The organism is Sporosarcina obsidiansis, assembly GCF_009651005.1.
In the GTDB taxonomy this organism is placed as follows: Bacteria; Bacillota; Bacilli; order Bacillales_A; family Planococcaceae; genus Sporosarcina; species Sporosarcina obsidiansis.
This window is the reverse complement of sequence record NZ_WHVW01000004.1, coordinates 115,344-173,014: the sequence shown is the minus strand read 5'-3', so window position 1 is coordinate 173,014 and position 57,671 is coordinate 115,344. Positions and strand designations below refer to the sequence as shown.

At 40.6% G+C, this 57,671-nt stretch carries 54 protein-coding genes (2 of these 54 cut by a window edge); all 54 read right to left on the bottom strand.

Annotated elements, in window-relative coordinates; all coding sequences use genetic code 11:
* Positions 1 to 944, bottom strand: the 5' portion of a protein-coding gene (gene yfmH, locus GD002_RS05495; RefSeq protein ID WP_153731340.1) for an EF-P 5-aminopentanol modification-associated protein YfmH. The gene continues 355 nt to the left of window position 1, outside the view; the window shows 944 of its 1,299 coding nt (coding positions 1-944); it begins with the start codon at positions 942 to 944; its stop codon lies off the left edge, out of view.
* Positions 941 to 2,215 carry an EF-P 5-aminopentanol modification-associated protein YfmF gene (gene yfmF / locus GD002_RS05490; RefSeq protein WP_153731339.1) on the bottom strand — a complete coding sequence of 425 codons (1,275 nt, stop codon included), beginning with the start codon at positions 2,213 to 2,215 and terminating at the stop codon, positions 941 to 943. Before yfmF ends, yfmH begins: the two co-directional genes overlap by 4 nt.
* A gap of 527 nt (positions 2,216 to 2,742) precedes the next feature.
* The gene (locus tag GD002_RS05485) at positions 2,743 to 3,696 is read right to left on the bottom strand and encodes an ABC transporter permease (RefSeq protein WP_153731338.1); all 954 of its coding nucleotides are present in this window, start codon (positions 3,694 to 3,696) and stop codon (positions 2,743 to 2,745) included.
* 1 nt (position 3,697) lies between these two features.
* Entirely contained in the window at positions 3,698 to 4,744 is a 1,047-nt protein-coding gene (locus GD002_RS05480) for an ABC transporter permease (RefSeq protein ID WP_153731337.1), read from the bottom strand.
* Positions 4,734 to 6,302 (bottom strand): ABC transporter ATP-binding protein, encoded by a 1,569-nt coding sequence (locus GD002_RS05475; protein ID WP_153731336.1) that lies wholly within the window; start codon positions 6,300 to 6,302, stop codon positions 4,734 to 4,736. The genes GD002_RS05480 and GD002_RS05475 overlap by 11 nt, the downstream gene beginning before the upstream one ends.
* A 268-nt stretch (positions 6,303 to 6,570) precedes the next feature.
* Positions 6,571 to 7,662 carry a BMP family lipoprotein gene (locus GD002_RS05470; RefSeq protein WP_153731335.1) on the bottom strand — a complete coding sequence of 364 codons (1,092 nt, stop codon included), beginning with the start codon at positions 7,660 to 7,662 and terminating at the stop codon, positions 6,571 to 6,573.
* 54 nt (positions 7,663 to 7,716) lie between these two features.
* A complete protein-coding gene (locus GD002_RS05465) occupies positions 7,717 to 8,445 on the bottom strand; it encodes a GntR family transcriptional regulator (protein WP_153731334.1) in 729 nt (242 codons plus the stop codon).
* A 132-nt stretch (positions 8,446 to 8,577) separates the two neighbouring features.
* The gene (locus tag GD002_RS05460) at positions 8,578 to 10,920 is read right to left on the bottom strand and encodes an FtsK/SpoIIIE family DNA translocase (protein ID WP_153731333.1); all 2,343 of its coding nucleotides are present in this window, start codon (positions 10,918 to 10,920) and stop codon (positions 8,578 to 8,580) included.
* A gap of 81 nt (positions 10,921 to 11,001) precedes the next feature.
* Entirely contained in the window at positions 11,002 to 12,669 is a 1,668-nt protein-coding gene (locus GD002_RS05455) for a ribonuclease J (protein WP_153731332.1), read from the bottom strand.
* Positions 12,670 to 13,108: 439 nt separating this feature from the next.
* Positions 13,109 to 13,996: a 4-hydroxy-tetrahydrodipicolinate synthase gene (dapA, locus tag GD002_RS05450; protein ID WP_153731331.1), complete on the bottom strand. Its 888-nt coding sequence runs from the start codon at positions 13,994 to 13,996 to the stop codon at positions 13,109 to 13,111.
* Positions 13,997 to 14,041: 45 nt separating this feature from the next.
* A complete protein-coding gene (locus tag GD002_RS05445) occupies positions 14,042 to 15,067 on the bottom strand; it encodes an aspartate-semialdehyde dehydrogenase (protein ID WP_153731330.1) in 1,026 nt (341 codons plus the stop codon).
* Positions 15,068 to 15,195: 128 nt separating this feature from the next.
* On the bottom strand, positions 15,196 to 15,786 hold the full coding sequence (locus GD002_RS05440; protein WP_153731329.1) for a dipicolinate synthase subunit B: 591 nt from the start codon (positions 15,784 to 15,786) through the stop codon (positions 15,196 to 15,198).
* Positions 15,759 to 16,565, bottom strand: a complete 807-nt coding sequence (locus GD002_RS05435; protein WP_153731328.1) for an NAD(P)-dependent oxidoreductase — start codon at positions 16,563 to 16,565, stop codon at positions 15,759 to 15,761. The genes GD002_RS05440 and GD002_RS05435 overlap by 28 nt, the downstream gene beginning before the upstream one ends.
* Entirely contained in the window at positions 16,558 to 16,836 is a 279-nt protein-coding gene (locus GD002_RS05430; protein ID WP_153731327.1) for a YlmC/YmxH family sporulation protein, read from the bottom strand. Before GD002_RS05430 ends, GD002_RS05435 begins: the two co-directional genes overlap by 8 nt.
* Positions 16,837 to 16,895: 59 nt before the next feature.
* Positions 16,896 to 18,152 (bottom strand): M16 family metallopeptidase, encoded by a 1,257-nt coding sequence (locus GD002_RS05425; RefSeq protein WP_153731326.1) that lies wholly within the window; start codon positions 18,150 to 18,152, stop codon positions 16,896 to 16,898.
* A gap of 84 nt (positions 18,153 to 18,236) precedes the next feature.
* Positions 18,237 to 20,360: a polyribonucleotide nucleotidyltransferase gene (pnp, locus tag GD002_RS05420; protein ID WP_153731325.1), complete on the bottom strand. Its 2,124-nt coding sequence runs from the start codon at positions 20,358 to 20,360 to the stop codon at positions 18,237 to 18,239.
* Positions 20,361 to 20,553: 193 nt separating this feature from the next.
* The gene (rpsO, locus tag GD002_RS05415; protein ID WP_153731324.1) at positions 20,554 to 20,823 is read right to left on the bottom strand and encodes a 30S ribosomal protein S15; all 270 of its coding nucleotides are present in this window, start codon (positions 20,821 to 20,823) and stop codon (positions 20,554 to 20,556) included.
* Between the two features lie 133 nt (positions 20,824 to 20,956).
* A complete protein-coding gene (gene ribF / locus GD002_RS05410) occupies positions 20,957 to 21,895 on the bottom strand; it encodes a riboflavin biosynthesis protein RibF (protein ID WP_153731323.1) in 939 nt (312 codons plus the stop codon).
* 12 nt (positions 21,896 to 21,907) lie between these two features.
* Positions 21,908 to 22,819 (bottom strand): tRNA pseudouridine(55) synthase TruB, encoded by a 912-nt coding sequence (truB, locus tag GD002_RS05405; RefSeq protein WP_153731322.1) that lies wholly within the window; start codon positions 22,817 to 22,819, stop codon positions 21,908 to 21,910.
* 105 nt (positions 22,820 to 22,924) lie between these two features.
* Entirely contained in the window at positions 22,925 to 23,275 is a 351-nt protein-coding gene (gene rbfA / locus GD002_RS05400; RefSeq protein ID WP_153731321.1) for a 30S ribosome-binding factor RbfA, read from the bottom strand.
* Between the two features lie 23 nt (positions 23,276 to 23,298).
* On the bottom strand, positions 23,299 to 23,577 hold the full coding sequence (locus tag GD002_RS05395) for a DUF503 domain-containing protein (protein ID WP_153731320.1): 279 nt from the start codon (positions 23,575 to 23,577) through the stop codon (positions 23,299 to 23,301).
* Positions 23,574 to 25,970: a translation initiation factor IF-2 gene (infB, locus tag GD002_RS05390; RefSeq protein WP_153731319.1), complete on the bottom strand. Its 2,397-nt coding sequence runs from the start codon at positions 25,968 to 25,970 to the stop codon at positions 23,574 to 23,576. The genes GD002_RS05395 and infB overlap by 4 nt, the downstream gene beginning before the upstream one ends.
* Positions 25,948 to 26,295 carry a YlxQ family RNA-binding protein gene (locus tag GD002_RS05385; protein WP_153731318.1) on the bottom strand — a complete coding sequence of 116 codons (348 nt, stop codon included), beginning with the start codon at positions 26,293 to 26,295 and terminating at the stop codon, positions 25,948 to 25,950. The genes infB and GD002_RS05385 overlap by 23 nt, the downstream gene beginning before the upstream one ends.
* Positions 26,292 to 26,570, bottom strand: a complete 279-nt coding sequence (gene rnpM / locus GD002_RS05380) for an RNase P modulator RnpM (protein WP_153731317.1) — start codon at positions 26,568 to 26,570, stop codon at positions 26,292 to 26,294. Before rnpM ends, GD002_RS05385 begins: the two co-directional genes overlap by 4 nt.
* A gap of 21 nt (positions 26,571 to 26,591) precedes the next feature.
* Positions 26,592 to 27,800, bottom strand: a complete 1,209-nt coding sequence (nusA, locus tag GD002_RS05375; protein WP_153731316.1) for a transcription termination factor NusA — start codon at positions 27,798 to 27,800, stop codon at positions 26,592 to 26,594.
* A gap of 63 nt (positions 27,801 to 27,863) precedes the next feature.
* Positions 27,864 to 28,334 carry a ribosome maturation factor RimP gene (gene rimP / locus GD002_RS05370; protein WP_153731315.1) on the bottom strand — a complete coding sequence of 157 codons (471 nt, stop codon included), beginning with the start codon at positions 28,332 to 28,334 and terminating at the stop codon, positions 27,864 to 27,866.
* A gap of 383 nt (positions 28,335 to 28,717) precedes the next feature.
* Positions 28,718 to 33,028 carry a PolC-type DNA polymerase III gene (locus tag GD002_RS05365; RefSeq protein ID WP_153731314.1) on the bottom strand — a complete coding sequence of 1,437 codons (4,311 nt, stop codon included), beginning with the start codon at positions 33,026 to 33,028 and terminating at the stop codon, positions 28,718 to 28,720.
* 62 nt (positions 33,029 to 33,090) lie between these two features.
* Positions 33,091 to 34,785, bottom strand: a complete 1,695-nt coding sequence (locus GD002_RS05360) for a proline--tRNA ligase (RefSeq protein WP_153731313.1) — start codon at positions 34,783 to 34,785, stop codon at positions 33,091 to 33,093.
* An 18-nt stretch (positions 34,786 to 34,803) separates the two neighbouring features.
* Positions 34,804 to 36,063, bottom strand: a complete 1,260-nt coding sequence (gene rseP / locus GD002_RS05355; RefSeq protein WP_153731312.1) for an RIP metalloprotease RseP — start codon at positions 36,061 to 36,063, stop codon at positions 34,804 to 34,806.
* Between the two features lie 48 nt (positions 36,064 to 36,111).
* The gene (gene dxr / locus GD002_RS05350; RefSeq protein WP_153731311.1) at positions 36,112 to 37,254 is read right to left on the bottom strand and encodes a 1-deoxy-D-xylulose-5-phosphate reductoisomerase; all 1,143 of its coding nucleotides are present in this window, start codon (positions 37,252 to 37,254) and stop codon (positions 36,112 to 36,114) included.
* A 19-nt stretch (positions 37,255 to 37,273) separates the two neighbouring features.
* Positions 37,274 to 38,068, bottom strand: coding sequence for a phosphatidate cytidylyltransferase (locus tag GD002_RS05345; RefSeq protein ID WP_153731310.1), 795 nt, complete (start codon positions 38,066 to 38,068; stop codon positions 37,274 to 37,276).
* Positions 38,065 to 38,856 (bottom strand): isoprenyl transferase, encoded by a 792-nt coding sequence (locus tag GD002_RS05340; RefSeq protein ID WP_153731309.1) that lies wholly within the window; start codon positions 38,854 to 38,856, stop codon positions 38,065 to 38,067. The genes GD002_RS05345 and GD002_RS05340 overlap by 4 nt, the downstream gene beginning before the upstream one ends.
* Before the next feature lie 132 nt (positions 38,857 to 38,988).
* Positions 38,989 to 39,546, bottom strand: coding sequence for a ribosome recycling factor (frr, locus tag GD002_RS05335; RefSeq protein WP_153731308.1), 558 nt, complete (start codon positions 39,544 to 39,546; stop codon positions 38,989 to 38,991).
* Complete coding sequence (gene pyrH / locus GD002_RS05330) at positions 39,546 to 40,271, bottom strand: UMP kinase (RefSeq protein ID WP_153731307.1); 726 nt, start codon at positions 40,269 to 40,271, stop codon at positions 39,546 to 39,548. Before pyrH ends, frr begins: the two co-directional genes overlap by 1 nt.
* Positions 40,272 to 40,352: 81 nt before the next feature.
* Positions 40,353 to 41,240: a translation elongation factor Ts gene (gene tsf / locus GD002_RS05325; RefSeq protein WP_153731306.1), complete on the bottom strand. Its 888-nt coding sequence runs from the start codon at positions 41,238 to 41,240 to the stop codon at positions 40,353 to 40,355.
* A gap of 93 nt (positions 41,241 to 41,333) precedes the next feature.
* Positions 41,334 to 42,074, bottom strand: a complete 741-nt coding sequence (gene rpsB, locus GD002_RS05320) for a 30S ribosomal protein S2 (RefSeq protein ID WP_153731305.1) — start codon at positions 42,072 to 42,074, stop codon at positions 41,334 to 41,336.
* 155 nt (positions 42,075 to 42,229) lie between these two features.
* Positions 42,230 to 42,718 carry a helix-turn-helix domain-containing protein gene (locus GD002_RS05315; RefSeq protein WP_153731304.1) on the bottom strand — a complete coding sequence of 163 codons (489 nt, stop codon included), beginning with the start codon at positions 42,716 to 42,718 and terminating at the stop codon, positions 42,230 to 42,232.
* Positions 42,719 to 42,724: 6 nt separating this feature from the next.
* Positions 42,725 to 43,024, bottom strand: a complete 300-nt coding sequence (locus GD002_RS05310; protein ID WP_153731303.1) for an RNA polymerase subunit sigma — start codon at positions 43,022 to 43,024, stop codon at positions 42,725 to 42,727.
* Positions 43,021 to 43,800: a FliA/WhiG family RNA polymerase sigma factor gene (locus tag GD002_RS05305; protein ID WP_153731302.1), complete on the bottom strand. Its 780-nt coding sequence runs from the start codon at positions 43,798 to 43,800 to the stop codon at positions 43,021 to 43,023. Before GD002_RS05305 ends, GD002_RS05310 begins: the two co-directional genes overlap by 4 nt.
* Positions 43,801 to 44,044: 244 nt before the next feature.
* A complete protein-coding gene (locus tag GD002_RS05300; protein ID WP_153731301.1) occupies positions 44,045 to 44,539 on the bottom strand; it encodes a chemotaxis protein CheD in 495 nt (164 codons plus the stop codon).
* Complete coding sequence (locus tag GD002_RS05295) at positions 44,540 to 45,172, bottom strand: chemotaxis protein CheC (protein WP_153731300.1); 633 nt, start codon at positions 45,170 to 45,172, stop codon at positions 44,540 to 44,542.
* Positions 45,162 to 45,629: a chemotaxis protein CheW gene (locus GD002_RS05290; RefSeq protein ID WP_153731299.1), complete on the bottom strand. Its 468-nt coding sequence runs from the start codon at positions 45,627 to 45,629 to the stop codon at positions 45,162 to 45,164. The genes GD002_RS05295 and GD002_RS05290 overlap by 11 nt, the downstream gene beginning before the upstream one ends.
* Before the next feature lie 17 nt (positions 45,630 to 45,646).
* Positions 45,647 to 47,722: a chemotaxis protein CheA gene (locus GD002_RS05285; RefSeq protein ID WP_153731298.1), complete on the bottom strand. Its 2,076-nt coding sequence runs from the start codon at positions 47,720 to 47,722 to the stop codon at positions 45,647 to 45,649.
* Between the two features lie 15 nt (positions 47,723 to 47,737).
* On the bottom strand, positions 47,738 to 48,871 hold the full coding sequence (locus GD002_RS05280) for a protein-glutamate methylesterase/protein-glutamine glutaminase (RefSeq protein WP_408020078.1): 1,134 nt from the start codon (positions 48,869 to 48,871) through the stop codon (positions 47,738 to 47,740).
* Positions 48,872 to 48,875: 4 nt separating this feature from the next.
* Positions 48,876 to 49,742 (bottom strand): MinD/ParA family protein, encoded by an 867-nt coding sequence (locus tag GD002_RS05275; RefSeq protein ID WP_153731296.1) that lies wholly within the window; start codon positions 49,740 to 49,742, stop codon positions 48,876 to 48,878.
* The gene (gene flhF, locus GD002_RS05270; protein ID WP_153731295.1) at positions 49,735 to 50,850 is read right to left on the bottom strand and encodes a flagellar biosynthesis protein FlhF; all 1,116 of its coding nucleotides are present in this window, start codon (positions 50,848 to 50,850) and stop codon (positions 49,735 to 49,737) included. Before flhF ends, GD002_RS05275 begins: the two co-directional genes overlap by 8 nt.
* Positions 50,850 to 52,880, bottom strand: a complete 2,031-nt coding sequence (gene flhA / locus GD002_RS05265) for a flagellar biosynthesis protein FlhA (RefSeq protein ID WP_153731294.1) — start codon at positions 52,878 to 52,880, stop codon at positions 50,850 to 50,852. Before flhA ends, flhF begins: the two co-directional genes overlap by 1 nt.
* A gap of 24 nt (positions 52,881 to 52,904) precedes the next feature.
* Positions 52,905 to 53,996, bottom strand: coding sequence for a flagellar biosynthesis protein FlhB (gene flhB, locus GD002_RS05260; protein ID WP_153731293.1), 1,092 nt, complete (start codon positions 53,994 to 53,996; stop codon positions 52,905 to 52,907).
* On the bottom strand, positions 53,989 to 54,765 hold the full coding sequence (gene fliR, locus GD002_RS05255; RefSeq protein WP_153731292.1) for a flagellar biosynthetic protein FliR: 777 nt from the start codon (positions 54,763 to 54,765) through the stop codon (positions 53,989 to 53,991). Before fliR ends, flhB begins: the two co-directional genes overlap by 8 nt.
* A 4-nt stretch (positions 54,766 to 54,769) precedes the next feature.
* Positions 54,770 to 55,039, bottom strand: a complete 270-nt coding sequence (gene fliQ / locus GD002_RS05250) for a flagellar biosynthesis protein FliQ (protein WP_153731291.1) — start codon at positions 55,037 to 55,039, stop codon at positions 54,770 to 54,772.
* 12 nt (positions 55,040 to 55,051) lie between these two features.
* Positions 55,052 to 55,717 carry a flagellar type III secretion system pore protein FliP gene (gene fliP / locus GD002_RS05245; protein ID WP_153731290.1) on the bottom strand — a complete coding sequence of 222 codons (666 nt, stop codon included), beginning with the start codon at positions 55,715 to 55,717 and terminating at the stop codon, positions 55,052 to 55,054.
* Positions 55,710 to 56,396: a flagellar biosynthetic protein FliO gene (locus GD002_RS05240; RefSeq protein WP_153731289.1), complete on the bottom strand. Its 687-nt coding sequence runs from the start codon at positions 56,394 to 56,396 to the stop codon at positions 55,710 to 55,712. The genes fliP and GD002_RS05240 overlap by 8 nt, the downstream gene beginning before the upstream one ends.
* Before the next feature lie 8 nt (positions 56,397 to 56,404).
* Entirely contained in the window at positions 56,405 to 56,767 is a 363-nt protein-coding gene (locus GD002_RS05235; protein WP_153731288.1) for a response regulator, read from the bottom strand.
* 23 nt (positions 56,768 to 56,790) lie between these two features.
* Positions 56,791 to 57,671 carry the 3' portion of a flagellar motor switch phosphatase FliY gene (gene fliY, locus GD002_RS05230; RefSeq protein WP_153731389.1) on the bottom strand. 277 nt of this gene lie beyond the right edge of the window, so the window shows 881 of its 1,158 coding nt (coding positions 278-1,158); its start codon lies beyond the right edge, outside the window — the gene reads right to left on this strand; the stop codon is at positions 56,791 to 56,793.

Genomic DNA, 57,671 nt, shown 5'->3' with positions numbered 1-57,671 from the left:
GAAAATTCGTATGAAAACGACTCATCAATAAAGCCCTCTTCATACGCCTTCTCATAAAATGGAGAAGTACGCCCAAACAGACTATCCAGTACTAGATTAGCGGATAGCTCTGTCTCTAATAGATCCTGCCCTTGAAGAGCTGTAGCCGTGCATTTCATACCGATATTAAGTTTCGGCTTTGAAACATCCATAGTCAATGTTCGATCTGGAATTGCTACGGCTTTTGATTCAGTTGGAAACTGACGTTCAATTGCTTCCGGCTGATCAAATGATTTTTTCGATTGATTTTCTTTAACGAAAGCCATCATTTCTTCAGGATTCACTGCACCCACAATGAACAGCAGCATATTGGACGGATGATAGAACGTTTCATAACAAGTATATAAGTGCTCTGCCGTTATATCTTGAATAGACTCTACCGTACCAGCTATGTCAATTTTCACTGGATGATTTTCGTAGAGATTTTCTATTGTTCCAAAGTATAGGCGCCAATCAGGTTGGTCGTCATACATCGTTATTTCCTGGGCAATAATCCCTTTCTCCTTATCCACGGTCTGCTTAGTGAAATAAGGGTCTTGCACAAAATCCAATAGTACTTCTGTATTTTCTTTTATTTTATTCGTAGCTGAAAATAAATAGGCAGTTCTTCCAAATGTTGTATACGCATTCGCGGATGCTCCGTTTAAACTAAATTTCTGGAACACATCACCATCTTCTTTTTCGAACATTTTATGCTCTAGAAAATGAGCAATTCCATCTGGTACTGTAATGAATTCGTTTTTCCCATGAGGTTTAAATGTTCTATCGATTGATCCGTATTTTGTCGTGAATGTCACAAATGTTTTGGAGTAACCACGTTTCGGTAAAATGACTACTTTCAAACCATTATCTAAAGTTTCCGTATAAATTGTTTCTTGTAGTTCTTTGAATATGACTTCTTTCATTTAGAATCACCTTCCTTACCTGATAACAGATAAACAACTTCTAACTGTATCGTCTTAGCCATCTCTTTCACATCTTCCAATGACACAGATTGCCATTTGCTTATTAGTCCTTCTGCAGTGAAATTCTCGTCCAACTCTTTATATTGATCGTAAATATCAATTTGACTACGTGCAGAATCGTTGGCACTACGGATACTATTTTCAAGTAAGGCCACTGTCTGATCTAATTCTAATTCTGTAATTTCACCTTGTTGCAATGCCTTTAATTGTTCAACAATTAATTGAACAGCTTTCTCTTCCAACTCCGCGTCAATACCTGCCGTCACATAGACAATGCCATAATGAGACGCAAACGCACTATTTGCGTAGTAAGCCATACTTTCCTTCTCACGCACATTCATAAACAATTTACTATGGGCAAACCCTCCAAATATTCCATTGGTCACTTGCATTTTATTATAATCTGGATGACCAAATTTCACAGGTGTACTGAAGCCCAAATGTAGCTTTCCTTGCTTCATGTCTTGTTGCTCTCTAACCTTTTTTACAGATTCTGTGGACTGAGTATTTTCTGATTCGGTCTGTTTAAGAAGTGCTCGTGCATTAAAAGGTAAAAACTCTTTGATTTGATGGATAATTTCTTGCTCATCTACATCACCCACCACGTAAATATCGATCAAGTCATTGTGAATCATCTCTTTATACGTTTGAAATAGAGTTTCACTAGTGATGGATGAAACTGCTTGTTCTGTCCCATAAGCAGAAATCGAAGCTGGCTGATCCGGTCGCATAATCTCAAGCATACGCTTTTGAGCGAATCTCGTCTTGTCATCATAAACTGAACGGATACGATCACGTACTGTTCGTTTTTCTCTTTCTACGACAGCTTTGTCAAATGAACCATTTACAACTTTCGGTTCAAACACAACGGCTCTAATTAATTGCCAAAGCTTTTTAAAAATATCTTCCCCTTCAAAATACTCATCATTTACACTTTCTGCAAATAACGAAACAATATGCTGAGAGCTTCTTTTCGAAACATCTGTGTACAGCACGGTACCATATAGCTCATCCAAAGCTTTTCGCATCGCACTTTGAGTAGGTAACTGACTGTTCGATTCCTCCAGCACATTCGCGAGAACCGTCCGTTCCGAAGCAGTATTTTGATCTAATGGCGCCTTCCACTTAATCGTGACATTCACTGTTTTAAATTGTTCAGTCTTACGTATATACAAATTAACTCCATCTTGTAACTTGGTTTTATTGAACATACAAACACCTCTCGTTTACCTTATTATATGAATTCCTATCCTCACTATACATTTTAGCTCCCAAAATGGAAAATAATACACTTAAGCTAAAGCGAAGAGCGCTGGGGAGCCTCGACAGGCGTTGGAGGATTCTTCACAAAGGCGTGTTTTGCCTTTTTGAAGAATCCGAAACGTCCCGAGAGGCTAGCGCTCGAAGCTGGATGATAACAAAAGCGGAGAGTGGCGTTTAGCTGCGACAGGCGTTGGAAGAACTGCTACAAAGGCGTCTTTTGCCTTTTTAGCAGTTCTGAAACGTCCCGAGCAGCTGCCACTCGAAGCTGGATGATAACAAATGCGAAGAGCGCTGGGTAGCTGCGACAGGCGTTGGAGGATTCTACACAAAGGAGCTTTTTGCCTTTTTGAAGAATCCGAAACGTCCCGAGAGGCTAGCGTTGCATAATAACAAATGCGGAGAGCGCTGGAGAGCCTCGACAAACCCAGAAAAGCTATCCGAAGTAAAATTTTCTTCAGATAGCTTTTCACGAATATTATCGATTTCCTTTTATATAAGGTTTCCCAAGTGCTTTTGGTGCATTCGCTTTCCCAAGGAATCCAGCCAACGCTAAGATCGTTAGAACGTACGGGAATATATGGAAGTACACAGCTGGTATATCTGATAAAAACTTTATACTTGAAGAACTAATTGCCAAAGCTTGCGCGAACCCGAAGAATAAAGCGGCCCCCATAGCACCTAGGGGATGCCATTTTCCGAAAATCATCGCGGCAAGGGCCATAAATCCTTGGCCGTTAATTGTAGCATGTCCAAAATCGTTGGTAATTGTCTGTGAATAAACCGCCCCACCAATTCCCGCAAGACCACCAGAAATAATTACGGCAATATAACGTATTTTCGTAACCTTGATTCCCATTGTATCTGCAGCCATTGGATGTTCACCTACAGAACGTAAACGCAAACCAAATGGCGTCTTATAAATAACGAACCAAGCGATAATTGCTACAGCTATTGCGATAATCGAAGACCCATATACTAATTTAAAAAACATCGGTCCAATAATTGGGATATCTTGCAAGTATGGAACATTGAATCTTGGAATCTTCTCCTGAATAAAGTCTGTCTGCCCTTTACCGAAAATCATCTTAACAGAAAATAAGGCAATGGCCAGACCCAACATGTTAATTGCTACACCCGAGACGACTTGATCTGCTCGAAATGAAATGGAAGCGACCGCGTGTAAGGTAGCGAATAAAGCGGATACTAGCATGGCTACTAGCAAGGCTATCCAAGGTGTCCAACTGCCCAAAGAATCCGCAAAAAACAAGTTGAATAAAATCCCAATGAAAGCACCCATGATCATTAGACCTTCCAAACCAATGTTTATGACCCCTGATCGTTCGGAAAACACACCACCAATTGCAGTAAAAATAAGAGGGGCAGCAGAAGCAATCGTTATAGGAACGATGAAATATAGCACATCTAACATCTTACTTCGCCTCCTTCTTATTACGTAAACGTTCTAATCCTACACGGATAATATAACCGCAAGCAACAAAGAAAATAACAAGTGCTATAATGATTGAAACAATTTCCACTGGTATTCCAGCCTCATTTGGCATATTGTTGGCACCATATTTCAATGAGCCAAACAAAGACGCACCAAAAATGACTCCTAGTGGTGTATTAGCACCTAGTAGAGCTACGGCAATTCCATCAAAACCAATGCCGGTAAAACCGCCCATCGAAGACATATTACCAAATGTTCCAAGCGCTTCCATTGCACCGCCTAAACCTGCAAATGCACCTGAAATGACCATTGCCATCACAATATTTTTATTTACACTCATTCCTGCATACTTTGAGGCATTATCATTAAAACCGACTGACTTCAATTCAAATCCTGTCTTAGTTTTCTCCAAGATAAACCACATCACAACAACCATTGCCAACGCCACAAATATTCCATAGTGTAATGTTGAATAATCTGTTAGATTAGATAAAAATTCAGATCGCAACGATGCTGTCTCTTTAATTCTTTCTGTTTTAAACCCACCGCCAGAAATAGTTTTTATTAATGCATTAACTACGTGTAGTGCAATATAGTTCATCATAATCGTAACAATTACTTCGTGTACTTTTAATGTAGCTCGTAAAATACCTGGTACAAGTCCCCATAATGCGCCCGCTAATGCTGCTGCCAGTAGTGCGAGCGGTAAGTGAATAATTTTGGGAAGATCGAATGCCATACCTACATAAGCTGCTGCAAACCATCCCACAATTAGTTGACCTTCAACTCCAATATTGAAGAGTCCCGTTCTGTATGCGAATGCTACCGCTAACCCAGCAAGTATATATGGACTGATTTGACGGATTGTTTCCCCAATCACATAAGAATCACCAAAAATACCATTCCATAAAGCCGTATATCCTGTAATTGGATTATAGTCACTAATTAACATTACGACTGCGCCCACTAGGAGACCTAAAATGATCGAAATCACCGGCACTAGTATATTAATCATTCTATTCGACATGATGTTCATCACCATCTTTCCGATCGGCCTTCTCTACGTTTAGTGCTGCACTTTTCGAATGACCTGCCATCATTAACCCTAGCGCTTGTTCAGTTGTTTCTTGTGGAGTGACAGTACCCACTATCGCGCCATCATAAATGACAGAAATACGGTCCGATACATTCATTACTTCATCAAGTTCAAATGTGATAAGAAGAACAGCTTTCCCACTGTCGCGCTGTTCGATCAAACGCCGGTGAATAAACTCAATCGCCCCAACGTCCAAGCCTCTCGTTGGCAAAGCAGCAATTAGCAAATCAGGATTACGAAGTACTTCACGACCGATGATTAATTTCTGCTGGTTTCCTCCCGACAATGCTCTTGCCAGTTCATCCACGCCTTGCGTTCTCACATCAAATTCTTCAATCAGACTTTTTGCTTTTTCATTTACAACTTTATAGTTCATGATTCCATTTTTTGAAAATGGTTCGTGATAATACGATTGCAAGGCTGCGTTATAACCAACTGAAAAATCTAGGATGAGACCATGTTTATGGCGGTCTTGTGGGATATGTCCAATTCCTGTTTCCGTGATTTTTCTCGGTTTTTTGTTTGTGACGTCTATTGAATTAATGTAGACTTTTCCACTTTTCACTTTTGTCAGCCCTGTAATAGCTTCGATCAATTCAGACTGCCCGTTGCCATCGATCCCGGCGATCCCTACGATTTCACCCCTACGTACAGAGAGATTGAGACCTTTTAACTTCGCAATTCCACGATAATCATTGACAACTAAGTCTTCGATTTTCAATACTTCTTCTGTCGGATGAGAAGGTCCTTTTTCGGTTTTGAATGTCACTTGCCGACCAACCATTAGTGTTGCCAATTCTTCCGGATTTGTTTCTGCAGTGATCACAGTGCCAATTCCTTTACCTTTACGAATCACTGTTACCTTGTCTGAAACATTCATAATCTCTTGCAATTTATGCGTGATCAGAATGATGGATTTTCCTTCTGCAACAAGTTTGCGCATGATGTTTAAAAGTTCTTCGATTTCTTGAGGTGTCAAAGAAGCTGTCGGCTCATCGAATATTAAAATATCTGCCCCTCGATATAACGTTTTTAAAATTTCTACTCGTTGCTGCATCCCAACTGAAATATCTTCAATTTTCGCATAGGGATCGACATCTAGCCCATAGGTTTTTGAAATCTCTTCCACTTTTTTTGCGGAATCTTTAATATTAATCATGCCTGACTTTGTCGGTTCGCTTCCTAAAATAATGTTTTCTGTGACCGTTAAGTTTTCTACCAACATAAAATGTTGATGAACCATACCAATCCCTAGATCATTTGCGACGTTAGGATCCGTTATGTCCACCTTTTCACCTCTGACGCGAATCTCTCCGCCATCTGGCTGATACAGTCCGAACAAGACATTCATTAATGTAGATTTCCCTGCTCCATTTTCTCCTAACAGTGCATGAATTTCGCCCTTTTCAAGTTGTAGCGTGATCTGGTCATTCGCATAGAAGTTTCCAAAGTTTTTCGAGATATCCAGCATTTCGATAACATATTCCATTCCAATCACTTCCTTGCCAGTAATAAAGTTCATTTGAATGTAGCAGAATTACATGTAGCTCTTAGTCTGATAAAGTTGTATGTAAAGCAAAAAATATGAAGGCATTAACACCTCTCAAATTAAATTTGACCAGGCATTCCACTTTGTATTTCATAAATTTAAAATTAATAAAATAAAGATTCCAGAACATTTTCAAAGAACCTTTATTTTACAAATTTTAATCAAATAAAGGCCGGGCAAAATACCGGCCTTTATCTTATTTAGAAACTTATTTCTTCTTTTTCTCTACGAATTCAGGAACTTCAATTTCTCCATCAGCAATCTTTTGTGCATACTCATCAATTTGATCTAGTACATCTTGTGGAATGGCACCGCGAGAATCCGCAAGTGATACGCCCTCATCATGAAGACCGTATACTTTTGTCTCTCCACCAGGGAAGTTTCCTTCCATTGCTAATTTCGAAATATCCTTAACTGCAACATCTACACGCTTTAACATAGATGTTAACGTAACGTTATCATCGCCAACTTTACCTTCTTCATACTGATCAGAATCTACTCCAATTACCCAAACGTATGCATCTTTATCCGCTTGCTTCCGTTCTTTCGCTTCTGAGAACACTCCGTTACCTGAACCACCTGCAGCGTGGAAAATAATATCTACGCCTGAAGAATACATACGGCTTGCTTCTGCTTTACCAAGTTCCGCTTTATCGAACGCACCTGTATATTTAGCATCTACTTTAATATCTGGCTTAACTGCTGCAACACCTGCCAAGAAACCAGCTTCAAAACGTTCGATTACCGGAATATCCATACCGCCAATAAAACCAATTTTGTCAGACTTCGTCATCAAAGCTGCTGCAACACCTGCAAGAAATCCACCTTCTTGCTCTTTAAATAGAACATTCGTCACGTTCGGTGCATCTACTACACCATCAATAATTGCGAATTCAGTATCTTTTTGCTGTGCAGCAATATCACTGATAGCATCTTCCATCAAGTAACCAACACCGAATATTAAATTAAAGTCGCGTCGAGCCAAGTTATTTAAGTTCGTTGTGTAATCTGACGGGTCTGTAGATTGCAAATAATCAAATCCGCCCTCACCCTTTTTCCATCCTTGCTCTTCCCCAAATTCTTTAACGCCTTTCCAAGCTGATTGGTTGAAAGATTTGTCATCTATTCCCCCAACGTCTGTTACCATGGCAATAGAGAATTCACTCTTTTCGGTATCATTACCCGTTGCTGGCTTTTCACCTGCATTATTATCGTCTTTTTTGTCAGAACCACAAGCAGCTAACATCGTACCCGCAGCTAACACTAAAGACATAGCCAACCCAAATTTTCTTTTCTTCATCAATAATGACCTCCCCTGTCATAATTTTGGTATGAAATCAGGACGTTATACGTCTTATACCCGTTTACGGACTACATGGAACTTAAATTTATCTGCGCGGAAAAAGTTTTTTGAATAAAGAACCATTTTTCCTTCTTCGCTGAAATGTTCTTGAGATAGTGATAAAAGAGATTGCGAAGAATCACATGACAATGCTTCAAATGCTTCTGGATGGTAACTAATTGGTTCTATTTCTGCAACGGCCTGTCCAATTCGAATTAATCCAGACTTCTCGATTGTATCAAATAATGATGCGTCAAGTTGACTTTCGATTCCGTCGGGCAAACATTCTAGCAACACATGATCCACACAATATACTACTGGTTCACCATTAGCTGTTCGAATACGTTTAATTTGGAAATACATCTGATCATCTGTAATGTTAAAACGTTTTTTCAACTCTTCGGTCATTGGGATGAACGAAATATCTTGCACAATCGTGCCGGGCTCCATATTCGCATTGCGGATCATCGTCGTAATACTTGAAAGCTGCTCAATTCCCGACAAAACCATCGGCTGGGAAGTGACAAATGTTCCTACTCCATGCTTTCTGAAGATTACTTTCTCTTCTTCCAACACTCGAAAAGCCTCACGTAAAGTTGCACGGCTTACCCCCAGTAACTCCGAGAGTCTCGCTTCTGAGGGGAGTCGTTGATTTTCTTGAAACCGCCCTAACTGGATATCTTGCTTTAGACGCTCGATGACCTGAACATATAAATGCCTCGGATCTTTCTTCACGAACATATAGCCACCTCCCAAGACGTCAGACCTCTGATTACTTATATGCTAACTATATCATCTTCTTTAGAAGAAGGAAATATCAAGTTAGGTTCTCGAATAAAATTATACATTTCAGGCGATTTACACAGTGCTTCATTAGTATTCTAAATCTGATTTTCCTATCATCACTTGTCTTGGCTTACTACCTTCAGGAGGCCCTACTACTCCACGTGCTTCCATTTGATCTACTATTCGTGCGGCCCTCGCATATCCAACACGGAAGCGCCGCTGAATCATCGATACCGATGCTGTTTGCATTTCAACGACCATTTGAACCGCTTCATCGTATAGATCATCGGTTTCTTCATGAGGTTGCACAACTTCAACTTCAGTCGGGATCATTTCTTCTTGATACTGTGCTTTTTGCTGTTCAATAATGAAATCTACTACTGCTTCTACTTCTTCATCCGAAACAAAAGCACCTTGTACACGTGTTGGCTTGGAAGCGCCAGCTGGTAGAAATAACATGTCGCCCCGTCCTAATAATTTCTCCGCTCCGCTACCATCCAAAATAGTCCTTGAATCGATGGCTGATGAAACGGCAAAAGCGATTCTAGAAGGGATATTTGCTTTAATAATTCCTGTAATGACGTCTACACTCGGTCTTTGTGTGGCGATAATTAAATGAATACCGGCAGCTCTAGCCATTTGTGCTAATCGTGTGATGGAATCCTCCACTTCATTGGAAGCTACCATCATCAAGTCCGCCAACTCATCAACAATGACCACAATATAAGGCATCCGCGGATGTTTTTCGTCATTATCCTCATTCCACTGTTCAATATGACCATTGTAGCCCTCAATATTTCTAGTTCCGGTATGAGAGAACAATTCATATCTTCTTTCCATTTCAGAGACTACACGTTGCAAAGCCTGAGCTGCTTTTCTCGGATCCGTCACAACAGGTGCCAATAAATGAGGGATCCCATTAAAGACATTGAGCTCTACCATCTTTGGATCGATCATCATCATTTTCACTTCATGAGGTTTTGCCCGCATAAGGATACTCATAATAATCCCGTTTACACAGACACTCTTACCGCTACCTGTCGCTCCCGCAATCAGCACATGTGGCATTTTATTGAGCTCTGTCATCATTGCTTGACCTGTTACATCTCGACCTAATCCGACGAGCAATTTAGACTGTGCACGATTATTTTCTTTAGATTCTAGCACTTCCCGCAAGCTTACCATCGCGACCGCATGATTTGGCACTTCGATTCCGACGGCTGATTTTCCAGGAATAGGCGCTTCAATACGAATCCCATTGGCAGCTAAAGCCAAAGCAATATCATCGGATAGACTGACAATCCGGCTGACTTTCACACCCGAATCTGGAAGTATTTCATATTTCGTCACGGCAGGTCCCAAATGAACTTGCGTCACACGCGCTTTTACACCAAAACTAAGAAATGTCTTTTCTAATTTCTTCGCATTCGCTTGAATTAGATCATACTCACCCGACTGGTCACTTGCAATTGGTTGCTCCAACAAACTGGTTGGTGGAAGAATATATGACTCATTTTCTTGTTCTCCCCCCATGACAGGATAATCGGACGGTTCATCCGATGCTTGACTGACTGGTTGCGACTGAATAGTTTCTGTTGTAACCTTCTCATCCATGTTTTCAGCCACAGGTGCTTGCTCAATTTTCGAAGTAAAACTCGAAATAATCGGCTGGGTAGCAGGCTCTGGATGGTCCATCATTTCTTCAATGATCGGTTTCGTTTCATTTTTTACTTGTTGTTTGCGATTTCTACGTGAAAGTTCTTTTCTGTCTTCTTCTGGTGACTTGACCAACTTCTTTTCCCGTGATGTCCACTTGTCTTTCACTTTTTCTAAAAAAACTGGAGTTTGTTCGACCAAATAAGGAATCAGCGCTTTTCCTGTCAATAGTATTACACCAATTAGCAGTAAAAGCACACCCGCCACTGTGGCGCCCGCCGAATCAACTAACGAATGAAACATCGCAAAGAGTACAGCACCGATCATGCCACCTCCAAGCGTACCATCTTGATTGTAAATACCGCCACTGGTCACGAGAACCTTCCACGTCTCTTTTAAAGCAGAATTAGACATTAACACTTTACTTTCATAAAGCGTTTGAAACAAGTGAATATGACTGAACAACAACATACTGCTCAAAATGAACAAACAACCGAGTACGATTCGATGTTTGTACCCACCCACTTGCCGCTTAATCATAAAAATTAAAGCTTGTACGATGATTAAGAATGGGAGAGCCACATGCCAGTTGCCGAATAAAAATCGAGAAAATGCAGCTAATCCTCTACCGATGACACCATATTCAAATATCATAATGACAGCTAATCCTATTAATACGACACCTAGAATTTCAAACCATAGCGGTTGCGCTTGTTTTTGTTGCTGCTGTTTTTTCTTGGCTGGGGTCTTTTTTTTCGCTTTCTTTTTAGCCATATGCTAACCCCCTTTCTGAAAAAAAGATTTCCAGCCTACATGGCATGGAAATCCTTCTTCATTATTTTCAAACTACATGTATTAATATTCCATAATGATCGGAATAATCATTGGACGTCTTTTCGTCTGTTGATATAAATAAGAACTAAGAGTTTCCCGGATCTCTTGCTTAATGTTTGTCCATTCAAACGTTTCTTTATTCACATACTTCTCCACTATCTTCCGAATCAACTTTGTCGCTTCTTCAAATAGCTCTTCCGATTCTCTGACATAAACGAAACCTCTGGATACAACTTCCGGTCCAGCAGCAATTCGTTTTTGTTTTCTGTTTAACGTCACGACGACAGTGAAGATTCCGTCTTGCGATAACAACTTGCGATCGCGTAGAACGATGTTACCCACATCTCCTACACCAATTCCATCGATCAGCACATTACCAGCTTGTACTCTTCCGCTCATCCGTAACTTATCATTTTTAAATTCTACAATATCGCCTTTATCTGCAATGAAGATCCGATTTTTAGGTAGCCCCACTTCTTGAGCTAATTTCGAATGGGCAATGAGCATACGATATTCACCTTGAATCGGGATAAAGTATTTAGGACGCATAAGGTTTAGCATCATTTTCAAATCTTCTTGCGAACCATGACCAGAGACATGAACATTTCTTGTAGAAGTTAATACCGTTGCACCAGCTTTAGCCAATTCATTCATCATCTGGTACATGGAAATCTCCATAACAGGCGATGGTGTAAATGTAATTAATACCGTGTCAGTTTCTTTAATATTAATTTCTCTATGATGTTTACGAACGATTTTTTCTAACGCTTCTAGAGGTTCGCCCTGATTGCCCGTAATAATGATTACGATGTCTTGATCTTCATAACGGTCCATATCTTTCACAGGGATGACGATATCTTCTTTCACTTGCAAATAACCCAGTCTCAATCCTACCTCAAAGTAGCTTTCCAAGCTCTTTCCAATTACCGCAACTTTTTTACCCTTTTCCGCGGCTTGATCAAGCACTTGTTGAATCCGAATAAAGTTAGACGCGTACAACGCTACTAAGATTCTTCCTTGCGCTTCATGAAATGTTTTGGAAAGACGTTTTTCAATAACTGATTCTGATGTCGTATAGCCTGGACGTTCTGCTTCTGTGGAATCAGACATTAAAATGAATACGCCATCTTCTCCGAGTGTGGCCATTTTTGCTATATCAGGACGATACTTGCCTTTCGCAGCCTGGTCAAATTTAAATTCTCCTGTGTTAACGATTGCTCCTTCACTCGTGTGGAATACGATACCTAACGAATCAGGAATGCTATGTGTCGTGTAAAAGAACGTTACATGTGTTCGCTTGAAATTCATACGGCTACGGTTCGTCACTTCAAAGAATCGGACATTTGATGGCGCCGGCATCTTTTTTAAATGTTCTTTTGCAAGAGCAAGCGTTAACTTTGTTCCATACACAGGAGCTTGTACTTTTTGTAACAAATAAGCAATAGCACCAATCGCATCTTCATGTCCATGCGTCAAGAATATGCCTTTCACTCGATCTTTGTTTTCTTCTAAATATGTCATGTCCGGTATGACGATATCAATACCAAGCATTTCTGTTTCAGGAAACATTAATCCTGAATCCATGACAAACAGTTCATCATCGATTTCAATGATGTACATAGACTTGCCGACTTCTCCTACTCCACCTAAAGGTATTACTCGAATTACTTCATTTTGAATTTTGGTCACATTGTTTCCTCCTATGTTCTATTGTGCCTTGGTGTAATTGCGCTCGTATTTTAACCCGATGTAGGTAATGCATTGTTTACTGCATGATTTAATTAACTAAGGATACTGGCTACTTATTACGGTAATCTAGTCTATCCTATTTAATAATTCCAAGCATAAGTCTATCAGTTCCCATTGATCTTTGTGAAAAAATACAATGTTCGCGACTTGCTAACGCTTGTCGAGACATAACAGCCTTTTTGGTATACACACTGAGGCATTATTTGAATCCAGCCGTAATCATCATGCGACTGGATAAAAAACATGTTGATCTTATTTATTTCTAAAAATGACATACTCAGCTGAATCTAGATAATTCCCGTCCACAACGACTAAAGTCCATTATACGAGATAGTGGGCTTCCAGTACAAACAAAAAAAGCCGGATCTACCATCCGGCTTTACTTTATTTGCGACTTTTTGAAGTTTTCTAGAGCTAAATCAATGAACTTGGCTTCATTCGCGTCTAGTGCTGCAAGAGGTAATCGTACTCCACCCGTAGATATCCCCGCCTTTTCAAGTGCATATTTAACAGGCACTGGATTAGGTGTAGAGAAAAGCGCTTTGAATACTGGTAAAAGTGCACGATGAATTTTTGCTGCTTCTGTAGTACGACCTTCATGAAATGCTTTGATCATTCGTTGCATTTCATTTCCTACCACATGAGATGAGACAGAAATAATTCCTTTTCCACCAATCGACAGAAGTGGTAAAGTCAAGCTATCATCCCCACTGTACACATTAAAATCGTCATCAGTTCCTTCGATGATTTCAGCCATCTGTTCAAGACTGCCACTGGCTTCTTTAACGGCTTGTATAGTAGGGATTTTGGATAAAGCGATGACTGTTTCTGGAAGCAAATTGATAGCAGATCTGCCTGGAATATTATATAGCAACACAGGTAAGGACGTTTCTTTGGCAATTGTTGAAAAATGCGCGTACATACCTTTTTGATCAGGCTTATTATAATAAGGAGTAACGAGCATAATCCCGTCTGCTCCTGAACTTTCAGCCGATCTTGTCAACTTAATCGATTCGACGGTATTGAACGTTCCTGTTCCTGCAATTACAGGTATTCGCTTATTGACTACCTTTACAACAAAGTCTAGTAATTCCTTTTTCTCCGTTACGGTAAGCGTAGGTGATTCACCAGTCGTACCGCTAACAATTACAGAATCAGTTCCATTTTCGATCAAATGTTCAAGTAAGTTTGCAGTTTTTTCATAATCAATAGCACCCGTTGGAGAAAAAGGAGTGACCATTGCGGTTCCTATATTTCCAAGTTCCACTTTGCTCCTCCCTTTTCATTCATTTTACTTACATATCTTTACCGATTAGTCGAGAAGTTTCTCAGCGATCTGCACCGAATTCAATGCAGCACCTTTTAACAAGTTATCCGACACAATCCACAAATGAAAACCTCTCGGATGATTCAAGTCTTTACGAATTCTTCCGACAAATACTTCATCCTTGCCTTCTGAATAAAGTGGCATTGGATATAGTTGCGTGGCTGGATCGTCCTGCAAGACAACCCCAGGAGCGTTCTTCAAAATAGCATGGATATCAGCTACCGTTACGTTGTCTTTATCGATTTCAATGTAGACAGATTCTGAGTGACCAGATACAACGGGAAGTCTGACACAAGTTGCCGCCACTGACATTTCATAGTCGTTAAAGATTTTCTTAGTTTCATTGATCATTTTTAACTCTTCAAGTGTATAACCAGATTCATCAAATAGATCTATTTGTGGAATTGCATTAAACGCGATGGGATAATGACGTTCCGCAGAGGAAGACGGCAATACTTCTGCTTTGATCTCACTTCGTTCAGAAAATTGCTTACTTTGATCTGCCAATTCATCTATGGCTTCTGCACCTGCACCAGAGACAGCTTGATAAGTAGAAACAATCAGTCTATTCAGTCCGTATTGATCTTTAATTGGTTTTAGTGCTGCCACCATTTGTATCGTAGAACAATTGGGATTTGCAATAATTCCTGAATGCTTTTCAAGTTCCTGTGGATTAACTTCCGGCACGACAAGTGGCGTGTTCGGATCCATCCGGAAGAAGCTCGTATTATCAATGACAACTGCTCCTCTTTTCACTGCTTCATGTGCAAATTTTTCAGAGATACTTCCGCCTGCACTAAAGAATGCAATGTCGATACCTTCAAAAGCTTCAGGCGTTGTTTCGTGTACAATGTACGTTTCTCCCGCAGCTTTGATTTCGACGCCTGCAGAACGTTTGGATGCAAGTAACTTGATGGATTTGGCAGGAAATTTTCGCTCAACCAATTTTTCAAGTATTTTTGTTCCTACTGCTCCGGTAGCCCCGACAATTGCAACATTTACATTCTTCATGTCTATCTTCCTTTCAATGATTAACAAGTATTTTTGAGAGACCTAGTGGAAGTATTCCAGAGGGTCCCGCCTTGTTAATTGTTATTGAACGAATTATAACATATTTTGCGATATTAAAAAATCTATTTTTATGCATCTTTATGAAGGATTAATAATGGTTGAAGCTGTTCGCCTTGTAATGCGGCTGCTACCGTGTCTGCCAATAAAGAGAAATCAGCGATCAAAGAATTCGGTTTTTTTATGCAGTCATCCTGTCCGAACGGTATGAAATAGACATGTTTCATATTTAATAATTTCATGAGGTTCATGCCGTTCAACCCTAGCGCGTCATTTGTTGAAACGCCTAGTACTATAGGTTTCCCATTGCGCAGTGTAGCCTTCGCTGCCATTAGTACAGGTGAATCTGTGGCTGCGTTGGCAAATCTACTCATAGAATTACCAGTGAGTGGTGAAATCACCATACAATCTAAAGGATTCGTTGGTCCGAATGGTTCTGCTTCGGCAATACTTGACACGACCTTTTCCCCTGTCGCCTCTTCTATTTTTTTCACCCATTCTTCCCCTGTGCCAAAACGTGTGGCCGCACGAAGTACTGAATGTGTAATGATTGGAACAACAATTGCCCCTTCATTTTGTAAAGAACTGATCATTGGAAGTAATTGGTCATATGTGCAATGTGAAGCCGTAATCCCTAATCCGATTCGTTTTCCTTCAAGCATCTAGCTCCCCTTTCTTCTATGCTCATTCTCAAAATCGCGTCAACTAGAACAGCTGCCGCGTCCACAGGGAAATGTATCCCGGGCAATTTGAGGTGTATCGTATAGTATTCAGAAGAATGAGGGCGCATTAGGCAACCTGGAGCTGAAGACAAGTCAAAAATGCGTGTATTTTCATTTTTTTCAGGATCTAACCATTGGGATGGAATTGTATTCACCAAATAATTACTCGAGAAACGAGTATCTTGAGTTAAACGTATTGACTCATAACCTAACATATCTGCTTCTGCAAGCTGTTTGTCAGACCTAGCGGCAATCGTTACCGAAGCTTGCAAGTTGTGTAATACTTGTGCCACCGCTTTCCCCACTCTGCCGAATCCAGCTATACAAAAATGCTTCCCTGCAATTTGACGCTTTGTATGTTCATAAAATAACTGCACAAATGCCTCCGCTGTCAATCGGGCATTTTGCCAAATAAACTGTTCATTTTGCAAATAGCTATGATTTCGTAAACCTTTCATTTGCAACTGATTAACCCATTCCTGAGATGTTTGGCCTGTGAACAATATCGCATCCTCCCCTAACAATTCGAGAGGTATGTTATTTTTCATCGGCAAGAGAGGAAGAACGATTATATCAGGTTGCCATTCCGTCAGTATTTTTTCTAGATCTTCATCGAATGTGTCTGTTCCGATATAACGGCTTGTATGTCCTTTTTCGAGTAATAATTCATTTGCAATCTTTAGTCGTTGATCGGTTCCAATGATAAGCCAATTAGTCATATTCAGTCACATCCTTCCTATCCAGTTCATGCGTTTTTCCAAATAAGATACGATCTTCTCCTACCAGTACGATCTCATGCCACGGAATATATTCTATCGAGTCCTGGTCTTTTTGACGAAAAAGATTTTTCCCTAACTTTTTCCTAATTTCAAAACCAATGATTTCGCCTGTCTTATGATTGAATAGTAGATCTGTATCTGCAAGAAATCCATAACGCATGCCTTCCTCCACTTGAATCAACTCTTTTTGTGCAAGCTCCGATAACAACATGTGTGCCCTCCCTTTCAACTTATCTTCTATCATCATATGTATAGAAAGGGAGAAGTCGACTAGTTGTGCAATTTTTTAAACTGTGAAATATTTTTTTTAGGCGCTACAATCGAAATGGCACGGTTACTCGTTAATACTTGCTGCCCTAATCGATAAACACTTCTCTTCTCCACTAAATCAATACGCTCGACTACTTCTTCAATCGTTTGATGTGTGCCCAGTACTAATTCATTGCGACCATTTCGATACATACGGGATTCAGAGCTTTCCAATCCTAGAACGAAACTCCCTTTTAGCTGTTCTTTGGCATTTCGTAATTCTTTATCTGTCAACCCATCATGTAATAACTCTGCAATCACTTGTTCAATTGTCTGATAGGTCTCCACAAAATTTTCTGGCGACGTGCCGCAATAGATGACAAACCCTCCTGCTTTCTCGTAAGCTGAGTAATACGTATAAACCGAATAGGCTAAACCACGATTTTCACGAACTTCCTGGAATAACCTTGAAGACATCGTTCCTCCAAGAATACTATCAAATAAGCTTACATCATAAATTCGATCATGCGTCGCGGGTAAAGACGGATAACCAAAGCATAAATGGGCTTGTTCAATATTCTTTTCTTTCAACGTTTGTTTTGCAGCAAAATACGGCAATATAGTCTCTTTGCTTTCAATTGTTGATACCTTTCTTTGATAAGAGCCAAAATGTGCTTCAATCAGTTTGATTAACCTTTCATCATAATTCCCCGCAATCGAAATAACGAGCTTGTCAGGACCATAGTGAGTCGCCATAAATTCATCTACCATGTCCTTCGTGAAGTGCTTAATCGTTTCGATTCGTCCTCCTACTGGTTTCCCAATTGGATCATCTGGAAACATCGCAGCCCATAGTCTTTCATCTACATCTTCATCTGGTGTATCTTCAACTGAAGACACTTCATCTAAAATTACGGATTTTTCTTTTTCCATTTCTTCTTTATTAAATTGAGAATGAAAGAACATATCAGATAAAATAGTGAGGGCGTATGACGCATGATGACTCAAAACAGTCGTGTAGTAACACGTCATTTCTTTTGCTGTGAAGGCATTGAGATCTCCGCCAATCTGATCAAACTGTTCGGCAATCATTCTGGCATTCCGGGTAGCCGTCCCTTTAAATAACATATGCTCAATGAAATGAGCAATTCCCTCTTGTTCTGGCGTTTCATCAGCAGATCCCGCATGTACCCATAGCCCCACTGCTACAGACTTCACATGGGGCATCTTTTCATGAACAATACGTACACCATTTGAACAGATATATTTTTGAATCATTAACTTCACTCCTCTGTAAAGTACAAAAAGCCTTCTTCGCCGCAACTTGTGCAGGAAGAGGCTTTTTACTTTCATTGTTTACAATTACGCTTGATCAGCTTTTTCTTTCGCTTCTTTTTCTTCTTGAATGACAACTTTTCTAGATAAGTTCACTCGACCTTGTTTATCAATTTCGATAACCTTCACGAACAGTTCGTCACCAAGCTTCAATTCGTCTTCAACTGCTTTTGTACGTGCTTCTTGAATTTCAGAAATATGAAGCAAACCGTCTTTACCAGGGAAGATTTCCAAGAATGCCCCGAATTTTTCAATACGTTTAACTTTAGCTAGGTAGTACTCTCCGACTTTCGCTTCGCGAACGATGTCTTCGATCATTTTCTTAGCTTTCGCATTCATTTCAGAATTCGGTGAAGAGATATAAATTGTCCCATCTTGTTCTGTATCAATCTTCACTTGAGTTTCCTCAATAATTTTGTTGATCACTTTTCCGCCAGGTCCGATGACATCGCGAATTTTATCTGGATTGATGTGAATCACAACAATTTTCGGAGCATACTCAGATAGCTCTTCACGTGTTGAAGAAATCGTGCTCATCATATGTTCAAGAATCTTAATACGACCAATTTTCGCCTGTGCGAGTGACTCTTCAAGAATTTGACGAGACAGACCATCAATTTTAATGTCCATTTGAAGTGCCGTGATTCCTTTATCGGTACCTGCTACTTTAAAGTCCATATCGCCTAAATGGTCTTCCATTCCTTGAATATCCGTCAGAATAGAGTAATCTTCATCTTTCTTTATAAGGCCCATTGCAATCCCCGCAACCGGTGACTTGATCGGTACACCTGCATCCATCATAGCCATCGTAGAAGCACAAATTGATGCTTGTGATGAAGAACCATTAGATTCTAATACTTCAGCCACAAGACGCATGGTATATGGGAATTCTACTTCATTTGGAATGACAGGCAGCAATGCACGTTCGCCTAGTGCACCGTGACCGATTTCACGACGGCCTGGTCCACGGATCGGTCCTGTTTCACCAACACTGAAGTTCGGGAAGTTATAATGATGCATGAAACGCTTAGATTCATCTAAACCTAATCCATCAATAATTTGCACTTCACCCAGCGCACCTAATGTACATATACTTAATACTTGTGTTTGTCCACGTGTGAATAGAGAAGAACCGTGAGCACGTTGTAGAAGACCTGTTTCAGAAGACAATGGGCGAATTTCATCTAATGCACGGCCGTCCGGACGAACTTTATCGACCGTAATCAAGCGACGAACTTCATCTTTCACCATTTGTTCTAAAATTGCCTTTACTTGTTTGATCGTGTCTTCATCCGCTTCATTCTCGATATACCGATCAAGAACAGCAGTTTTCACTTCAGTAATTGCTTCTTCACGAGCGTGCTTTTCTTCCGTTTGAATCGCTGCGACCAGATCACTTTCGCAGAAGTCTTTCACTTCCGCACTAATCTCTGCATCTAACTCAAATAATTCTATTTCAAATTTTTCTTTGCCAATCTCTTCAGCAATCTTTTCTTGGAATGAAATCAGTTTCTTGATTTCATCATGTCCGAACATGATCGCTTCTAGCATGATGTCTTCAGAAACTTCTTTCGCTCCTGCTTCCACCATGTTAATCGCATCTTTGGTACCGGCTACAACTAAATCGATCTCTGACGTCTCTAGTTGCTCGGGTGTTGGATTAACGATAAATTCATTATCGATTCTGCCGATTTGTACGCCAGCAATCGGTCCATCAAACGGAATATCTGAAATAGATAAAGCTAGAGAAGAACCTATCATAGCAGCAATTTCAGATGAACAATTTTGATCAACTGACATAACAAGTGAAATCACTTGTACATCATTTCTGAATCCATCAGGAAATAAAGGTCGGATCGGTCGGTCGATTAATCGACTTGTCAGTACTGCTTTTTCTGACGGGCGACCTTCACGCTTAATAAATCCACCAGGAATCTTACCGACTGCATATAAACGTTCTTCATAATTGACTGTAAGTGGGAAAAAGTCTAGAGGTTTTGGTTTTTTAGAAGCTGTTACTGTGGATAGTACTGTCGTGTCGCCGTAACGAACTAGAACAGCACCGTTTGCCTGTTTTGCAAGTTGTCCGGCTTCGATCGTAAGCGGACGCCCTGCCCAATCAAGTGTGTAAACTTTTTTTTGTTCTGACATTGTAGAACTCCTCTCTATTGTGAAACTGGGTACATCATGGTTGTATGTAATTAGTAGTAGTGTATCAAAAAAGATACATTTATGCGAAATATTTTATCTTTTAACAGAATACTTCTGCGGCTAGTCATTAATTGTATTAGTAGTTCGTATCATTCCATAGAAAAAAGCGGGCAATGCCCGCTTTCTAGTCTTATTAACGGCGTAAGCCAAGTTTTGCAATAAGATCACGGTAACGTTGAACGTTAGTTTCACGCAAATACTTCAAAAGACGACGACGTGTACCAACCATTTTGTAAAGACCGCGACGTGAGTGGTGGTCTTTCTTATGCGTACGCAAGTGGCTGTTCAAGTTATTGATCTCTTCAGTAAGGATAGCAATCTGAACATCAGCAGATCCAGTGTCATTTTCATGAGTTTTGAATTCATTGATTAGCTCAGTTTTTCGCTCTTGTGTAATAGCCATCCTTTTCACCTCCTAAATAAAAGTATCCCCATCTCCCGAGCAAACGTTGGTGAATCGACTTGCCAAGAAGTGGTTCGTGTTCAGAACACTACTTTATCATATCATGGCATTCTGTCAGTTGCAACAACCAACTCTATTCGTTCAGTAAGTCTATTGCAGTTTGTTTATCTTTACCAATTTGTTCTTTTAACGCTTCAAGAGACTCAAACTTCTGTTCAGATCTAATTCGGTATAACCAATCAATCGCTATTTCTTGACCATATAGATCCATACTCGCATTCAATAAATGAACTTCTGCTGTTGCTTTTCTTTGGTCTGGGTCATGAAAGGTTGGTTTCACACCCATATTACAGATACCGGGATACCACTGGCTATCGATTAAACAGCGGACAGCATACACACCATTTGAAGGGACAATGTGCTCTTCATCTGTTTCAATATTCGCCGTAGGAAAACCTAGCTGACGTCCCCTTTTTTCACCGTGCACTACTTCGCCAACTGAACGAAAAGGACGTCCAAGTAATAAAGATGCCTCTTCCACTTTTCCTTTCGACAAAAGCTCACGCACCTTAGTAGAAGAAACTTTCCCATCATGCTCAAAAGTAACTTTCGGGATAGTTGTCGTGCCGTACATTCCGTCAGAAAGCTCACTCATCTCTTTCATCGTTCCAGAACCTTTTACTCCAAATGTGAAATCAAAGCCCGCTGTCACGTGCTTTACACCCAGCCTCTTTATAAAAATATCGATAAACTGTTTAGGTGATAAACTGGCCAAATCCCAATCAAAGTTCACAATAAAAAGCGCGTCCACTTGAAGTGATTCAAGAAGTCTAATCTTTTCAGCTAATGGTGTGATATATCCAATATTCTTACCAGAAAAAAGCTGAGATGGATGAGGATTAAACGTCATGACGGCAGTTTGGAGCCCTAATTCATTGGCCGTTTTCTTCGCAGAATTAATGACTTCTTGGTGTCCTTTATGTACGCCATCGAAAAAACCGATTGCTAAGGAATAGGCACAACCTTGTTCAATACTCAGTTGATCAGGATAACGTAATCTAAAGATTTCCATTTCTATCTCTCCTTACTCATTAGGCAGCAACATTTTTTCAGGTTTCATCAACCCTGACTTCGTTGGATGATTTTGGTATATAGCCATTACTTGGCCATTATGCGTGATGACAATAGACGGATGTTTCATTAATAAAGGATCCGCCGGTAACACTTGTCCATTTTGAATATTCTCCAATAAATCAGGCTGGATTTCTACCTTCGGAAAGCCAGTCAATACGTCGTCAATTGGACGTAAAATGGAATCAATTTCTCCTTTGTCCATCAGTTGCGCTACTTCTGCTAACGTCTTGCAATGCGATTGATGAAAATTACCTGATGACGTTCGAACTAAGGATTCCATATGAGCGGGAAAGCCAAGAATCTCTCCAATTTGTACTGCAAGCGTTCGAATATATGTCCCTTTTCCGCACCGTACTCGGATGGAAAAAGTGACTTCCTCTCCAGTAAATACTTGGTTATCATCTAAAAGTTCAATTTCATAAATCATTACTTTACGAGCAGGTCTCTCTACATCTATGCCCTTTCTTGCATATTCATACAATCGCTTCCCATTCACTTTTACCGCTGAGTACATAGGCGGAATTTGAGTGATTTCCCCTGTCAGTTTATGAAGTACGTTAACAATTTGTGCTCTTGTAAACTCTTTATACGATTGATCACTCGTTACTGTGTCCCCTTGTGCATCTTCAGTCTCTGTGGACTTTCCGATGGATACCTTGGCAATATATTCTTTACCTGCATCTGTTACAAACGAAGCGACCTTGGTAGCTCTACCGATACAAATTGGTAGCACTCCTTCTACTTCAGGATCTAGCGTGCCAGTATGTCCGACTTTTTTTGTACGTAAAATCTTCCGAAGCTTAAAGACGCAATCGTGCGAAGTCATACCTTTCTCTTTCCATAAAGGAAGAATACCGTTCATCTTACCCCTTCTTTCTTCGGGTGTATTCTAGTAGTGAATTTGTTATATATGTAAGAAGAGAGGAAGTCATCACGCCTAAGCGTTAATGAACTTCCCCCTCATTTATTACTGCTCGTTTTCATCATTCACCTTACGAATCAAACTTTCGATCCGATTACCGTAAGCAACCGATTCATCCAGTTCAAATTCAACTTCAGGTGTTTTACGCAGACGGATTCGTTGCCCGATTTCCGTACGGATAAATCCCTTAGCTTTCGAGAGGCCAATTAACGTGTCTTCGCGCTCCTTAGCTGTACCTAAAACAGAAATGTACACTGTCGCTTGTTGTAGGTCACCTGTTACATCGACACCCGTAACAGTAACAAATCCGATACGTGGATCTTTTAATTTTTGGCCGATAATTTCGCCAAGTTCTTTCTTCATTTGTTCGGCTATTCGATTTGCACGCACTGACATGGAAATTCACCTCTATCCTTTGATCATAAAAAGTCGATCGTACACGCGGTCATTTCCCAATCCGGGTTTGATTCGAACAGGCGTATGGCCCTTTGCACTTCTCGCTCAGCCGCATCTTTAGAAGAAGCTACTGAAACTAACGCAAAAGTGGTTCTTTGCCATAAATCCTGATGATCAATTTCCGCCACAGAGACATTATAGGAGTTTTTCACTCGATCTCTCATCCGGTTCAACACGGCTCGCTTCTCTTTTAAAGTAGCTACTTCCGGGATGAAGAACGAACATTCCGCGTAGACAATCATACTCGCTTAATTTCTTCCATTACATACGCTTCAATAATATCGCCCTCTTTAATATCATTGAAGTTTTTAACCGTAATCCCGCATTCATAGCCTTTTGCTACTTCTTTCACGTCATCTTTGAAACGCTTGAGTGTGTCAAGCTCTCCTTCAAAGATGACGATGTTTTCACGAAGAACTCGTACACTTGAATCACGTGTAATTTTACCATCTATTACATAGCTTCCCGCAATTGTCCCAATTTTAGTCACTTTGAATGTCTCGCGCACTTCCGCTTGACCGATTACTTTTTCTTCATACTCAGGATCCAGTAACCCTTTCATAGCAAATTCAATTTCTTCGATCACTTTATAAATAACACGGTGTAATCGAATGTCAACACCTTCTGCTTCAGCTGCACGTTTCGCATTGATATCTGGACGTACGTTAAAACCAATCACAATCGCATTTGAAGCGGCTGCCAATGAAATGTCGGACTCATTGATCGCCCCGGCTCCCGTATGGATGATCTTCACATTAACGCCTTCCACTTCAATTTTCATGAGGGATGCTGCCATCGCTTCCACGGCACCTTGTACGTCCGCTTTGACGATCAAATTCAGTTCCTTCATTTCACCTTGCTTCATTTGGTCAAACAGATTATCAAGCGTTACGCGTGTTTTTTCTACACGTTGTTCTTGAAGAGCTTCTCCAGCTCGTGTCTCACCGATTTGACGCGCTGTTTTCTCGTCTTTAAATACAACGAAACGATCTCCAGCTTGTGGTACATCACTTAATCCAGTGATTTCTACTGGCGTCGAAGGACCTGCTTCTTTCACACGGCGTCCAAGATCATTGACCATCGCACGAACACGACCATACGTATTACCGACAACAATTGGGTCACCTACATGCAATGTACCGTTTTGTACGAGCAATGTAGCAACAGATCCTTTTCCTTTATCGAGCTGTGCTTCTATTACGGTACCTCTTGCTCTAATGGACGTGTCGGCAGTCAATTCGCCTACTTCTGCAACTAATAGTACCATTTCAAGAAGCTGTTCGATTCCTTCACCTTTTAATGCAGAAATCGGTACGAAGATCGTATCTCCACCCCAGTCTTCTGATACTAAACCGTGTTCAGTCAACTCTTGCATGACGCGGTCAGGATTGGCTGTCGGCTTATCCATCTTATTCACTGCGACAATAATCGGTACTTCTGCTGCTTTCGCGTGGTTGATTGCTTCAATTGTTTGAGGCATGACCCCATCATCAGCTGCAACAACTAAGATCGTTAAGTCTGTTACTTTAGCTCCACGTGCTCTCATTGTAGTGAAAGCTTCATGGCCTGGTGTATCTAAAAATGTAATTTTCTTATCATTAACTTTAATCTGATATGCTCCGATATGCTGGGTAATTCCGCCAGCTTCTCCTTGCGTAACTTTCGTGTCACGAATTGAGTCGAGCAAAGTTGTTTTACCGTGGTCAACGTGACCCATGATCGTTACAACTGGAGGTCTTTCTTCTAAAGAAGCTGGTTGTTCTTCTTCAGGTTCTTCGAAATAAATCTCCAAGTCTGTAACATCAATTCTGATCTCTTCTTCTACTTCTACACCATATTCAGCACAGATCAATTCGATTGCATCTTTATCCAGCACTTGGTTAATCGTTGCCATGACACCAAGCATAAATAACTTTTTAATTATCTCAGATGGTTCTTTTCCTAGTTTTTGAGCTAGTTCACCCACTGATAACGATTCGTAAAAAGTAATTTTTTCTGGTAGTGGTTTTTCGATTTTTTGTGCTGGAACAGCTGGACGATATCTACGGCGTCCTTGATTAATACCGCGTGCAGGCGGTCTTCCACCACGGCTTCCACCTGGACGTCCTTGTCCGCCACCAGCTGGACGTGCTTGATTCGCACCTTGACCTTGTCTCGGTTGTTGGTTGCTCCCCTGTCTTGGTTGCTGATTCGTGCCTGGTTGCTGGCTGGCTGGCTGTCGGTTGCCGGTAGCTGGACGTTTAGATCCTTGGCTACTTTGGTTCCCGGAGCCCGCACTTTGATTTGAACGGTTAGCTGACTGCTGTGGGCGATTGTTACTGCCTTTTGGTGCTGACTGTCCTGAGTTTGATTGCTGTGGTGCACTTTTACCTGCATTATTCCCGCTCGGGCGATTGCCAGAAGGCCGCTGTGCTGGTCGATCTGATTTTTGATTATTGTTTGGCTTATTTCCTGTGCTCGCTGAAGTTTGTTTTGATTGGCCAGAGAATTTCTTATCCAGTTTACTAACTGTTTCAGGATCAATCACTGCCATATGATTATTAACTTCTACTTTCATTTTACCTAATTCGTTAATGATATCTTTACTCGATTTATTTACCTTTTTGGCATATTCATGTACTCGTATTTTCGTCATTAGCCCACCCCCGGTTATAATCGTTGAGGAGCTCGGATAACTTTTTGGCGAATCCTTTATCCGTTAGCGCCAAGACCACACGTGCTTCTTTTCCAATCGCATGCCCAAGGTCTTCGCGACTCCCGAAATCATGCTTCTCAACGTTGTAAGTGTTACATTTATTAGTTAATTTTTTCATCGTGTTTGCAGACGCATCTTTAGATAGGATGACAAGTTCTGCATGTCCCGAACGGACTTCCCGTACAACTAGGTCTTCACCCGTCACAATTTTTCGTGCGCGGGCTGCCATACCGAGCAGCTGATAGATCTTTGTTGGATCTGTCATTTGATCGCCTCTCGACGAATGGCATGTAAGAGATCGTCGTACACTTGATCAGGAACTTTCGCACTCAATTGATGTTCAATTGAGTGTTGTTTTCGTGCTTTTTCTACCGCTTCTTCCGTTTTGGATACATATGTACCGCGACCTGACTTTTTCCCAGTCAAATCAACGGAAACTTCTCCTTCTTTCGTACGGACAATCCGGATCATTTCTTTTTTTGGTAGCATGTCACCTGTAGCTGCACATTTACGCAAAGGGATTTTCCGATTGTTCGACATCAGCATGCAATCCTTTCCAAATCAATCTTCTTCGTCTACGTCTGCGTATAAATCAAAGTCTTCTGTTTGTTCAACTAGTGTTTCTTCTTCATATTCGTAAGCTTCTAAATAACTATCAGCATCCGAGCTTTCTTTGTCTTTCAACTCTGCATCGTATGCGTTTATCTCTGCATCCGTGCGAGGATAGATCCCTAGTTCTCTAGCATCCGTTTCACTTTTGATATCAATTTTCCAACCCGTCAGTTTAGCAGCCAGTCTTGCATTTTGACCTCTTTTACCAATAGCTAAAGATAATTGATAATCCGGAACGACAACAGTTGTAGAACGTTCTTCTTCATCCACTTGAACATCCAGTACTTTTGAAGGACTTAATGCATTCGCTACAAAAACAACCGGATCGTCTGACCATTCTACAATATCGACTTTCTCTCCATTCAATTCATTAGAGATGGATTGAACCCGAGCACCTCTAGAACCGACACAAGAACCGACTGGATCTACTTCTTCATTTGTCGTATAAACCGAAATTTTAGAACGATCGCCTGCTTCTCTCGCAATCGATTTAATCTCTACCGTACCATCATAAATCTCAGGTACTTCTAGTTCAAATAAGCGGCGCAGCAAACCAGGATGTGTTCTAGAAACAAATACTTGCGGTCCTCTAGCTGTTCTCTCTACTTTTGTTATATATACTTTTATACGATCATGTGGTGCATATGATTCTGTTTGGATTTGTTCACTTGATGGCAATACTGCTTCCACTTTACCTAAACCGACAAATAAGTTTTTGGCATCCATTCGTTCTACGATACCATTTACGATATCTTCTTCACGATCGATATACTCTTCATAAATCAGACCACGTTCTGCTTCACGTACACGTTGCGTAACAACTTGTTTAGCGGTTTGGGCAGCAATCCGTCCAAAATCACGTGGTGTAACTTCCTCTTCGACAATGTCGCCGATTTCATACACTGGATTGATTACTTGCGCATCTTCCAATGAAATTTGCAGACGATCATCTTCGACTTCTTCTACAACATCTTTACGGGAATAGACCTTCATCGTGCCTTTATCTAAGTTCAAATCCACCCGGACATTTTGTGCTTGGTTAAAGTTTCGTTTATATGCAGTTACAAGCGCTGCTTCAATCGCATCCACTAGTACATCTCTTGAAATTCCTTTTTGCTGTTCAAGAGCTGTCAGTGCTTCGAGTAGATCACTACTCATATTCATCACTCCTACATTCCATTATCTTCCTGTTTCAACTAGACGTCCGCTTCCGCTTTTGGTTTAAAAGTCAATTGCTAGTCTTGCGAAGGCAATTTTTGTTTTATCAATTTCTACTAATACTTTTCTTGTCTTTATTCGTATTTCCACTTTTGCGAAGTCTGGCCCGTATCCAAGTAAGTACCCCTCGAATTCTTTCAGTCCGTCGATGGGTTCATAGGTCTTGATAAACACATACTGGCCAACTGCTTTTTCAAAATCTTCATCTTTTTTCAATGGTCTTTCCGCTCCGGGAGAAGACACTTCAAGGAAGTAGTTCTGGGATATTGGGTCAACACGGTCCAGTTCCTCGCTCAGCTTTTCACTAACAGCTGCACATTGATCAATATCAATGCTTCCTTCAGGTGTATCGATATAGACGCGTAAAAACCAATCTCTACCTTCTTTCACGAACTCGACGTCTACTAGTTCAAGACCCAATTCTTCTACTATTGGACTTGTCAACTGTTCGACTTCCTCTGTAATTTTACTCAAACGTATCCCTCCCGAAATTAAAATCAATCACGCCCCGGCGTGATTGCGTCTGGATTTTGATTCGAGGCCTGCACGATGCAGGTCATGTAGACGTTACCGCAGGATGCGGTGAATTTAGTCTGCCTTCCTCATAACTCCCCTCAAAATCCATGACATCCGCCGGAGGCTTTATCTGGATTCAGCAGGAGTTTAAAAAACCCACTGAACAAAAAACACTTGCATTCGTCCCACCCACTTTAGAAGTATAGGGCTTCTGCTGAATTCAGATAAACAACAGAAAAGAGCGGGGAGCCCCACTCTTTTCCGTAAGACGTATAGCAAAAGTTGCTTTAATCGTATCATAAGGCCATTTACAATGCAAATGATGTAGCCCCTGGTATCCATTAGAACAATGATAATTGATTCGCTTCTGGCATTCCTTCCAAGCAGCCAAACGTATCCAAGTACTCGACAATCGTTTTGGAAACACGACCTCTCTTCTGAAAGTCCTCTTTAGATAAAAATTCACCATCTTTACGTGCTTCCACTATTGTTTTCGCAACGTTTGTTCCTAAAGACGGAACAGCGTTAAAAGGTGGAATCAACTGGTTCCCTTCAATGAGAAAGCGTGTGGCATCCGATTTATACAAGTCTGGTTTAGCGAATGTAAAACCACGCTCCACCATTTCCAATGAAATTTCTAGAACCGTCACTAAGTTCTTCTCTTTTGGAGATGCATCCAGTCCTTTGTCATTTATTTCTTTAATCTTCGCACGGATAGAAGCGGATCCTTTCGACATCGTCATTAAGTCGAAGTCTGTTGCCCGAACAGTGAAATACGTTGCGTAGTACATGATCGGATGATGCACTTTGAAATATGCAATACGAAGTGCCATTAATACATAGGCAGCCGCGTGCGCTTTAGGGAACATATATTTGATTTTCTTACATGAACCGATATACCAGCCCGGCACTTTATTGGCTTTCATCTCCGCCTCAAACTCAGGTGTCAGACCTTTGCCTTTACGTACGGACTCCATGATTTTAAAAGCTAATGAAGGTTCCAAACCTTGATAAATTAAATAGACCATAATATCATCTCGACATCCGATCACCTCGGATAGCTGACAGATTTTATTTTGGATCAATTCTTGTGCATTTCCTAACCAGACATCGGTTCCGTGAGATAATCCCGATATCTGGATTAATTCAGAAAAAGTGGATGGCTTTGTTTCTTCAAGCATCTGACGAACAAATCGTGTACCGAATTCAGGGACGCCTAATGTTCCCGTTTTACAGTCAATCTGTTCTTCCGTCACCCCTAAAGAAGAAGTTCCACTAAATAATGCCATGACACCTTCATCATCTGGAGGAATCGTTTTCGGATCGATACCGGATAAATCTTCTAACATTTTAATCATTGTCGGATCGTCATGTCCGAGAATATCCAATTTCAGCAAGTTGTTATCGATTGAGTGAAAGTCGAAATGTGTCGTACGCCAACTGGACTCCACATCATCCGCTGGAAATTGGATCGGCGTGAAATCATAGATATCCATCGTGTCAGGAACTACGATAATTCCACCTGGATGCTGTCCAGTGTTACGTTTTACTCCAGAACAACCTTGCACTAGCCGATCGATCTCCGCGCCGCGCATTTGCAGATCGTTATCATTCATATAACCACGAACATAACCATAGGCCGTTTTTTCAGCAACAGTTCCTATCGTTCCTGCACGATATACATAATCTTCACCGAATAATTCTTTCGTATAGTTATGAGCATGTGCTTGATACTCACCACTAAAATTCAAATCGATATCGGGTACTTTATCGCCAGCGAAACCTAGAAACGTTTCAAAGGGAATATCTTGCCCATCTTTTTTAAACATCGTCCCACATTTTGGACATTCCTTATCTGGTAAGTCATACCCTGAACCGACAGACCCATCATCGAAAAATTCATAAGTTTTGCAAGACGAACAGACATAATGAGGCGGCATTGGGTTTACTTCGGTAATTTCCATCATCGTGGCTACGAAGGAAGAACCTACAGATCCACGAGAACCGACCAAATAGCCTTCATCCAACGACTTCTTCACCAGCTTATGTGAAATGAGGTAAATGACCGCAAATCCATTATCAATGATGGATGTTAATTCTTTTTCAATACGGGCTTCTATAATTTCTGGCAGTGTATCCCCATAAATGTGGTGTGCCATCGAATATGTCAGCTCACGTACTTCCTCATCGGCGCCTTCAATCTTAGGTGTGTATAAGTCATCTTTTATTGGTTTAACATCCCCAATTTGTTCCACAACTTTCTTTGGATTCTCTATCACAATTTCTTTTGCTGCTTCTTCACCTAGAAATGCAAATTCAGCAAGCATTTCATCCGTTGTCCTAAAATGGACAGCTGGGAGAGAATGACGATTCATCGGGTTTGCCCCCCCCTGTGAACGAACCAATACTTTTCGGTACATGGCGTCCGTTTCTTCTAAGTAATGGACATTGCCTGTAGCACAAACGGGTAAACCAGTCTTCTTTCCTAGCTTGAGCATTTTACGCATAATATCTTCTAAATTCCATTCATCTCGAATTAAATCCAACTCAAGTAAATGTGAATAGACTGGTTTTGGATGAATTTCTAAGTAATCATAGAAACGCGCAATTTCCTCTACTTCTTCCATCGGTTTTTGCATTAGACCTTCAAAAACCTCTCCCTTATCACAGCCCGATCCAACCAATAAGCCTTTTCTATGTTTGACCAACACAGAACGAGGAATACGCGGAACACGATAGAAATAATCCATATGCGAAATAGAGACGAGTTTGAATAAATTTTTCAACCCTTCATTGTCTGTCGCAAGCAACGTACAGTGAGAAGGCCGTGACCGTTTATAGGCGTCTCCCTCTCCGATGTTTTTATTTAAATCGTCAAGCCATTCGATCCCTTTTTCTTGTGCATCTTTCAGCAATCGTAAAAAGAGATGAGCAGTGGCTTCGGTATCATAAATCGCTCGGTGATGTTGAGTTAATTCGATATCGAATTTTTTAGCAAGTGTGTTTAGACGATGATTACGCAATTCAGGATAAAGGAAACGTGCAAGTTCTAATGTATCGATTACAGGATAAGCAGTCGTTTCGATTTTCGCCCTCTTGCATGAGGCGTAGAAGAAGCCCATGTCAAACGACGCATTATGAGCGATCAGTACAGCATCACCAATAAACTCGATGAAATCTGCCATCACCTCAGATACTTCTGGCGCGTCTTTCACCATATCATCCGTAATACCTGTTAGTTCCGTCGTGATGGATGATAGAGGGTGATGAGGATTCGCAAAGCGTTCAAAACGATCAATAATTTCTCCATCGCGAACACGCACTGCTGCTAGTTCGATAATAGTGTCATACACGGCAGATAAACCGGTAGTTTCTACGTCAAAAACGACATACGTATCGGTCTCTAATCGGCGATGTTGTTCTTCATAAACAATCGGTACCCCATCATCTACAAGATTGGCTTCCAAGCCGAATAACACTTTAATGCCATGTTTTTTTCCCGCATTGTATGCTTCAGGGAAAGATTGGACATTCGCATGATCTGTAATCGCTACCGCTGGATGGCCCCATTTGGCAGCCTGGGCAACTAACGCTTGCGCGGATACAACGGCATCCATTTGACTCATTAACGTGTGGGCATGCAACTCAATACGTTTTTGCCCTTCAGGAGCTTTGTCTTTCCGTTCAATTGATGGGATAACAGCTAAATCTTGCGCCATCATAATCAAATCTCTAACGAATGTATCATTTTGAATACTTCCTCTTGCACGGACCCACATTCCTTTTTTAAAGGACTTCATCAATTCCGCATCTTCATTGTCTCGTGAAAACATCTTTACTAAGATCGAATCAGTATAATCGGTTACTTTCAACGTTAATAGCGAGCGTCCGCTTCGAAGCTCTCTAATTTCTGCATCAAATACAAAGCCTTCTATGATCAGGCGCCGCTCTTCGTCTTGAATTTCATGAATCGGAATAATCGGGTCCCCTGCCTTAATTGGAACACCAAGAATTAAGGCTTTTTCGGAATCTCCTTGTTCACTCTTCATCGTTTCACGTTGCTGTAATTGTTCAAATGCTTTCATTGACAATACTTCTTCTTCTTGCTTTTTTTGCGAAAGGAAATGCTGACGCTCTTCTTCCGCGTTCTCGTTTTCCTCAATAGACACATCGACTGTTAATTGAGGAAAGCCAAATTGCCGATAAAGGTTTGCTAGGGGCTCTACATATTTATTTTTGAGCGTCTGACATTCTAGGTCGCTTGAGCAGCTGATCAACAATTTTTCACCATGTAACTTTGGCTGTTGTTCTACTAAACATTGACGAAGTGGTGGGGAAATATCAGCCAATTCTTCTACAACGAGTGGCCAATAAGCGATAATCAACTGTTCATCAGCAGTAGTGTTACGACTTTCCACTTTGAGATGTACATTTGCTATCGCGGCGAACGTCTCATGGATGCGCTGCTGCATGAGACGGAATACATCGATGGGTAGCACTTCATCAACCGTGACATTGAATTTCCACACTCTAGATTTCGTATGGACCGTTACACGATTCAGTTCTCCATTTTGAAAGTAAGGCATTAACTGGTCATCTGTTAAGCCTGTCTGCTGCAACAACGTTAGAAACTTTTGCGTGGCATCCAACATAAACTCCTCCGATCTATCGCGAAAAGAAGGGAAGTTCCGTTACCGGACTCCCCTTCCTTCTATTATTCTGCACTGAAAAATGATTGTAATTTTTCTAGAACTTCTTCTTTTTGCCAATCAAATGATTCTCCGCTGTCTCGGAATGTCACTTCTACAATTCCTTCATCTGCTCTTTTACCGATTGTAATCCGAACAGGCAAACCAATCAAGTCCGACTCAGCGAATTTCACACCTGCTCTTTCGGGGCGATCATCGTATAGCACATCATATCGGTAAGATTCCAATACAGCATACAGTTCATCGGCTAGTTGTTTTTGAATCTCGTCCTTCACATTGATAGCGACTAGATGAATATCAAATGGAGCTAGCTGTTTAGGCCACATTAAACCACTTTCATCATTAAACTGTTCTGCAATAGCTGAGAGAAGCCGTGTTACATTGAGACCATAACGTCCCATAATAAAAGGTTTTGCTCTTCCTTGTTCATCTAAAAAATTACCTTTCATTTGCGCACTGTATGTAGTGCCTAGCTTGCAGATATGACCAATTTCTATGCCTTCCGCGAATTTAATCATTCCCATGCCGTCAGGAGATACGTCTCCTTCTTGTATGAATCGGATATCTAAATAGTCATCGATGGCAAAATCGCGTTCTGGATTCACATTGATCAAGTGATAGTCGTCATCGTTTGCGCCTGCCACTCCGTTTACTACAGATGCTACTGCATGATCCGCAAAAACTTTTACCCCGATCGGCAGTTTGACTGGACCAATGGAACCTACATGACAGCCAAGCAACTCTTCAATTTCTTGTTCTGATGCTAACTCTACTTGTTTAGCGGCAAGTGAAGTTTTCAACTTACTATCGTTAACGTGATGATCTCCACGACATACAACTAGCACTAAATTCTCGTCCACTTTATACACTAAAGACTTCAATATCTTTTCAGGTTCCATAGACAAGAATGTTGCTACGTCTTCAATACTCCGTTGATTTGGTGTTGCCACTTTTTCTGTTTCTTTAAGCTTTTCCTCTGATTTCTCATAGTCAACGTTTACCTCTGCCATCTGGATATTGGCAGCGTATGAGGAGCTATCACTAAAAGCAATCTTATCCTCACCAATTTTCGCCAATGCAATGAATTCATGTGTTGTCTTTCCAATATCTGCAATGACCATACGGAAATGCATACCAAGACGTGTAAAAATATTTGTATAAGCTTGCATTATTTCTGCATACTTTTCATCTAAGCTTTCTTCTGTTGCATGGAACGAATATGCATCTTTCAAAATAAATTCGCGACTACCAAGCAAACCTAAGCGAGGTTTATATTCATCACGAAAACTTGTTTGAATTTGAAACAATGTCAAAGGTAATTTTTTATAGGATTTTACTTCGTCACGCAGTAAAGAGATGATGACCTCCTCGTCAGTAGGACCAAGAGCAAATTCTTTAGACTGACGATCTTTCATGCGAAACAATTCATGACCATAGGAATTCCAACGCTCAGTTTGTTTCCATAGTTCAGATGGTTGCAATACGGGCAGTATGACTTCTATCCCCTCGATCGCTTCCATTTCTTGGCGTATGATTTTTTCGATTTTGCGAAGGACTTTTTGCGCCAGCGTTAAATACGTGTAGACACCATTCGCATTCTGACGTATGTACCCTGCCCGCAAGAGCAATTGATGGGAGCGGGTATCTGCATCTGATGGGTTCTCTCGCATCGTTGGTATAAACGTTTTTGATTGTTTCATGATATACTTCCACCTTTTTTAGAAGAAAAATCGCTGAATGTCATTCCATGTCACGACAAGCATCAGGACCATCAACAACATAATACCGACAAAGTGCACCATGCCTTCTTTTTGTTTGTCAATCGGTTTTCCACGTAAGCCTTCAAATAGAAAGAATAATAATCTTCCTCCATCTAGAGCTGGCAATGGTAGTAAGTTCATGATTCCTAAATTGATACTTAACACAGCTCCCCAATTCATTAAATTGAAAATACCATATTGAGCTACTTCTTCAGTCGCTTTATAAATACCGACAGGACCTGATAATGCATCAATGGAAAACTGACCCGTTACGAGCTGACCGAGTAATTCGAAAATCTTCACAGTCCATGTATAGGTCTGTTCTGCACCGAACACTACAGATTTAATAAATCCTTTTTCAAGTGGACTCGAATAAATGACACCAATCTGCCCATATTCTTTACCCGCATCCGTTAATGATTCAGGTGTCACCTCTATAGGTAGCGTTTTCCCATCACGTTCCACTTCTAACGCTAAAGGTACTCCTGGACTTTCCTGAATGGCTTGGGAAAATAGCGTCCAAGAATCGATACTCTTCCCATCTACACCTGTAATGAGGTCACCTTTTTTCAAACCTGACATCTGCGCTGGTGTATTAGGCTTTACTTCTGAAATAATCGGTTCATTTGTCGGTACACCATTCAGTAAACCGAGAGCTAAAAATATAAAGAAGGCTAAAATGAAGTTAAACAACGGTCCGGCAAAAATAGCCAAGGCTCTGCTGCCCAATGACTTGGATTCAAATTGTCTATCATAAGGAGCAATCAATGTTTCTTGGCCTTTTTCAATAATCATAGCCGTTCTGGAGATTTTTAGATGGACTAATTTTCCTTCTTCATCGTATCCTTCAATATACAATTCCTTGTCCAAATCCGATTTTTCTACTTCTAGATTTAATATGTTCGGGTTGGAGACATTACGATTCAAATAAATCTTTTCTATTTCATCTTGAGCATTCAGTAACAATCCTACTCGATATCCTGGCTGTAATTCAACAGTATCAAAATCTTCTCCTGCCATCCGTACGTATCCACCTAGCGGGAGCAAACGTATGGTATAGAGTGTTTCTCCTTTACGAATCGCTAAAATTTTAGGACCCATACCTATAGCGAATTCACGTACCATGATTCCTGCTTTTTTGGCAAAGAGAAAATGTCCAAACTCATGGAATGCTACAAGTGTTCCGAATATCACAACGAACGCAATAACAGTTTCCATTCAGTAACCACCTTCATCGGCTATTACAGCCTAAAATTAATCTCGATACTATACTATACCATACACTTTTTTCCGCGTAATGCGATCTGTCTCCAAAATTTCTTCCAGACTCGGTGCGTTAATGGTCTCGTGCTCATCCATCACTTGTTCAATAATATCTTCGATTTGCATGAATGAAATACGCCCCTCCATGAACAACTGAACAGCCACTTCATTTGCAGCATTCATCACAGTGGGCATAGTGCCTCCTTCCCTACCTGCATCATATGCAAAAGATAGGGCCTTAAATCTCTCAAAATCCATTTTTTCAAAATGAAGTTTGCCGATCTCATCTAGTCGAAGACGTTTCGCATTAGCCATAAGAATACGGTCCGGATACGTCAATGCATATTGGATGGGCACACGCATATCTGGAGACCCAAGCTGAGCCATGACACTCGTATCTTCAAACTCGACCATGGAATGGATAATACTTTCTTTATGAAGTAAACATTCAATTTGGTCATACGGCATCGCGAATAAATGATGTGCTTCAATCACTTCTAACCCTTTATTCATCATCGTCGCTGAATCAATCGTCAATTTATTGCCCATCGACCAGTTCGGATGCGCTAAAGCTTGTTCCACCGTTACATGTTGAAGCTGATCACGACTAAACTCTCTAAAGCTACCTCCAGATGCTGTCAAAATCAGTTGAGTAATTCGCTTTGGATTTTCTCCATTCAATGATTGAAATAAAGCAGAATGTTCACTATCGACAGGGACTAAAGGCACGTTATATTGTTTAGCAGCCTGTACTACAAGATCTCCGGCAGCGACCAGTGTTTCTTTATTGGCGATCGCGATCGTCATCCCTGCTTCTATTGCAGCGAGTGTAGGCTTCAAACCCACACTACCAATGACCGAATTTAACAACACATCTGCCTCTATACCAACTGCAGCTTCAATCAATCCTTCTTCTCCATGAACGATTGTGATATCTGGAAATTCTTTTTGTAAGAACACTGCATCTTTCTCATTCATGACTGATACCAATTTAGGTTTGAACTGTGTTATGATTTCACTCACTTTTTGAATGTTTTTACCGGCAGACATCGATGTTAACGTAAATCGATCTGGGTTAGCCGCAATAATATCCAGTGTTTGTGTGCCTATGGAGCCAGTCGCACCAAGTAAATTAATCTTCTTCATAAATATAACTTCCTTTCCGTTATCCGACGAACTGAACAAAATGAAGGAGCGGCAAAACGAAAAGTAGACTATCAAATCGATCCATAATTCCGCCATGTCCAGGCAAAAGTGTGCCTGAATCCTTTACGTTGTAGAATCGTTTCAATGCTGATTCCACCAGGTCTCCCATTTGACCGATTATGGACGCTACAATCGTTATGAGTATGAACGTCACATAGGAATTTGCAATAGGATAAAACATATTGTACACGAGCGATAAAAGAACGGCACAAATAATCCCACCAACAAATCCTTCTACTGTTTTATTGGGCGAGATCTCTGGCCAAAGTTTTCGCTTGCCGATTTTGCGTCCAACAAAGTATGCACCAGAATCAGTCGACCAAATGATTAATAGTGCATAGCCTATGTACTCCAAACCAAATAAGCGAGTTTCTATTAAATAATAAAACCCAATTCCTACGTACAATGCACTCATTGCAGAAAATGAAATGTCTTCAAATGTTGATCGATTCTTCACCACTACCGTATAAACTAAAAGCAGTAGTACCAATACGTAGATCATTTCCATCTTCTCTAAACGAAGATAGCCTTCTACTTGTTCAGTCCATTGGGAAGGCAATAAGATCACCAGTAAGATTACCCACGATAAAATCCCATAAACCGAGAAAATAGACATATTTCGCATGCGAAGTAATTCATATAAACCAATCGTAGCAATTGCATAGATCGCAATGATGAAAGGCAACCCGCCTATTACGATGACTGGAACGAAAAATGCAAGTGCTACGATGGCTGTAATGATTCTTTGCTTCATCCTTTCTGATCTCCTTCCAAGCTTCCAAAGCGACGATCCCGATTTTGGAAATCTTCAATTGCTTGCATAAAACATTCTTCATTAAAATCTGGCCATAATACATTTGTAAATATGAATTCTGCATACGCAAGTTGCCAAAGCATGAAATTAGACAAACGAACTTCTCCACTTGTACGGATCAATAAATCAGGTTCTGGTAAGTGTGCGGTCATCAATTTAGAATCAATTAAATTTTCATTGATACTGTTAATTTCTAATGTGCCCTCTGACACTTCTTTTGCAAGTTCTTTCATTACATGAACTAGTTCCAATCTACTTCCATAGTTCATGGCAAAATTTAATATGAGTCCTTGATTATCTTTTGTTGTTTCAATTGCTTTTATAATGGCTTTTCTAGTGTGTGCAGGAAGTGCATCCATATTTCCTATCATTTCTACTTTTATGCCTTTTTCCATTAATTCAGGTAAATATGTATTGAGGAATTCGCCAGGTAGATTCATCAAAAAGTCGATTTCAATTTTCGGTCTTTTCCAATTTTCAGTAGAAAATGCATAGAGAGTCAGAGCTTTCACACCCAGTTCATTTGCGAAATTGGTAATTTGACGGACGGTTTTCATACCTTCATGATGGCCAGCAATTCTTGGCATTTTCCGTTGTTTCGCCCATCTTCCATTTCCATCCATGATGATAGCGACATGGTTAGGAATCTGTCTTTTTCTAACGGCTTCGATCCGGTCATTCAATAAATGAACGTCTTCCGTTTTTTTTCGCATTAGTTTTCTAAGCATAGCGTTCCCCCACTTGGCTCTTTTCGGATACTCCTACAGCCTATCCTACCAAATTGCATAGCAAATAGCATGCAAAAGACAGAAAAGAGCGTCCTAAAAGTAGGACGCTCCTCCTTATAGAAAGTTCTGTACTTAGATTTCTAAAATTTCATTCTCTTTGTCTTTTGCCGTCTGATCGATCTTCTCAATGAAATCATCCGTTAACTTTTGGACTTGATCCGTATAGCGGCGCAATTCATCTTCTGTAATTTCCCCATCTTTTTCAATCTTCTTGAGATCTTCATTACTGTCACGACGGACATTGCGGATAGCTACTTTTGCATCTTCTGCTTCGCGCTTAACCTCTTTTACCAATTCTTTTCGACGATCCTCTGTTAAAGCAGGAACAGCTAGGCGAATAACAGAGCCATCATTAGACGGAGTAATGCCAACGTCAGATTTCATGATCGCTTTCTCGATATCACCAATTGTAGTTTTATCATAGGGCTGCACAACAAGAAGACGAGGTTCAGGTACGGAGATTCCAGCCATCTGGTTCAAAGGTGTAGGTGCACCATAATACATCACAGAAATTCTGTCCAAAAGACTCGCATTAGCTCTTCCCGCACGAATTGACGCTAATTGTCTTGAAAAGGCGCTATGTGCTTTTTCCATTCGTTCACTTGTTTGATTCATAATTTCTTTCGTCATTACTTATTCCTCCTGACCACCGTACCGATATCTTCTCCAAGCACGGCTTTTTTAATATTACCATCCTCCATAATTGAGAATACTACGAGAGGTATATCATTGTCCATACATAGTGTTGAAGCTGTAGAGTCCATCACTTCAAGACCTTGACTAATGACTTCGAGGTAGGAAAGCTCTAAATATTTTGTTGCATTTTCATCTTTCATTGGATCTGCTGAGTACACACCATCCACATTATTTTTCGCCATTAAAATAACATCCGCTTCTATTTCAGCAGCACGTAACGCAGCCGTCGTATCTGTAGAGAAATATGGATTTCCTGTTCCTGCGGCAAAAATAATGACACGGTTTTTCTCCAAATGACGGATAGCTTTTCGGCGTATGTAAGGCTCTGCCACTTGTCTCATATCAATGGAGGTCATCACGCGAGTTTCAGGTCCTAGTTTTTCAAGCGCATCTTGTAATGCGAGAGAATTCATCACTGTAGCAAGCATTCCCATATAGTCAGCAGTTGTACGGTCCATTCCCATTTCACTTCCGACTTTACCTCTCCATATGTTGCCTCCGCCTACAACTACAGCCACTTCCACGCCTAGTTCCACGACTTCTTTTACTTGATTTGCAACTGATTTTATGACTTTCGGAGACAAACCAAAACCTTGTTCTCCTGCCAACGCTTCTCCACTTAATTTCAACACGATCCGCTTATACTTTGGAATACTCATGTAGACCCTCCTGCAATTTCCTATTCTCCGAAAAAAGAGGAACACATAATGGATGTGCCCCTCTGTATGTTAGTTCTGGACTTAGTTACCTTTAACTTGGCTCATTACTTCGTCAGCAAAGTTATCTTCACGCTTTTCAATACCTTCGCCCACTTCATAACGAATAAACTCAACTAATGTTCCACCAGTTGATTTAACGAAATCACGGACTTTCTGATCTGAGTTTTTAACGAATGCTTGGTCTAATACACAAATCTCTTCGAAATATTTCCCAAGACGACCTTCGACCATTTTCGCCACAATATTTTCTGGCTTTCCTTCATTCAATGCTTGTTCAGTCAATACTTTACGCTCATGTTCTACTTCTTCTGCAGAAACTTGATCGCGTGAAACGTATTTAGGATTCATTGCCGCAATGTGCATTGCAACGTCTTTCGCTGCTTCAGAATCAGTTGAACCTTCGACAACTGTTAACACAGCAATACGTCCACCCATGTGCAAGTATGGTCCAAATGCATCTTGATCTTTCTTTGTACGAATTTCAAAACGGCGAAGAGTAATTTTCTCACCAATTTTAGCTACTGCATTGGAAATGTGTTGAGAAACAGTCAAGCCGTTATCCATTTTAGATTCGTTTGCTTCTTCAACTGTAGCAGGTTTTGTTGCAAGCAAGAATTCCGCTAGCTCCTTAACTAATTGCTGGAATCCTTCGTTTTTCGCAACGAAATCAGTTTCAGCATTTACTTCAAGGATAATCGCATCATTACCTTGAACTAAAATATTTGCTACACCTTCTGCTGCAATACGGTCCGCTTTTTTCGCTGCGCTAGAAAGACCTTTTTCACGCAAGAAATCGATAGCAGCCTCCATATCTCCATCAACTTGAGATAATGCTTTTTTGCAGTCCATCATACCTGCGCCTGTTTTTTCACGAAGCTCTTTAACCATTTGGGCTGTAATTGTTGCCATTTGAAAATTCCTCCTAATATAGTTCATCTACAATCATTACTTTAAAAAAGACGATAAGGGGATCGCCGCTTATCGTCTCGTCATTTACTCATTTCACTCTGCAGCTACAGTTTCTGTTTCGTTCGCTGTTTCAGCAGTCGCTTCATCGTCTTCACCTTGACGGGATTCAATCAAAGCATCTGCCATTTTGCTTGTAAGTAAACGTACTGCGCGGATTGCATCGTCGTTCGCCGGGATGACATAGTCGATTTCGTCCGGATCACAGTTAGTATCTACGATTCCAACGAGTGGAATATTTAATTTAATTGCTTCTGCAACAGCAATACGCTCTTTGCGTGGATCTACGATGAAAATAACATCTGGCAATGATTTCATATCACGGATACCGCCAAGGAACTTCACAAGACGTTCGTGCTCTTTGTTCAACTGAGAAACTTCTTTTTTAGGTAGCACATCAAATGTACCGTCCTCTGCCATTTTCTCAATTGCTTTCATGCGAGCCACACGTTTTTGAATTGTTCCAAAGTTAGTCAACGTTCCGCCCAACCAACGTTGGTTAATATAGTACATTCCAGCACGTTCTGCTTCTTCTTTGATCGCTTCTTGTGCTTGCTTTTTTGTACCTACGAAAAGGACTTTTCCACCATCAGCACCGACTTGGCGCATGAAGTTGTAAGCTTCCTCTAATTTTTTTACAGTCTTTTGAAGATCGATGATGTAAATACCGTTACGCTCCACAAAAATGTACTTCTTCATTTTCGGGTTCCAACGGCGTGTTTGGTGTCCGAAATGAACACCTGCTTCTAGTAATTGCTTCATTGAGATTACTGACATGATAATTCCTCCTATGGTTTTTGTCCTCCGCGTACTTCTAGCGAAAAAGCGACCAAACAAAATGGCACCAACTTATTCGTCCGTATGCGTGTGTAGTAATACCATCTACTAAAATAACATAGATGCAGCACTTTTGCAACAGCAGTATCTTGCTATTAACCAAATTTTAATAAGAGCTCAATTTCCGTCTGCCCTTTTCCAAGTTCTTTCGCTATTTCCTGCACAGATTTACCTTGCGCACGAAGCTGCTTTGCCTTGTCACGATCGTCTAAAGGTTTCATCTCTTGTTGATCGGTTGTAGCGGCAGACTCTTGATAAGAACGAATCGCGAAATTAACGGGAACTGAATGTGGTTTTTGTAGATTTTTTTCTTGTATGGCAGCTGATTCTGCCTTAAATACAGATGAAGGAGACGCTTCAGGTTCTCGTTTACTATCCATTCTCCCATTCAATTGTTCGATCAATCGATCATTCTCTTCCTTAATCTCTACCAGATAGGCCATCACGGATTGATCCATCTCTTGCATAAGTTTTTGCTGTTTTTTCTCCAGATTATTGAATTTGGCAATTTTCATATAAAGTAACGTAATGATCATAAAACTAATAATTTGTAAGATAAATAAAATTGCAAGTACGATTCCCATGTTCCATCACCCACTATAATCGAAAAACGAGCCCTTGAATGGATGTTTAACTCGCTGTTCTTCTTTCTGAGGTTGTTCTTTCTGTTGTTGTTCGGGTTGCTCATCGGGCTGTCGTTCATCCGGGTTCAGTTTAGCATATGGATCTGACTCTAAAACAGTCTCTTGATTTTTCTGCACTTGTTTTTCTGTAGATGCATTGGCATGTTGCTGAGCAATTTGTGATTGTTGCTGCTTTTGTTCGGCTATTTTGCCCGCTTCAAACGTTTTGGGAATAGCAATTTGAAGTTCAATACTTTTCAAGCTCATAAAATCCCCCCGTCTGTTATCTCGGCCGCTAGCAGTGACCGCAATTTAAACAATGCTTTGGAATGAATTTGAGATATTCTAGACGTAGATAAACTTAAAATTTCACCGATCTCAGTAAGCGTCATGTCCTCTTGATAAAATAGACTCAGAACAAGTTGTTCATTTTCATTTAATTCTTTAATTTTCACAACAAGTTCACCGAGTAGTTCGCCTTTGACAGCCATCTGTTCCGGTGTCTTCGTTTGTTCATCGCGCAAGATGAAGGTTTGGTCGTTTTGCTCCTCCTCATCATTCATCTTTTCGTCAATAGATAGCACATTCGCAAAATATTGTTCATGAACGGTCTGATATACTTCCTCTGTTGTAATTCCTAGATGATCCGCAACTTCTTCTGGAGTGACTGTTCGTAAGTAGGTTTGTTCGAGCCTGCTGATTTCCTCATCCATTTTCTTGGATTTTTCTCTCGAGGAACGTGATAACCAATCTTCTTTTCGTAAGCCATCCATGATTGTCCCTCGGATACGAAATGAAGCATACGTATCAAACTTTAAATCGCGTGTAGGATCAAATTTCGTCAATGCATCGAATAGGCCTTGATAGCCTAGCGATTTAATTTCATCCCGTGAGACGTTTTTCGGCAGACCAGCACTTATTCGTTGAACATGATAGTTTACTAATGGTGTATACAGTTGGACTAGCGTGTCACCTGCATCAGGATCACGGTCTTCGAGCCATAACTTCCACTGATGCCGTTCAGTTGTTTCCTGCTTTGTCATCGAATTCACGCCTTTCCTGTCAGATTCCGTCTGTCTACTTTTTCTTCTTATCTAATAGTATAGCAAATTCACATAAAGAAAGGCGACTAATGAAATAGTCGCCACAGCTTGTAGACAAAAGAAAAGGGAGGTGGGTAGATTACCATTGATCAACAATCCAGGCGGACACTTTCCGGAAGGCTTGGCTGGAACATTGATCAACTAGCATATTTCCTTGGCTACTTTTTCGTTATGTTGTTTCTAATTAGAGCTCCCGCGTTCCTACATTGACCGTTCGGACATGCAGTATGCTGGTTTCCGGATCGAATTCAATGGTTCTACCGCTCGATCCCCCTGTATCTTCTGCCACGATAGGGATGGAGAGTCTTTTTAGCTCTTGTTTGACAGCTTCCACATTTCTTGGACCGATTCGGATGGTATCATTGGAGCCAAATTGAAACATTTGCGCACCACCGGCAATCTTGGCTTTAATCCCAAAGGGTCGAACACCTTGTGTCTTCAACATTTCCATCATGGCATAAATACCGGTATCTGCGAATTTGGCGACATTTAATTTAGTGGACTTACCTAATTGACTATCGGGCAACATGACATGTACCATACCCGCTATCTTTTTTGATGAATCATACAGTACTACGCCTACACATGAACCTAGACCCGATGTGCGAATCGTCTGAGGAGTTTTGGCGATATTCATATCCGCAATTCCGACACGTATCACTGTTTTAGTATTTTGCATTTACAATACACCTAAAGAACTGAATATTGTACGGTACGATGGCGGATCGGGTAGTAAGAAGAAATGTCCCGCTAAACTTGAAATCCCTTGTTCCCCTTCTTGCAAAATTTCCGTTTCAATTACGATCACTTCATCGCTATACTGGGATACTTCAATTAAACCAAAGCTGACGATCGCACCTACCATATCCACGCTCAAAGAAGGTACAGTCGGATATATATTCAAGGATGTAAAGTCAGACAGTGCCGACAAATAAGAACCTGATAGAATATTACCTAATTCTTGCAATGCAGAGGCACCTAGACCTAAGTCCTCCACATCCGTAAATACAAATTCTACATCTCCGGTCAATTTACGGATGAATTGAGTAGCAGATTCGATGGTTAATACAAAAAACATACTACCCGTCAAATCTCCTTCAATCCGCAAAAAGATTCCAGCGACAATCGTTTCCGTACCTCCTGCGAGTTCAAACATTTCGTCGAATGAAACAAGCTCTACATTTGGGACACGCATATCAATTTTATGCCCTAGAAGTTGTGATAATGAAGTAGCGGCATGAGCAGCACCTATATTACCAATTTCCTTCAATACATCGAGATGCATTTCGGTGATTTCATTTTCAGAATTCATCCGCATTCCCCTTTTTGATCGGTTGCAATACTTTTTCCAGATTCAACATGACGAGAAGACGCTTATCTACTTTGGCAACGCCGGAAATAAATTCTGATTCCACTGAACCCACCACTTCAGGTTGAGGTCCGATTGCACTTGTCGGTACATCCATCACATCATTGGCATCATCAACAATTAATCCAACTTCTGATTCAGCATGTGAAACAATAATTATACAACTAGATTCATCAAATTCCTTTGGTTCCATGTCGAAGCGATCTCGCAAATCTACTACTGGTGTCACAACGCCTCGTAAATTCAATACTCCTTTTACATATGAAGGCATTCTAGGCACACGCGTAATGGATAAGGATTTCTCAATGGATTCCACCACATCCAAACCGATAGCATATTCTTTATTCATTAGTTGAAAAACGATTACTTTCATGTCACTTACTTCTACAGCTTTTGTCATACTTTTTGTCACCTCGATTATTTAATCAGTGCATTGCAGTCGACAATTAGTGCCACTTGGCCGTTGCCGAGTATGGTGGCGCCTGAAATTGCAAACACACTCTGCAAGTAGTTCCCAAGTGATTTTAAAACAATTTCTTGCTGACCAATAAATGAATCTACAACCAAGCCCGCTAAACTTTCACCTTTACGCACAATGACAATAGACTGGAAATCTTCCTCAACTACTTCTTGATCTTTCATTTCGAAAATCTCTTTTAAATCTACTAAAGGTACGATTGTCCCTCGGAAATCAATGACTGGCTGATTATGCGCGTTTAAAATATCCGATTTTTGAATGATAGCTGTTTCTATAATGGAAGACAGTGGGATCGCATAGATTTCCTGATCCAGTTCTACTAACATTACCGAAATGATGGATAAAGTAAGCGGTAATTGTACTTGGAATAAGGAACCTTTTCCTTCTTTCGAATCAATTGAAATATGACCACCGAGAGATTCAATAGTGTTCTTCACTACATCCAAGCCAACTCCGCGTCCTGAGACATCTGTAATGGCTGTTGCAGTTGAAAATCCAGAGGCTAAGATCAGCTCGGCCACTTGTCGATCAGATAAGGTAGAAGCTAATTCTTCGCTGACGATTCCTCGTTCAATTGCTTTACTTACTACACGCTCACGATTAACACCTGCGCCATCATCTTCTAGTTCAATAAAGACATGATTTCCAGAATGATAGGCGCGCAGAGTGACAGTACCTTCCTCTGGCTTCCCTTTTGCGATTCTCTCTTCTGGGCTTTCAATTCCGTGATCTAAGGCATTTCGAATTAAGTGGACGAGCGGATCTCCGATTTCATCGATAACCGTCCGGTCTAGCTCTGTTTCTGCACCAATAATTTCCAAGTTGATTTTTTTATTTAAATCACGTGCTAGCTGACGGACCATTTTAGGAAAACGGTTAAAGACAGTTTCTACAGGAACCATTCGCATATTTAAAATAATATTTTGAAGATCTCCTGACACTCTTGTCATTCTTTCCACTGATTCATTCAGCTCAGGATTATGCAACTCACTTGCGATCGATTGGAGTCTTCCCCGATCGATGACAAGCTCCTCAAATAAGTTCATCAAAATGTCAAGACGATCAATGTTCACTCGTATGGTTTTATTTGAAGTGGAATTAGACGTCTTTTTCGTTTGTGCAGATTCCTTTGGCGTATCTTTTGTCTTTTCTGCTTTTACAGTTGGTGCATTTAATTCATTTTGAACTTCTGGAGACTGTTCATCTTGCTGCTCTAATTCAGTCTGTTTATACTTCTGCACATACTCATCCGTAATATGGGTAATACGCACATCTTCAATTTCGGATACTTTCATGACTTTCGCTTTTAATTCGTCCGCGTCTTCATTCGTTAATAAAACTATCGTAAATTTTTGATCGAACTCTTCATTTTCCAGTTTTTCAACAGTAGGAACTGTTTTAATTACTTCGCCTGACTTTTCTAAAATCTCGAACGTCATGAACACTCGAGCTACTTTCAGTAAGCAATCTTCCCGTAACTGTACAGTTATTTCATATGCATTGAAACCTTGCTCTGAGGATTGCGAGATCACCGTTAATTCAAATTCATCATAATAAACACCTGATGAAGTGACCACGTCTGCTGGAACTTCTTCTGTCGTGACAGCAACAGTATCCTCTGCTAGATCAAGGGGTTCTCCCGCTTCAATCCTATTCAGTGTGTTCACTAAGTTACTGACATCCTTTTTGCCATCGCCGCCAGCCTCGATATCCAGAACCATTAATTCTAAATCATCGGCTGCTTCAAACACGACATCTAATATTTCAGTCGTTACGCTAATTTTAGAGTTTCGGATGGCGTCTAAGACATTTTCCATCTTATGTGTCAAATCTGCAATATCTTCAAAACCCATCGTGGCAGACATCCCTTTTAACGTATGGGCAGCTCTGAAAATTTCATTCACAATTCCTAGATCATCCGGATTGTTTTCTAACGCTAGCAACTGTTCATTGCAAGCTTGCAAGTGTTCTTTACTTTCTTCGATGAACATATCCAAATACTGATTCGTATCCATTGTAAAGCCCCCTAGTCACTTCAAATTTCCCATAATCGCATCTGCGATCTGCTGAACATCTTTTATCTCATCACTTAGACCAGCATCTATTATGGCTTTAGGCATTCCATAAACGACGGAAGTAGTCTTTGATTCCGCTATTGTAACGGTCTTGCAAGAAGCACGTAATATTTCCATTCCTTCTTTCCCGTCATAGCCCATACCGGTCATAATTACCGTCACATATTCTACCTCGGGATGCTTGGCAGCAGATTCTAATAAAACATTGACGGCTGGGCGATGTCCAGAACGCGGTGCCTCTTTCTCATCTAGCAAAATTTGATAGCCTGCCAACGTTTTCTCGAACTTCATGTGCTTTCCGCCGGGTGCGATATATGCTGTACCGTTAGATAGTAATTCACCATTTTCAGCTTCTTTTACCGAAATATCACTCAAACCATTTAAACGTTCAGCTAGCGATTTAGTAAATCCAGGTGGCATATGTTGCACTATTAAAATAGGTGAAGGGAAATCTGCGGGTAGGCGTGTTATCACTTCTTGTAAGGCTCGAGGCCCCCCTGTCGATGTACCTATTATAACAAAGGTTTTAGCAGTGTGGGCTTTATTTTTAGAAAAACTTGCTAAATTACTTGTTGTTTCTGTGATCATTTTATTTATATTTGGCGTTTCCTTCTTTTCAATAGGCAATGAAGATGAATAGCGATTCGTAACAGGAGTGATTTTCCTAGTAAGTGATTGTATTCCGACATTTGACGCGGCAAACACTTTTTCAACAATTTCTTTTTCGATTTCGTGGAGATTCAAAGAGATTGCACCGCCTGGTTTTGCGATCACATCCACTGCTCCATATTCAATGGCTAACACAGCATTTTCTGTATTATGTTTTGTGGTACTAGATAGAATGACAACGGGAACCGGATTATGATCCATCATTTCTCTCAATGCTTGTAATCCGTCCATTACAGGCATTTCAATATCCATCGTCACCACGTCCGGTTGAAGCGTGCGTACTTTGTCAACTGCATCTTTTCCATTTCTAGCAATACCAATGACTTCCATTAGCGGATGTTCATTCAGCATATCTGAAATTAACTTCCGCATAAAAGCTGAATCATCTACGACAAGCACTCTTTTTTTCTTGCCCATCATCAAATCAGCCACGCCCTTTCCGAAAAATACTTTTTAATTTCCCGAGGAATCCTGACGTCTCAATAGAAGTATGAGGCTGATCTCCGAGTAAAAATGACTCAGTTATGACTTTCATCCGTTTGGTAATTTGTGAATTTGGATATAGTTTCACGAAAGGGGTTTGCGCGACTACTGCATTGCGTACATTGGTATCATCAGGTAAAAATCCAAGGACATTCGTTTCAGCCGATAAAAATTTGCGCATGGCCAGTTGTAATCTCGCTACCGAATCACGTCCGTCCTCTTCTTTTATTACCCTGTTACTGACAATATGAAAAGTTTTGTCAGCATCTTGCATACAAATAAATTTCATCATCGAGTAAGCATCTGTAATTGACGTTGGTTCTGGAGTTGAGATTAAAATAATTTCGTCCACTGCCAGTATTAAATCGATCGAGCTTTTAGTAGCTCCAGCTCCCATGTCAAATAGAATCACATCATAGTCTGCCTGCAGAATGGAAAAGCCTTCAATCAATCGATCAAACATTGATTCAGACCACTCCATTACCGTTTCTAAACCTGAACCGCCTGCAATAAAAGCCAACTCATTATCCAAAGGAGTGATCACATCTTGTAACTCTTTGGAACCTGTCAAGTAATCTTTTAAACTATGATTAGGTGTCGCTCCAAATAAAATATGGATATTGCCCATCCCGATATCCATATCTACAATGATTACTTTCTGACCTTTCGCTGCAAGTGAATAGGAGAAATTGGCTGTAAAATTAGATTTACCAACACCGCCTTTTCCACTAATGATCGCTACAGAGCGGGCTGTTTTTCTATGTGCTTTTAACATTTTCATTCGTAACGCCTCTGCTTGATCATGCATCTAGATCACCTGCTAACAAAAGAGAGAATACTTTCTCAAACGTGGCTTCGGTAATATCTTCCGGCACTTCTTGACCATCTGTATAATACGCCATGCCAATATTGTATTTCAGCATTAAATTGATCATCGAGCCAACAGAACTTGTTTCGTCTATTTTCGTGAAAATGAATTTTTCAATCGGAAATTTTTCGAAACGCTCAACAATCACGTCCATATCTTGTTCTTTTGATGTTGTGGACAGAACAAGATATGTTTCCATATCTAATGAAAAGTCCACTAGTTTCTGTAAATCTTCTACAAATTTAGCTTCTTTATAATTACGTCCAGCCGTATCGATGAAGATCAAATCACGGTCTGCCAACTTTTCAATAGCCTCTCGAAAATCCGCTTCGTTGTAGGCGATTTCCACTGGTGCTTGGAGCAGGTTCGCATATGTCCGTAATTGTTCGATTGCAGCAATACGATACGTATCGGTTGTGATGAAGCCTATTTTCTTTTTTTCTTCTAACAATGCGCGGGCCGCAATTTTTGCGATCGTTGTAGTTTTCCCTACTCCAGTTGGACCAAGTACATTTATATATTTTTTGGTATAAGAAATTCCGCCGAACGGTACATCTTTCAGTTTGGCGGAAAACCATTTTTTCATTAATTCAAGTTGTTCACTCGCAGTTGAATCTTTTTTATCCTTTTTCATTTGTTGGTATAACGAATCGCCAACTTCAACTATATATTCCTGTGCAAGTCCTTGTGACTGCAGTCTTGTCAATAGAGGCAACAACTCATCGGGATACTTTTCAAGTGTACGATCACTTTGCTGGATCCCTTTTATCAGTTTTTTCATTTCTTGCATCTCTTTTTGTAATTGATCTGTTGTATCCGATTCAAATACAGGTTGTACCACAGGACGTATGGGTGGTTCATAAGGCTGCTTTTCTATCTTTTGATCAAAACCAGCGACTACTTCCACTGAACGCTTTTGAAAGAAACCAAGAAAACCTTTCGTCTTCGTCACATTTGAACTTAGGATGACTGCATCATCCCCAAAATCTTCACGTACTTTTTTCATAGCCTCCACCATGGTAGAGGCTGTATATTTCTTCATTTTCATTAAATATCCACCACCCCTACGCTTTGGACTTCTACAGATGCTTCAAGTTCATTATAAGACAGTATAGGTATTTGTGGGAAATAACGTTCTGTAATTTGACGCAAATACATTCGAATGGCCGGAGAACACAAAATAACTGGTGCTTGATCTAGCAACGCTACACGCTCTATTTCTTGCGCTATTCTCTCTAGAATAGCTTGAGACTGTGCGGGATCAATGGATAAGAAGCTTCCTTGTTCCGTCTGCTGTATACTATCAGCAATCAACTTTTCTACTTTTCCGGAAACTGTTAATACTTTTAATGCCTCACTACCTACAACATATTGACTAGTAATCTGCCTAGCTAATGATTGTCTGACATATTCAGTTAACACATCAACATCGGACGTGAATTTTGAATAATCAGCTAGTGTTTCAAAAATAATAGGCAAGTTCCGAACAGATACTTGCTCGCTTAACAACTTGGCCAGCACTTTTTGAATCTCACCAATTGATAATGGCGTAGGTGTCAATTCATCAACCAAAATTGGATAGGTCTCATGCACATGATCGACCAACTGTTTTGTCTCTTGCCGTCCCAACAAGTCCGCTGCATTCGCACGTATCACTTCTGTTACATGAGTAGAAACAACGCTAGGCGGATCAACCACCGTATAGCCCATAATCTCAGCCTCTTCTTTTGCATCTTCCGTGATCCATTTTGCAGGAAGTCCAAATGAAGGTTCTATTGTATCGATCCCCTCAATCATGTCTTCTCCGCCAGGACTCATCGCCAGATAATGATCCAATAATAATTCTCCTCTTGCCATCTCATTACCTTTAATTTTGATTCGGTATTCATTTGGTTGCAACTGAATATTATCGCGAATGCGCACGACAGGTATTACTAATCCCAGTTCAATCGCCAACTGTCGTCGGATCATTACCACACGATCCAGTAAATCCCCACCTTGTGTCGCATCAACGAGCGGTATCAAGCCATAGCCAAATTCAAATTCGATTGGGTCGACATTCAGTAAATCGACTACGTTTTCAGGCCGCTTTAGTCCTTCTGTTTCTACTTCCTCTTCCATTTCAAGCAACTCGTCTGGATTTTCCTCAGGTTTTCGTGACATCATAAAGGCACCTGCTGCTAATGCTAATGCAATTGGAATAGTCAAGATATCATTAATAGGTGTTGCAAGACCAAGCAAAAACACCGTGACAGCGGCTACGTAAAGCAGTTTGGGCTGCCCTAGTAGTTGATTGGTGATATCCGTTCCAAGATTCCCTTCAGATGCTGCACGTGTCACTACAATACCGGTTGCTGTAGAAATAAGTAGAGCTGGAATTTGAGAAACGATTCCGTCCCCAACCGTTAAACGAGAAAATTGAGTGGCTGCTTCTGCAAAAGGTAGATCCATTTGAACCACGCCAATGATCATACCAACTAGTAAGTTGATTATGACAATGATGATCCCTGCAATTGCATCCCCTTTAACAAATTTCGTCGCACCATCCATCGCACCATAAAAATCCGCTTCGTTACTAACTTTTTCACGTCTTGCCCGCGCTTCCGTATCAGAAATCATCCCGGCATTCAAGTCCGCATCAATACTCATTTGCTTACCAGGCATCGCGTCTAGTGTGAAACGAGCTGCGACTTCAGAAACACGTTCAGAACCTTTTGTAATGACAATAAATTGAATGATGATTAAAATTACAAAGACCACAAGACCAACTACGATATTTCCACCTGTTACAAACGTACCAAATGTGTCGACTACGCCACCCGCATCTCCTTCTGAAAGAATTGCACGCGTAGTGGAGACATTGAGACCAAGGCGGAACAACGTCAGTAATAATAGCAAAGACGGAAATATAGAAAACTGTAACGCTTCTTGCATATTCATGGCTGTCAATAAAACAAGCAAGCCTAAAGTAATATTGATGATGATTAAGAAACTTAATAACCATGGGGGTAATGGGATGACTAGCATCGCAACGATCATTATAACCGCTGCAAGCACACCGATATCTTTAAACTGCATGTCACCCCTACTTTCTCATTTCACTTATATTTTTCGCTGAATGCGATAGACGTACGCTAAAATTTCTGCCACAGCCTTGAAAAACTGTTCTGGTATCCGATCACCGATTTCGACCTCATCGTACATAGAACGGGCTAGCGGACGATTTTCAACCATGACGATATCATTCTCTTTGGCAATCATCTTGATCTTTTGTGCAATAAAATCTGCACCCTTCGCCACGACAATAGGTGAATCCATCTGTTCCTCATCGTACTTTAACGCAATGGCAAAGTGAGTAGGATTCGTGATAACAACGTCTGCCTGCGGTATTTCTTGCATCATTCTACGCATAGCCATTTCTCGCTGACGCTGCTTAATCCGAGATTTGATGAGCGGATCACCATCCATATTTTTATGTTCATCCTTAATATCCTGCTTGGACATTCTTAGGTTTTTTTCATAGTCAAATTTCTGATACAAGAAATCCAATATTGAAATGAAAAGTAAAACAAATGAAGCGACAATGCCCATCAGTCCTACTAATTTAGCAATCGTCAATAACGTCATTTGTGGTGTTCGAAAAGCAAGATCTAATACTTGTCCTAAATTCATCCAAATGATCATTGCTGTCACCGTTCCAATAAATGAAATCTTCAGAATGGATTTCAATAACTCTACAATGGCACGTATTGAAAATATACGTTTTAAACCTTTAATTGGATCAATCTTTTTTAAATCAAATTTTAATGGCTCCCCAGTGAACAGCAAACCGAATTGAATCAAATTGGCTGCAATACTCGCGATCACAGCAATGATCATAATAGGCAATAAAATGATAGCCATCTGTTTAACAACATCCATATAAACTAACATGACTTGATCTTCGTTCATCGTATGTATAGGAATAAAATGAGTGAATGATTCACGGAAAAACAGAAAGAAATGATCTCTCATGAACCCTGCTGCAAAAAACATGAAAAGAAACACAGATAATAGAACGATCGCGCTCGTAACGTCCTGACTCTTCAATACTTGTCCCTTTTTCCGTGAATCCTCTCTTTTTTTCGGGGTAGCTTTTTCTGTTTTTTCGCCGGCAAAGAATTGCAAATCAAGTGTCAGCAACAATCTACCCACCTCCTAGCAGTACCATCAGGTCTCTCATCGTGATGATCATCACTTCAAATAGCTTTTTCATTAGTGCAATCAATACACTTGACATGGTCACTAATACAAGAAAGCTAACTCCAATTTTAATAGGGAAACCAACCACAAAAATGTTTAACTGTGGAACTGCTCTGGCAGTAATCCCAAGAGCCAAATCTACTAGAAACAAAGTAGCAACGACAGGAATCGCCATTTGAAAGGCAATAGCAAAAGCTTTGGCGAATGTTACAACCATGAATTCCGCCACATTCGCATCACCGAATGGAGGCCATAGCTGATTGACCGGAACAAACTCATAACTGTAGAAAATCCCATCCAGCAACATATGATGGCCATTTACTGCAAGCAACAGCAACATAGCCAATGAATTGAAAAATTGACCAAGCAAAGGGGACTGTGCGCCTGTTTGCGGATCAATGACGTTGGCTATAGCAAAGCCCATCTGGAAGTCGATAAACCCTCCCGCCACTTGGATGGCTGCCATAATAATAAAAGCGGCAATGCCAATCGACAAACCGACAACCGCTTCTTTTATCACAAGCAATATGTATTGACCATCAATTTCTATATCTGGCACATCCACTGTATAGGACATCATCCATGCAAGTAGAGCAGCAAAGATCAAGCGCTGTGTCGCCGGGATGGAACGGTAAGAAAATAACGGCAGTGTAACAAAAAAAGATGTAACACGTGTTAAAATGAGTAAAAATGCAGGCAATGACGGAATGAGCTCATTCATTCAATCACCCGATATACCTAGAGAGATTAGAAAAGATTTCACTCGCATAATTTGTAACATACGACAGCATCCATGGACCAAAAAACACGATGGCAACCATGACCGCAATAATCTTTGGAACAAAAGCCAATGTCTGCTCTTGAATCTGTGTAGTGGCTTGAAAAATACTGACTCCAAGACCAGTCAATAACGCAACGATCAAGAGAGGACCTGATGCGAGAAGAATGACCCATACTGACCGTTCTGCAATGGATATAACAAATTCACTCGTCAACTGAATCCCTCCCTAAAAGCTTTGTAACAATGACTGGATAATTAAATACCAACCGTCCACCAAAACAAACAGTAATATTTTAAATGGCAATGAAATCATAACAGGTGGTAGCATCATCATCCCCATTGACATGAGGACACTGGCTACAATCATATCAATCACTAAAAATGGAATGAATATCATAAAACCCATTTGAAAGGCTGTTTTAATTTCACTTAACGCAAATGCTGGAACCATCATAGTCAGCGGTATATCCTCAATTGTTTCAGGACGTTCCATTTGATTATAACGCATGAATAATTCCAAATCTTTCTGTCTCGTATGTGTACTCATAAACTCTTTAAACGGCACACTTGCACGTTCATACGCTTCGTCCAAGGTTATTTCTTCATCAAACAACGGAGTCAGTGCTTCATCATTAACTTGTTGCAAGACAGGTGCCATGATGAAGAAAGTCAAAAACAATGCTAGTCCAACTAACACCTGATTGGGTGGCATCTGCTGAGTGGCAAGAGCCGTTCGTACGAAAGACAAAACAATAATGATCCGTGCAAATGAGGTCATTAAAATCAAAATAGCTGGAGCAAGAGACAGAACTGTCAATAACAACAGCATTTTTATTGAAGTAGAGACATTGGCCGGATCACTGTTTGAAAATGATTCTAGAAAGTCAGTCATCCCGGTCGCTCCCTTTCCCCTTCAATCGATCCAATTGCTGCTTTCGATCTGCTTTAATCTCTTCTATTTTGGATGAAAACAATTGACTGAAATCGGTGGGTTCCACTGAAGTATTTTCAGACTTTTTATTCTTAAAAAATCGCTGGTATAGCTGAGTCAACAATCCATTTTGTATCACACGATCATCTCGATCATAGCGTGCCAGCAATTCTTCGATTTCAGCGGGATCTTCGATTTCTTTCAAAAGTTGTACATTTTCGCCCACACCTACAACAAAATAATGATTTCCCATTTTCACTAATTGAATCGATTTATGTTGCCCAAGTGGAACTCCGCCTAAATTGGTCATTAAGCGATTTTGATCGAAACTACGATTGCGCTTATTTAAGAAACGTAACAGCCATACAAGCAAGCCGATCACAAAGACAAAAGCTAGTAATGTTCGAATATAATCCCAAGCTGATAGACCTTTTGGTGTATCAGTAGAAGGCTCGGTGTCGGAAACTGTCTCATTGTCTACTTTATCGGCTGCAGGATCGGCAGTACCGCATTCTTTTCCTTTTCCTATGCAATCGGAGACACTAACGTTCGGATCCGTCTCTGCATGCGCTGGAGGAATCCATAAGACAATACAAACGATTAGGGTAATAAGCCCTTTGATAAATAGTTTTGCTTTCATAAGGCGATTTAGCTCAACGCTTTGTCGATCGCTTCAATCACTCGGTCCGCTTGGAATGGCTTAACGATAAAATCTTTTGCTCCTGCTTGGATAGCGTCAATTACCATTGCTTGTTGCCCCATTGCTGAACACATAATGATGGTCGCGGAAGGATCGGTGCCTTTAATTGCTTTTAGCGCAGCTATACCGTCCATCTCTGGCATTGTAATATCCATCGTCACCAAGTCTGGTTTTAATTCACTATACTTCTCTACGGCTTGTGCACCATCTGCCGCTTCTCCTACTACTTCATAATTATTTTTTGTTAAAATATCTTTGATCATCATGCGCATAAATGCCGCGTCGTCTACTACTAAAATTCGTTTTCCCATACAAATTCCCCTCCAGATATCTTCTATCGTAAATTATTTAATCGGTCCATCTGACTCAGTATATCCGTAATACGGACACCAAAGTTTTCATCGATAACTACCACTTCACCTTTTGCGATAAAGCGATTATTGACTAGAATATCGACCGGTTCACCCGCCAACTTATCCAGTTCAATGATCGAGCCGCCAGACATTTCTAATATTTCTTTGACGGAACGTTTCGTACGGCCTAATTCTACCGTTACTTGAAGTGGTATATCAAGTAGCATATTTAAATTATTTGATTCTTCCTTGCTCAAACTAGGTGCTTGGAAGCTTGCAAACTCAGCCTGTTGCACTTGTACTTGCGGCTGTGCTGGTCTTTGCGGTAATGGTGCCGCTTGTTGAGGTGGTGCTTGGAAAGAGGGCTCCGGTTGTGGCGGAGCTTGATACGGAGCATCTGCAACTGGTGGTGTTGCAGGTAGTTCTTCCGTAACTGTTGCGGCTTCTTCTTCTCCCATTAATGAAGAAACAAGCTTCTTCCCAAATTCAAGCGGGAACAACTGCATAATATTAGAGTCGATCAGCTCGCCTACCTTCAAATCAAATGACACTCTAATCAGCAAGTTATGAGGAGGAATATGTTCTGTTCCTTGATCTAGCTGAATATTCATTAAGTCAATTGTCGGAGGTGATATATCTACCTTTTTATTAAAAATGGTCGACATCGATGTGGCAGAAGAGCCCATCATTTGATTCATCGCTTCCTGTACAGCACTCAAATGAATATCGCCCAACTCTTCATTTGGAGAGGTACCATCTCCGCCAAGCATTAGATCGGCGATAATAGCTGCGTCACTTTGTTTAATAACAAGCAAATTTGCTCCGCTCAAACCTTCTGTATATTCCACTTTTATCGCAACAT

Excerpts from the sequence above, each read along its gene's own strand:
- yfmF (WP_153731339.1), bottom strand. The coding sequence starts at position 2,215 with ATGTTCAATAAAACCAAGTTACAAGATGGAGTTAATTTGTATATACGT.
- GD002_RS05485 (WP_153731338.1), bottom strand. The coding sequence starts at position 3,696 with ATGTTAGATGTGCTATATTTCATCGTTCCTATAACGATTGCTTCTGCT.
- GD002_RS05480 (WP_153731337.1), bottom strand. The coding sequence starts at position 4,744 with ATGTCGAATAGAATGATTAATATACTAGTGCCGGTGATTTCGATCATT.
- GD002_RS05475 (WP_153731336.1), bottom strand. The coding sequence starts at position 6,302 with ATGGAATATGTTATCGAAATGCTGGATATCTCGAAAAACTTTGGAAAC.
- GD002_RS05470 (WP_153731335.1), bottom strand. The coding sequence starts at position 7,662 with ATGAAGAAAAGAAAATTTGGGTTGGCTATGTCTTTAGTGTTAGCTGCG.
- GD002_RS05465 (WP_153731334.1), bottom strand. The coding sequence starts at position 8,445 with ATGTTCGTGAAGAAAGATCCGAGGCATTTATATGTTCAGGTCATCGAG.
- GD002_RS05460 (WP_153731333.1), bottom strand. The coding sequence starts at position 10,920 with ATGGCTAAAAAGAAAGCGAAAAAAAAGACCCCAGCCAAGAAAAAACAG.
- GD002_RS05445 (WP_153731330.1), bottom strand. The coding sequence starts at position 15,067 with ATGAAGAATGTAAATGTTGCAATTGTCGGGGCTACCGGAGCAGTAGGA.
- GD002_RS05440 (WP_153731329.1), bottom strand. The coding sequence starts at position 15,786 with ATGCTTGAAGGAAAACGAATCGGATTAGGGATTACGGCTTCACATTGC.
- GD002_RS05435 (WP_153731328.1), bottom strand. The coding sequence starts at position 16,565 with ATGACTAATTGGCTTATCATTGGAACCGATCAACGACTAAAGATTGCA.
- GD002_RS05430 (WP_153731327.1), bottom strand. The coding sequence starts at position 16,836 with ATGTTGTTATCGGAGCTTGCACAAAAAGAGTTGATTCAAGTGGAGGAA.
- GD002_RS05425 (WP_153731326.1), bottom strand. The coding sequence starts at position 18,152 with ATGATTCAAAAATATATCTGTTCAAATGGTGTACGTATTGTTCATGAA.
- pnp (WP_153731325.1), bottom strand. The coding sequence starts at position 20,360 with ATGTCAGAACAAAAAAAAGTTTACACACTTGATTGGGCAGGGCGTCCG.
- rpsO (WP_153731324.1), bottom strand. The coding sequence starts at position 20,823 with ATGGCTATTACACAAGAGCGAAAAACTGAGCTAATCAATGAATTCAAA.
- ribF (WP_153731323.1), bottom strand. The coding sequence starts at position 21,895 with ATGGAAATCTTTAGATTACGTTATCCTGATCAACTGAGTATTGAACAA.
- truB (WP_153731322.1), bottom strand. The coding sequence starts at position 22,819 with ATGAACGGTATTCTTCCTTTATGGAAAGAGAAAGGTATGACTTCGCAC.
- rbfA (WP_153731321.1), bottom strand. The coding sequence starts at position 23,275 with ATGTCAGTGCGTGCAAATCGAATAGCCGAACAAATGAAGAAAGAACTT.
- GD002_RS05395 (WP_153731320.1), bottom strand. The coding sequence starts at position 23,577 with ATGATTGTCTACGCGGAATGTTCGTTCTTCATCCCGGAAGTAGCTACT.
- infB (WP_153731319.1), bottom strand. The coding sequence starts at position 25,970 with ATGACGAAAATACGAGTACATGAATATGCCAAAAAGGTAAATAAATCG.
- GD002_RS05385 (WP_153731318.1), bottom strand. The coding sequence starts at position 26,295 with ATGACAGATCCAACAAAGATCTATCAGCTGCTCGGTATGGCAGCCCGC.
- rnpM (WP_153731317.1), bottom strand. The coding sequence starts at position 26,570 with ATGTCGAACAATCGGAAAATCCCTTTGCGTAAATGTGCAGCTACAGGT.
- nusA (WP_153731316.1), bottom strand. The coding sequence starts at position 27,800 with ATGAGTAGTGATCTACTCGAAGCACTGACAGCTCTTGAACAGCAAAAA.
- GD002_RS05365 (WP_153731314.1), bottom strand. The coding sequence starts at position 33,028 with ATGTTGGATGCCACGCAAAAGTTTCTAACGTTGTTGCAGCAGACAGGC.
- GD002_RS05360 (WP_153731313.1), bottom strand. The coding sequence starts at position 34,785 with ATGAAACAATCAAAAACGTTTATACCAACGATGCGAGAGAACCCATCA.
- rseP (WP_153731312.1), bottom strand. The coding sequence starts at position 36,063 with ATGGAAACTGTTATTGCGTTCGTTGTGATATTCGGAACACTTGTAGCA.
- dxr (WP_153731311.1), bottom strand. The coding sequence starts at position 37,254 with ATGAAGAAGATTAATTTACTTGGTGCGACTGGCTCCATAGGCACACAA.
- GD002_RS05345 (WP_153731310.1), bottom strand. The coding sequence starts at position 38,068 with ATGAAGCAAAGAATCATTACAGCCATCGTAGCACTTGCATTTTTCGTT.
- GD002_RS05340 (WP_153731309.1), bottom strand. The coding sequence starts at position 38,856 with ATGCTTAGAAAACTAATGCGAAAAAAAACGGAAGACGTTCATTTATTG.
- frr (WP_153731308.1), bottom strand. The coding sequence starts at position 39,546 with ATGACGAAAGAAATTATGAATCAAACAAGTGAACGAATGGAAAAAGCA.
- pyrH (WP_153731307.1), bottom strand. The coding sequence starts at position 40,271 with ATGAGTATTCCAAAGTATAAGCGGATCGTGTTGAAATTAAGTGGAGAA.
- tsf (WP_153731306.1), bottom strand. The coding sequence starts at position 41,240 with ATGGCAACAATTACAGCCCAAATGGTTAAAGAGCTTCGTGAAAAAACA.
- rpsB (WP_153731305.1), bottom strand. The coding sequence starts at position 42,074 with ATGTCAGTAATCTCAATGAAGCAATTACTAGAAGCAGGTGTTCATTTC.
- GD002_RS05315 (WP_153731304.1), bottom strand. The coding sequence starts at position 42,718 with ATGGGAATCGTACTTGCAATTTTATTTATCTTACAAATTATTAGTTTT.
- GD002_RS05310 (WP_153731303.1), bottom strand. The coding sequence starts at position 43,024 with ATGAGCTTGAAAAGTATTGAACTTCAAATTGCTATTCCCAAAACGTTT.
- GD002_RS05305 (WP_153731302.1), bottom strand. The coding sequence starts at position 43,800 with ATGACAAAGCAGGAAACAACTGAACGGCATCAGTGGAAGTTATGGCTC.
- GD002_RS05300 (WP_153731301.1), bottom strand. The coding sequence starts at position 44,539 with ATGCAAAATACTAAAACAGTGATACGTGTCGGAATTGCGGATATGAAT.
- GD002_RS05295 (WP_153731300.1), bottom strand. The coding sequence starts at position 45,172 with ATGAATTCTGAAAATGAAATCACCGAAATGCATCTCGATGTATTGAAG.
- GD002_RS05290 (WP_153731299.1), bottom strand. The coding sequence starts at position 45,629 with ATGACAAAAGCTGTAGAAGTAAGTGACATGAAAGTAATCGTTTTTCAA.
- GD002_RS05285 (WP_153731298.1), bottom strand. The coding sequence starts at position 47,722 with ATGGATACGAATCAGTATTTGGATATGTTCATCGAAGAAAGTAAAGAA.
- GD002_RS05280 (WP_408020078.1), bottom strand. The coding sequence starts at position 48,871 with ATGATGGGCAAGAAAAAAAGAGTGCTTGTCGTAGATGATTCAGCTTTT.
- GD002_RS05275 (WP_153731296.1), bottom strand. The coding sequence starts at position 49,742 with ATGCATGATCAAGCAGAGGCGTTACGAATGAAAATGTTAAAAGCACAT.
- flhF (WP_153731295.1), bottom strand. The coding sequence starts at position 50,850 with ATGAAAATGAAGAAATATACAGCCTCTACCATGGTGGAGGCTATGAAA.
- flhA (WP_153731294.1), bottom strand. The coding sequence starts at position 52,880 with ATGCAGTTTAAAGATATCGGTGTGCTTGCAGCGGTTATAATGATCGTT.
- fliR (WP_153731292.1), bottom strand. The coding sequence starts at position 54,765 with ATGAATGAGCTCATTCCGTCATTGCCTGCATTTTTACTCATTTTAACA.
- fliP (WP_153731290.1), bottom strand. The coding sequence starts at position 55,717 with ATGACTGACTTTCTAGAATCATTTTCAAACAGTGATCCGGCCAATGTC.
- GD002_RS05240 (WP_153731289.1), bottom strand. The coding sequence starts at position 56,396 with ATGAAAGCAAAACTATTTATCAAAGGGCTTATTACCCTAATCGTTTGT.
- GD002_RS05235 (WP_153731288.1), bottom strand. The coding sequence starts at position 56,767 with ATGGGAAAACGAATTTTAGTAGTAGACGACGCGGCATTTATGCGCATG.